The organism is Enterococcus canintestini (assembly GCF_001885735.1).
In the GTDB taxonomy this organism is placed as follows: domain Bacteria; phylum Bacillota; class Bacilli; order Lactobacillales; family Enterococcaceae; genus Enterococcus_C; species Enterococcus_C canintestini.
The window spans coordinates 57,672-115,342 of record NZ_JXKG01000006.1 but is presented as its reverse complement, the minus strand read 5'-3'; the positions used below and the strand labels follow the sequence as shown (position 1 = coordinate 115,342).

Annotated in this window: 54 protein-coding genes and 1 other annotated feature (2 of these 55 cut by a window edge); of the genes, 14 read left to right on the top strand and 40 right to left on the bottom strand. The window is 35.9% G+C overall.

The features are described from left to right. Positions 1-1,880, bottom strand: partial view of a ferrous iron transport protein B gene (feoB, locus tag RU96_RS05580; protein WP_071864547.1) — the 5' portion only. 280 nt of this gene lie to the left of the window's left edge; the window shows 1,880 of its 2,160 coding nt (coding positions 1-1,880); it begins with the start codon at positions 1,878-1,880; its stop codon lies off the left edge, out of view. A 1-nt stretch (position 1,881) separates the two neighbouring features. Continuing rightward, on the bottom strand, positions 1,882-2,352 hold the full coding sequence (locus RU96_RS05575; protein ID WP_071864546.1) for a FeoA family protein: 471 nt from the start codon (positions 2,350-2,352) through the stop codon (positions 1,882-1,884). Between the two features lie 335 nt (positions 2,353-2,687). Here RU96_RS05575 and nrdH point away from each other — a divergent pair, with 335 nt between their 5' ends. From nrdH to RU96_RS05555, 4 genes are all read left to right on the top strand, one after another. Next, positions 2,688-2,912 carry a glutaredoxin-like protein NrdH gene (gene nrdH / locus RU96_RS05570; protein WP_071864545.1) on the top strand — a complete coding sequence of 75 codons (225 nt, stop codon included), beginning with the start codon at positions 2,688-2,690 and terminating at the stop codon, positions 2,910-2,912. A gap of 180 nt (positions 2,913-3,092) precedes the next feature. Beyond that, a complete protein-coding gene (gene nrdE, locus RU96_RS05565; protein WP_071864544.1) occupies positions 3,093-5,255 on the top strand; it encodes a class 1b ribonucleoside-diphosphate reductase subunit alpha in 2,163 nt (720 codons plus the stop codon). A gap of 101 nt (positions 5,256-5,356) precedes the next feature. Beyond that, the gene (nrdF, locus tag RU96_RS05560; RefSeq protein ID WP_095007043.1) at positions 5,357-6,319 is read left to right on the top strand and encodes a class 1b ribonucleoside-diphosphate reductase subunit beta; all 963 of its coding nucleotides are present in this window, start codon (positions 5,357-5,359) and stop codon (positions 6,317-6,319) included. Positions 6,320-6,450: 131 nt separating this feature from the next. Next, positions 6,451-7,263, top strand: coding sequence for a DUF92 domain-containing protein (locus tag RU96_RS05555; protein WP_071864542.1), 813 nt, complete (start codon positions 6,451-6,453; stop codon positions 7,261-7,263). A 107-nt stretch (positions 7,264-7,370) separates the two neighbouring features. Here the strand turns inward: RU96_RS05555 and nagB are convergent, their stop codons facing one another. The 11 genes from nagB to RU96_RS05500 form a co-directional block, all read right to left on the bottom strand. Next, on the bottom strand, positions 7,371-8,072 hold the full coding sequence (gene nagB, locus RU96_RS05550) for a glucosamine-6-phosphate deaminase (protein ID WP_071864541.1): 702 nt from the start codon (positions 8,070-8,072) through the stop codon (positions 7,371-7,373). 375 nt (positions 8,073-8,447) lie between these two features. Continuing rightward, positions 8,448-8,642 (bottom strand): CsbD family protein, encoded by a 195-nt coding sequence (locus RU96_RS05545; RefSeq protein ID WP_084035468.1) that lies wholly within the window; start codon positions 8,640-8,642, stop codon positions 8,448-8,450. Positions 8,643-8,749: 107 nt separating this feature from the next. Then, on the bottom strand, positions 8,750-9,913 hold the full coding sequence (locus RU96_RS13390) for a class C sortase (RefSeq protein ID WP_071864539.1): 1,164 nt from the start codon (positions 9,911-9,913) through the stop codon (positions 8,750-8,752). 73 nt (positions 9,914-9,986) lie between these two features. Beyond that, the gene (locus RU96_RS05535) at positions 9,987-11,864 is read right to left on the bottom strand and encodes a pilin N-terminal domain-containing protein (protein ID WP_071864538.1); all 1,878 of its coding nucleotides are present in this window, start codon (positions 11,862-11,864) and stop codon (positions 9,987-9,989) included. A gap of 16 nt (positions 11,865-11,880) precedes the next feature. Beyond that, positions 11,881-13,341, bottom strand: a complete 1,461-nt coding sequence (locus tag RU96_RS05530; RefSeq protein WP_071864537.1) for a SpaH/EbpB family LPXTG-anchored major pilin — start codon at positions 13,339-13,341, stop codon at positions 11,881-11,883. Next, positions 13,342-16,560, bottom strand: coding sequence for a SpaA isopeptide-forming pilin-related protein (locus RU96_RS13175; RefSeq protein ID WP_071864536.1), 3,219 nt, complete (start codon positions 16,558-16,560; stop codon positions 13,342-13,344). Positions 16,561-17,066: 506 nt separating this feature from the next. After that, the gene (gene rplL, locus RU96_RS05520) at positions 17,067-17,438 is read right to left on the bottom strand and encodes a 50S ribosomal protein L7/L12 (RefSeq protein ID WP_071864535.1); all 372 of its coding nucleotides are present in this window, start codon (positions 17,436-17,438) and stop codon (positions 17,067-17,069) included. A 54-nt stretch (positions 17,439-17,492) separates the two neighbouring features. Then, positions 17,493-17,996, bottom strand: coding sequence for a 50S ribosomal protein L10 (rplJ, locus tag RU96_RS05515; RefSeq protein WP_071864534.1), 504 nt, complete (start codon positions 17,994-17,996; stop codon positions 17,493-17,495). A 36-nt stretch (positions 17,997-18,032) separates the two neighbouring features. Beyond that, positions 18,033-18,164, bottom strand: a sequence feature (ribosomal protein L10 leader region). A 54-nt stretch (positions 18,165-18,218) separates the two neighbouring features. After that, positions 18,219-18,908: a 50S ribosomal protein L1 gene (rplA, locus tag RU96_RS05510; RefSeq protein ID WP_071864533.1), complete on the bottom strand. Its 690-nt coding sequence runs from the start codon at positions 18,906-18,908 to the stop codon at positions 18,219-18,221. Between the two features lie 101 nt (positions 18,909-19,009). Beyond that, positions 19,010-19,432 carry a 50S ribosomal protein L11 gene (rplK, locus tag RU96_RS05505; RefSeq protein ID WP_071864532.1) on the bottom strand — a complete coding sequence of 141 codons (423 nt, stop codon included), beginning with the start codon at positions 19,430-19,432 and terminating at the stop codon, positions 19,010-19,012. A 333-nt stretch (positions 19,433-19,765) separates the two neighbouring features. After that, positions 19,766-20,488 (bottom strand): glucosamine-6-phosphate deaminase, encoded by a 723-nt coding sequence (locus RU96_RS05500; protein WP_071864531.1) that lies wholly within the window; start codon positions 20,486-20,488, stop codon positions 19,766-19,768. A 228-nt stretch (positions 20,489-20,716) separates the two neighbouring features. Between RU96_RS05500 and sdaAB the strand changes: the two genes are divergently transcribed. Both sdaAB and sdaAA read left to right on the top strand, forming a co-directional pair. Continuing rightward, the gene (gene sdaAB / locus RU96_RS05495) at positions 20,717-21,382 is read left to right on the top strand and encodes an L-serine ammonia-lyase, iron-sulfur-dependent subunit beta (protein ID WP_071864530.1); all 666 of its coding nucleotides are present in this window, start codon (positions 20,717-20,719) and stop codon (positions 21,380-21,382) included. A gap of 13 nt (positions 21,383-21,395) precedes the next feature. After that, a complete protein-coding gene (gene sdaAA, locus RU96_RS05490) occupies positions 21,396-22,268 on the top strand; it encodes an L-serine ammonia-lyase, iron-sulfur-dependent, subunit alpha (protein WP_071864529.1) in 873 nt (290 codons plus the stop codon). A 59-nt stretch (positions 22,269-22,327) separates the two neighbouring features. Here the strand turns inward: sdaAA and RU96_RS05485 are convergent, their stop codons facing one another. Beyond that, entirely contained in the window at positions 22,328-23,941 is a 1,614-nt protein-coding gene (locus RU96_RS05485) for an ABC transporter permease (protein WP_071864565.1), read from the bottom strand. An 8-nt stretch (positions 23,942-23,949) separates the two neighbouring features. Further along, positions 23,950-24,831, bottom strand: coding sequence for an ABC transporter ATP-binding protein (locus RU96_RS05480; RefSeq protein WP_071864528.1), 882 nt, complete (start codon positions 24,829-24,831; stop codon positions 23,950-23,952). Positions 24,832-25,022: 191 nt separating this feature from the next. On the opposite strand from RU96_RS05480, the gene RU96_RS05475 reads away from it, so the two are divergent. Next, positions 25,023-25,616 carry a TetR/AcrR family transcriptional regulator gene (locus tag RU96_RS05475; RefSeq protein WP_071864527.1) on the top strand — a complete coding sequence of 198 codons (594 nt, stop codon included), beginning with the start codon at positions 25,023-25,025 and terminating at the stop codon, positions 25,614-25,616. Between the two features lie 264 nt (positions 25,617-25,880). Here the strand turns inward: RU96_RS05475 and RU96_RS05470 are convergent, their stop codons facing one another. The 11 genes from RU96_RS05470 to rpmG all read right to left on the bottom strand — a co-directional run bounded on the left by RU96_RS05470 (position 25,881) and on the right by rpmG (position 33,590). Further along, the gene (locus RU96_RS05470; protein WP_071864526.1) at positions 25,881-26,741 is read right to left on the bottom strand and encodes an alpha/beta fold hydrolase; all 861 of its coding nucleotides are present in this window, start codon (positions 26,739-26,741) and stop codon (positions 25,881-25,883) included. 303 nt (positions 26,742-27,044) lie between these two features. Further along, entirely contained in the window at positions 27,045-28,223 is a 1,179-nt protein-coding gene (locus tag RU96_RS05465; RefSeq protein ID WP_071864525.1) for an SIS domain-containing protein, read from the bottom strand. A gap of 39 nt (positions 28,224-28,262) precedes the next feature. After that, the gene (locus tag RU96_RS05460; RefSeq protein WP_071864524.1) at positions 28,263-28,994 is read right to left on the bottom strand and encodes a GntR family transcriptional regulator; all 732 of its coding nucleotides are present in this window, start codon (positions 28,992-28,994) and stop codon (positions 28,263-28,265) included. 172 nt (positions 28,995-29,166) lie between these two features. Continuing rightward, on the bottom strand, positions 29,167-30,207 hold the full coding sequence (locus RU96_RS05455; RefSeq protein WP_071864523.1) for a PTS system mannose/fructose/sorbose family transporter subunit IID: 1,041 nt from the start codon (positions 30,205-30,207) through the stop codon (positions 29,167-29,169). After that, positions 30,197-31,003, bottom strand: coding sequence for a PTS mannose/fructose/sorbose/N-acetylgalactosamine transporter subunit IIC (locus RU96_RS05450; RefSeq protein ID WP_016171301.1), 807 nt, complete (start codon positions 31,001-31,003; stop codon positions 30,197-30,199). The genes RU96_RS05455 and RU96_RS05450 overlap by 11 nt, the downstream gene beginning before the upstream one ends. Before the next feature lie 27 nt (positions 31,004-31,030). Then, positions 31,031-31,513 (bottom strand): PTS N-acetylgalactosamine transporter subunit IIB, encoded by a 483-nt coding sequence (gene agaV, locus RU96_RS05445; protein ID WP_071864522.1) that lies wholly within the window; start codon positions 31,511-31,513, stop codon positions 31,031-31,033. A 43-nt stretch (positions 31,514-31,556) separates the two neighbouring features. Then, on the bottom strand, positions 31,557-31,844 hold the full coding sequence (yajC, locus tag RU96_RS05440) for a preprotein translocase subunit YajC (RefSeq protein WP_071864521.1): 288 nt from the start codon (positions 31,842-31,844) through the stop codon (positions 31,557-31,559). Between the two features lie 3 nt (positions 31,845-31,847). Next, positions 31,848-32,282, bottom strand: a complete 435-nt coding sequence (locus RU96_RS05435; RefSeq protein ID WP_071864520.1) for a PTS sugar transporter subunit IIA — start codon at positions 32,280-32,282, stop codon at positions 31,848-31,850. A gap of 327 nt (positions 32,283-32,609) precedes the next feature. Further along, a complete protein-coding gene (gene nusG / locus RU96_RS05430) occupies positions 32,610-33,155 on the bottom strand; it encodes a transcription termination/antitermination protein NusG (protein ID WP_071864519.1) in 546 nt (181 codons plus the stop codon). A 99-nt stretch (positions 33,156-33,254) separates the two neighbouring features. Further along, entirely contained in the window at positions 33,255-33,425 is a 171-nt protein-coding gene (gene secE / locus RU96_RS05425; protein ID WP_071864518.1) for a preprotein translocase subunit SecE, read from the bottom strand. 12 nt (positions 33,426-33,437) lie between these two features. Beyond that, positions 33,438-33,590 (bottom strand): 50S ribosomal protein L33, encoded by a 153-nt coding sequence (rpmG, locus tag RU96_RS05420; protein ID WP_016171295.1) that lies wholly within the window; start codon positions 33,588-33,590, stop codon positions 33,438-33,440. Positions 33,591-33,779: 189 nt separating this feature from the next. Between rpmG and cbpA the strand changes: the two genes are divergently transcribed. Continuing rightward, positions 33,780-34,421 carry a cyclic di-AMP binding protein CbpA gene (cbpA, locus tag RU96_RS05415; protein ID WP_071864517.1) on the top strand — a complete coding sequence of 214 codons (642 nt, stop codon included), beginning with the start codon at positions 33,780-33,782 and terminating at the stop codon, positions 34,419-34,421. A gap of 33 nt (positions 34,422-34,454) precedes the next feature. Here cbpA and RU96_RS05410 read toward each other — a convergent pair whose 3' ends face one another. Then, positions 34,455-34,949: a QueT transporter family protein gene (locus RU96_RS05410; RefSeq protein ID WP_071864564.1), complete on the bottom strand. Its 495-nt coding sequence runs from the start codon at positions 34,947-34,949 to the stop codon at positions 34,455-34,457. 570 nt (positions 34,950-35,519) lie between these two features. Between RU96_RS05410 and RU96_RS05405 the strand changes: the two genes are divergently transcribed. After that, positions 35,520-36,500 carry a diacylglycerol/lipid kinase family protein gene (locus tag RU96_RS05405; protein ID WP_071864516.1) on the top strand — a complete coding sequence of 327 codons (981 nt, stop codon included), beginning with the start codon at positions 35,520-35,522 and terminating at the stop codon, positions 36,498-36,500. 105 nt (positions 36,501-36,605) lie between these two features. On the opposite strand, the gene recD2 is transcribed toward RU96_RS05405, so the two are convergent. The 4 genes from recD2 to RU96_RS05385 form a co-directional block, all read right to left on the bottom strand. Next, positions 36,606-39,164: an SF1B family DNA helicase RecD2 gene (gene recD2, locus RU96_RS05400; RefSeq protein ID WP_071864515.1), complete on the bottom strand. Its 2,559-nt coding sequence runs from the start codon at positions 39,162-39,164 to the stop codon at positions 36,606-36,608. A gap of 17 nt (positions 39,165-39,181) precedes the next feature. Next, entirely contained in the window at positions 39,182-39,838 is a 657-nt protein-coding gene (locus RU96_RS05395) for a histidine phosphatase family protein (protein WP_071864514.1), read from the bottom strand. Between the two features lie 34 nt (positions 39,839-39,872). Then, positions 39,873-40,376, bottom strand: coding sequence for a tRNA (uridine(34)/cytosine(34)/5-carboxymethylaminomethyluridine(34)-2'-O)-methyltransferase TrmL (trmL, locus tag RU96_RS05390; RefSeq protein ID WP_071864513.1), 504 nt, complete (start codon positions 40,374-40,376; stop codon positions 39,873-39,875). 282 nt (positions 40,377-40,658) lie between these two features. Further along, the gene (locus RU96_RS05385) at positions 40,659-41,501 is read right to left on the bottom strand and encodes a methyltransferase domain-containing protein (protein ID WP_071864512.1); all 843 of its coding nucleotides are present in this window, start codon (positions 41,499-41,501) and stop codon (positions 40,659-40,661) included. A 139-nt stretch (positions 41,502-41,640) separates the two neighbouring features. On the opposite strand from RU96_RS05385, the gene RU96_RS05380 reads away from it, so the two are divergent. Continuing rightward, a complete protein-coding gene (locus RU96_RS05380) occupies positions 41,641-42,279 on the top strand; it encodes a copper homeostasis protein CutC (RefSeq protein WP_071864511.1) in 639 nt (212 codons plus the stop codon). 64 nt (positions 42,280-42,343) lie between these two features. Further along, complete coding sequence (locus RU96_RS05375) at positions 42,344-43,048, top strand: hypothetical protein (RefSeq protein ID WP_071864510.1); 705 nt, start codon at positions 42,344-42,346, stop codon at positions 43,046-43,048. Between the two features lie 137 nt (positions 43,049-43,185). Here RU96_RS05375 and mgtE read toward each other — a convergent pair whose 3' ends face one another. The 4 genes from mgtE to yjbM are packed head-to-tail and all read right to left on the bottom strand — an operon-like array spanning position 43,186 to position 46,941. Beyond that, the gene (gene mgtE / locus RU96_RS05370; protein ID WP_071864509.1) at positions 43,186-44,550 is read right to left on the bottom strand and encodes a magnesium transporter; all 1,365 of its coding nucleotides are present in this window, start codon (positions 44,548-44,550) and stop codon (positions 43,186-43,188) included. 19 nt (positions 44,551-44,569) lie between these two features. After that, on the bottom strand, positions 44,570-45,463 hold the full coding sequence (locus RU96_RS05365) for an RluA family pseudouridine synthase (protein ID WP_071864508.1): 894 nt from the start codon (positions 45,461-45,463) through the stop codon (positions 44,570-44,572). A gap of 6 nt (positions 45,464-45,469) precedes the next feature. Beyond that, entirely contained in the window at positions 45,470-46,273 is an 804-nt protein-coding gene (locus RU96_RS05360) for an NAD kinase (protein WP_071864507.1), read from the bottom strand. After that, on the bottom strand, positions 46,273-46,941 hold the full coding sequence (gene yjbM / locus RU96_RS05355) for a GTP diphosphokinase (RefSeq protein ID WP_071864506.1): 669 nt from the start codon (positions 46,939-46,941) through the stop codon (positions 46,273-46,275). The genes RU96_RS05360 and yjbM overlap by 1 nt, the downstream gene beginning before the upstream one ends. A gap of 359 nt (positions 46,942-47,300) precedes the next feature. On the opposite strand from yjbM, the gene RU96_RS05350 reads away from it, so the two are divergent. Beyond that, positions 47,301-47,882, top strand: coding sequence for a CYTH domain-containing protein (locus RU96_RS05350; RefSeq protein WP_071864505.1), 582 nt, complete (start codon positions 47,301-47,303; stop codon positions 47,880-47,882). An 81-nt stretch (positions 47,883-47,963) separates the two neighbouring features. Beyond that, on the top strand, positions 47,964-48,620 hold the full coding sequence (locus tag RU96_RS05345) for a DsbA family protein (RefSeq protein ID WP_071864504.1): 657 nt from the start codon (positions 47,964-47,966) through the stop codon (positions 48,618-48,620). 42 nt (positions 48,621-48,662) lie between these two features. Here the strand turns inward: RU96_RS05345 and pepF are convergent, their stop codons facing one another. The 4 genes from pepF to spxA all read right to left on the bottom strand — a co-directional run bounded on the left by pepF (position 48,663) and on the right by spxA (position 53,068). After that, on the bottom strand, positions 48,663-50,471 hold the full coding sequence (gene pepF / locus RU96_RS05340) for an oligoendopeptidase F (protein WP_071864503.1): 1,809 nt from the start codon (positions 50,469-50,471) through the stop codon (positions 48,663-48,665). Positions 50,472-50,544: 73 nt separating this feature from the next. Then, positions 50,545-51,519 (bottom strand): competence protein CoiA, encoded by a 975-nt coding sequence (locus RU96_RS05335; RefSeq protein WP_071864502.1) that lies wholly within the window; start codon positions 51,517-51,519, stop codon positions 50,545-50,547. Positions 51,520-51,736: 217 nt separating this feature from the next. Continuing rightward, the gene (locus tag RU96_RS05330) at positions 51,737-52,390 is read right to left on the bottom strand and encodes an adaptor protein MecA (RefSeq protein ID WP_071864501.1); all 654 of its coding nucleotides are present in this window, start codon (positions 52,388-52,390) and stop codon (positions 51,737-51,739) included. Between the two features lie 279 nt (positions 52,391-52,669). Next, positions 52,670-53,068, bottom strand: coding sequence for a transcriptional regulator SpxA (gene spxA / locus RU96_RS05325; RefSeq protein ID WP_016171276.1), 399 nt, complete (start codon positions 53,066-53,068; stop codon positions 52,670-52,672). Between the two features lie 885 nt (positions 53,069-53,953). On the opposite strand from spxA, the gene RU96_RS05320 reads away from it, so the two are divergent. Then, a complete protein-coding gene (locus RU96_RS05320) occupies positions 53,954-54,664 on the top strand; it encodes an HAD family hydrolase (RefSeq protein ID WP_071864500.1) in 711 nt (236 codons plus the stop codon). A gap of 59 nt (positions 54,665-54,723) precedes the next feature. Here the strand turns inward: RU96_RS05320 and RU96_RS05315 are convergent, their stop codons facing one another. Then, positions 54,724-57,671: the 3' portion of a DEAD/DEAH box helicase gene (locus tag RU96_RS05315; protein WP_071864499.1), read on the bottom strand. Its footprint extends 223 nt past the window's final position; 2,948 of the gene's 3,171 nt are visible here — the last part of the coding sequence; the start codon falls outside the window, past its right edge; its stop codon occupies positions 54,724-54,726.

Here is a 57,671-nt window from a genome sequence, read left to right as displayed (position 1 = left end):
AATAAGTTAAACACTAAAAAGGAGTAGGCTGCTACTGGTGTAAAGGCTGCTTGAAGTGGTCCCCAAATTTCAGCGCCATTTTCCGAAACTTCATCTAAATGACTAAATAAAATGCCAAAAGTATTGATGACATTTTCTTTGGCGATTAGTCCAGTTATAGTCGCCACCGCGCCTTGCCAACTTCCCCACCCCAATGGTGCAAATAACGGTGCCACTACTCGGCCCAAATTTGCCAAGATACTTTTATCGCCTGCAACTGCTTGAAAGGCAAAATTGTAATTTGACATAAACCATAAAATAATACTTGAAACAAAGATGATTGTGCCGGCTTTTTTTATAAAAGAAAAACCTCGGTCAAATGTTTGGCGCATAACATTTTTGACTTGCGGCAAGTGATATGCAGGTAATTCCATGATGAATGGTGCAGGATCGCCTGCAAATATGCGCGTCTTCTTTAATGCAATCCCAGATAAAACAATCGCAGTTACTCCGATAAAATAAGCAGAAGGTGCTACCCAGCTCGCTTGTGGGAAAAAGGCCCCCGCAACCAAGGCAATAATTGGTAATTTAGCCGAACACGGCATGAAGGTTGTTACCATTACTGTCATACGTCGATCTTTTTCATTTTCAATTGTACGGCTGGCCATAACACCTGGAACACCACAACCTGTTGCAATCAACATGGGAATAAATGATTTTCCGGATAAGCCAAATTTACGAAATAAGCGGTCCATCACAAAAGCAATTCGAGCCATATAACCACAGTCTTCTAAGAGCGATAAACATAAAAAGAGAACTAACAATTGTGGTACAAAACCTAAAACGGCTCCCACACCTGCGATAATGCCATTTAAGATTAAATCTTGCATCCAAGGTGCAACCTGCCAGACCTGGAGATTTTTAGCGATAAAATCTGGCACAAGCGTACCAAACAATACATCATTGACCCAGTCAGTACCCATGACCCCAATTGTTTGAATTGACAAATAATAAATGCCCCACATTACAAAAGCAAAAATTGGAATGGCTAAAAAGCGATTGGTAACAATTTGGTCAATTTTGTCGCTGATAGTAAAGCGTAATTCACCGTCATTGACAGTACATAATGCCATTAAGCGAGCGATAAACTCGTAACGCTCATTGACTAAGATTGCATCACTTGTATCATCAAAAATTTTTTCGGTGATCGCAATAATTTCATTAATTTCTTTTTGCTGGATTTTACTTAAATTTAAAGCAGCAGTAGCAAGTTCATCTTTTTCAAATAATTTAGCTGCATAAAAACGCGCTTGTTTTTGTGGCACCGTATTTCCTAAAACATCAATAATTTCTGATAATGCCACTTCTAGGCGATCATCATAAGTTGGATAGGTTGTTTCTGGCGGAAATTTTTCAGCCACTAAAGTACTTTGCTGAATTAATTCTTCTAAGCCTTGTTTTTTTAACGCACTCATACTGACAACTGGAATACCTAAACCATAAGCTAGCTTAGCTAGATTAATAGTTTTACCGCTTTTTTTGACTAAATCCATCATATTCAAACCTAAAACGATTGGAATACCAGTTTCCATTAGTTGTGTCGTTAAGTAGAGATTGCGCTCTAGATTCGTCGCATCAACGATATTAATAATCGTATTGGGCATACCGGTTAAAAGGTAATCTCTTGCGACAATTTCTTCTGGTGTATAAGGGGATAATGAATAAATTCCTGGTAAATCTTGGATGGTAATATTTTTTTGCTTTTTTAAACTACCTGATTTACGTTCAACTGTTACCCCCGGCCAGTTTCCCACCGACTGCATGGATCCTGTTAATTGATTAAACGTACTCGTTTTACCACTGTTGGGATTACCTGCTAAAGCAAATTGCAGCTGATTCATCCTATCCCTCCTTAATTAAAGCTACTAAAATATATTCTGCTTCACTTTTACGCAACGACAATTCGTAACCTCGTAAATTAATTTCAATCGGATCACCTAAAGGCGCTAATTTTCGTACTGTTAAAAGCACGTTTTTAGTTAAGCCCATATCCATCAAACGGCGCTTAACTGCCCCTTCACCAAATATTTTGATTACTTTTCCTTTATCGCCGACTGCTAATTGATCCAACGATAAGATTTCACTTTTTTCAACCGCTGGTTCCACACAAATAGCTGCTAGTATGCTTTGGTCTAGAGCCAACCGAGTATTTTGCACTAATACGATTCCATCTTGTCCCTTACTTTTTAATAAGACTACCTGACTTCCAGGCAACAAACCTAAGTTTTGCAAATGTTTTTGAACTTCAGTAGGCGCTGCTACTTTTTTCACAATAAACGTTTGATTTGGTGCGACTTCTGCTAACTTTTGCATTATTACTCCTTTATAAAGAAAAACCCAATTGCGACTGATAATTATTCTCATTTAGAATAAGGTTTGTCACGCTTAAAGTCAATAAAAGCGACAAAATTGTAATATTTTTCACATAGTAATAATTATTCTTGTTTCGAGCTAGACCACTTCATTTTCGTCTCATGAAAACGAGAAAGAAAACTTGTCCTTGTGCTATTGGAAACACTTCATCAACACAAAACCACAATGTATAGTATGTTTAATATTACAAAACACAATATCTAGTGTTTTTTGATTGACATTTACTACCACTTCTCTATACTGAGTATATAAAGAATTTTAAGGAGGCAACTATTATGACTATCACTTTATTTTCTAAAAACAACTGTATGCAATGTAAAATGACTAAACGTTTTTTAACTGAAAATCACGTCAACTTTAAAGAAGTTAATATAGATGAAGAACCTACCGCATTGAACTTTCTAAAAGAACAAGGTTTCCAAAGTGTACCGGTAACGACTGCAGGCGAGACCACAATTATCGGCTTTAGACCTGATCAATTACGCAGTCTTGCTTCTTAAACACAATTAATTAAGGTTGTACCGCAGTTAAGATAGTACTGGACAGTTACACTAGTGTTTTTTAAACACGTGTTGCATATTTTACCAGTTGCTTTTTTTATTATTTCAAAATCTGCGGGACACCTTCTTTTTTTCGCATTTTTTTATCTTAAGAGTCTGAAAAAGAAAGTTGGTCCTTCCATGAGTTTAAAAGAGCTTAAAGATGTCAGCTACTATAAGCTGAATAACGAAATTAACCGACCTGTTGACGGTCAAATCCCTTTAAATAAAGATCAAGAAGCATTGGCAGCATTTTTTAGCGAAAATGTTCTTCCTAATACAAAGCAATTTGCTACTTTTAATGACAAATTGGATTATTTAGTCGCTGAGGATTATTTAGAAACAGAATTTTTAGCGAAATATTCTCAAGCATTTATCACGAAACTTTATGACTTTTTATTAGCCCAAAATTTCACTTTTAAATCGTTTATGGCAGCTTATAAATTTTATTCCCAATACGCCTTAAAAACTAACGATGGTGCTTTTTATCTAGAAAATTATGAAGATCGTGTTGCCATTAACGCCTTGTATTTTGCCGATGGTGATGAAGAATTGGCAATGACTTTAGCCGATGAAATGATTCACCAACGCTACCAACCGGCTACCCCTTCATTTTTAAATGCTGGTCGTAAGCGTCGGGGAGAATTAGTTTCTTGTTTCCTTATTCAAATTACTGATGATATGAACTCGATTGGGCGCGGTATTAATTCTGCATTACAACTTTCCCGCATTGGTGGCGGTGTTGGTATTACGTTATCAAACTTACGGGAAGCTGGCGCACCAATTAAAGGATACGAAGGTGCAGCTAGTGGTGTTATGCCCGTTATGAAGCTGTTTGAAGATTCTTTTAGTTACTCCAATCAACTCGGCCAACGCCAAGGTGCCGGCGTGGTTTATTTAAACGTCTTTCATCCTGACATCATGGCTTTCTTATCTGCCAAAAAAGAAAATGCAGATGAAAAGATTCGGGTTAAAACATTATCTCTAGGTGTTTTAGTGCCGGATAAATTTTATGAATTAACTCGCAAGAATGAGGATATGTACTTGTTTAGTCCTTATAGTGTTGAAAAAGAATACGGTGTACCTTTTTCTTATGTTGACATCACCAAAGAATATGATAATTTGGTCAAAAACCCTAATATCCGGAAACAAAAAATCAAAGCGCGGGAATTAGAAAATGAAATTTCTAAATTGCAACAAGAATCTGGTTATCCTTATATTGTCAATATCGACACCGCCAACCGCGAAAATCCGATTGACGGCAAAATTATTATGAGTAATTTATGTTCAGAAGTTTTACAAGTCCAAACCCCTTCTGTTTTAACTGGTCGTCAAGAATATGAAATTTTAGGAACTGATATTTCATGTAATTTAGGTTCCACAAATATTGTCAACTTAATGGATAGTCCTGATTTTGGTAAATCAGTTAGAGCGATGACTCGCGCATTGACTTTTGTAACAGATAACTCGCATATTGATGTGGTCCCTTCTATTGCCAATGGGAACCAACAAGCGCATACGATTGGACTTGGCGGTATGGGTTTACACACTTTCTTTGCCAAAAATCATTTGGTGTATGGTTCCAAAGAGTCTGTTGAATTTACCGATATTTATTTTATGTTATTAAACTATTGGACCCTAGTGGAAAGTAACAAAATCGCTAAAGAACGCCAACAATCTTTTTACAACTTTGAAAAATCAGCTTACGCCGATGGCAGCTATTTTGATAAATATATTGCTGAAAATCACTTGCCACAATCAGATAAAGTTAAAGCATTATTTGAAGGAATTTTTATTCCAACTGGTGAAGATTGGGCAAAACTAAAAGAAGCTGTCCAAAAAGATGGCTTGTATCATCAAAACCGCTTGGCAGTAGCACCAAACGGCTCGATTTCTTATATTAATGATACCAGTGCAAGCTTGCATCCGATCACGCGGATGATTGAAGAGCGACAAGAAAAGAAAATCGGGAAAATTTACTACCCAGCACCTTACTTATCAAATGATACATTGCCTTACTACACATCTGCTTATGATATGGATATGCGCAAAGTCATTGATGTTTACGCGGCAGCCCAACAACACATTGATCAAGGTATGAGTTTAACCTTGTTTATGCGGTCTGATATTCCAAAAGGTCTTTATGAATGGAAAACTGCAACAACCAAACAAACAACACGGGATCTAAATATTTTACGTCATTACGCCTTTCATAAAGGAATTAAATCGATTTATTATATTCGTACCTTTACAGACGATGCCGAAGAAATCGGTAGCAATCAATGTGAAAGCTGTGTCATTTAAGTTGTATTTTTCAACTAGTTGCAATAGTAGATTTTGGGATACCAAAGTTCTACTTGCGGCGATTAGCTGTAGACGATACAACAACTTAGATTAGGAGGCAAATCATGGCAACTTATTACGAAGCCATTAATTGGAATGAAATTGAAGATATTATCGATAAATCAACGTGGGAAAAACTAACAGAACAATTTTGGTTAGATACACGTATTCCACTATCAAATGATTTAGATGACTGGCGGACTTTATCTGATTTAGAAAAGCAAACGGTGGGTCACGTTTTTGGTGGTTTAACTTTATTAGATACCGTGCAATCTGAAAGCGGAATGGAACAATTACGTAACGATGTCCGTACCCCCCATGAAGAAGCAGTACTAAACAATATTCAATTTATGGAATCTGTTCACGCGAAAAGTTATTCCTCTATTTTTTCAACCTTAAACACAAAATCAGAAATAGACGAGATCTTTGAATGGACCAATACCAATCCTTATTTACAAAAAAAAGCAGAACGAATTAATGAAATTTATAAGAACGGCACACCGCTAGAAAAGAAAATTGCCAGTGTCTTTTTGGAAACATTCCTATTTTATTCTGGCTTTTATACGCCCCTTTATTATTTAGGCAACAATAAATTAGCCAATGTAGCGGAAATCATTAAATTAATCATTCGTGACGAATCCGTCCATGGTACTTACATTGGTTATAAATTCCAACTTGGGTTTAATGAACTACCAGAAGCCAAACAAGAGGCGTTAAAAAATTGGATGTATGATTTATTGTATGAATTATATGAAAATGAAGAACGTTATACAGAAGAATTATATGATGAAATTGGTTGGACAGAAGAAGTTAAAACTTTCTTACGATACAATGCCAACAAAGCGTTGATGAACTTGGGGCAAGATCCACTATTTCCCGATACCGCTGACGATGTGAATCCAATTGTTATGAACGGTATCTCAACTGGTACTAGTAATCATGACTTTTTCTCACAAGTGGGTAATGGGTATTTATTAGGTCAAGTTGAAGCGATGGAAGACGACGATTATACAATTGGTCTGTAAAATTTAAAAAGCACTGTTAGATTCTTGTCTTTATTTGATTGGGTTCCCAACGAATAAAGGCAAGTCACTCTAACAGTGTTTTTTCGTGTTACACTAACACTAGAGTTATTCTTAAAATTAAGGAGTCTATCATGATTACTTTTTATCTTGCCGCAGGCGGTCTACTTTTTACAGCCGTAATTGGTTTCTTCCTTTATATTGCCAACTATTTAACCCGTTCAGGATATTTTACTTTCATTTTATTGGGGACATTTCTAGCTGCATTCTCCCCACCTGTTATCTGGTTTTTACTGGGATTATTTTTTGGCAGTGCTATTTTAATCCACGCCTTAAAAAAATACCTGTCAAAAAAAGAGGATACCATTGGTAAAAAAGGCGCCACACGAGATGCCAAACAACTTTTAGCCAATAGTTTACCGTTAGCTAGCTGCGCTTTATTAGCTTATTTTAACGTCTTAAATATCAATTGGACTCTACTTATGTCAACAATTATCGCAGCTACTACAGCCGATACCTGGGCATCTGAAATAGGTCTGCTTTCTAAAAGTAGACCTTACAATCTCGTTAATTTCAAAAAAGTTGCCCCCGGCTTATCAGGCGGTGTATCGCTTTTAGGAAGTTTAGCAGCAGTAGGTGGAAGCTTACTTATTTCAGCTACCTATGCTCTTGGCACTTGGTTATTTACGCCCCAATCATTCACCGGTGCCCTTCTTTTGATCCCATTACTTTTAGGTGTTGGCGGTATGTTAATTGATAGTTTATTAGGGGCGACATTACAAAGTAAGTATCAATGCCAAGTCTGCGGTAAAATCACCGAACAAGAAAATCATCATCAAAAACCTTGCCGCTTAATTTCTGGATACCGCTTCATTGATAACGACGTAGTGAATTTAATGAGTGGTTATGTCATTTTACTTTTAGCTATTATTTTACAGATTATTTAAAAAAGACAGACTCCCAATTTTAAACCGCCCCTAAAAGTTAGACCAAAAAATCTAACTTATTAGAAGCGGTACATTTGGAATCTGTCTTTTTGTTACAATTTTAATTTTTATAATTTACTTGCTGCGGCATCATCGACAATTACGACAACATCTGGATGATTTTGAAGTGCTGAAGCAGGTAAATCTGTTGTTACTGGTCCATCAACCATGCCTTTAATCGCATCGGCTTTATCTGCACCATATGCCATTAAGACCATTTTTTTACCTTGTAAAATTGAACCAATCCCCATTGAAACAGCTTTTGTTGGAACATCTTCTACTTTATCAAAGAAACGTTTATTGGCTTCAATTGTTGATTCTGTTAAATTAACAACAGAAGTTTTACTGTCTAGCGGTGTACCAGGCTCGTTAAACCCAATATGACCATTACGCCCAATACCTAAAATTTGGATATCAATTGGATGTGTGGCAATCACATCATCATAACGTTGGCATTCTGCTTGTAAATCTTCAGCTTTACCATTTGGTACAAAAGTTTCTTTAAATGGTTTTTGATTAAATAAATTTTCGTTCATAAAATAGCGATAACTTTGTTTATCTTCGCCACCTAAACCAACATATTCATCTAAGTTGATTGATGTCATATTTGAAAAATCAAGGTCACTATTTGTCATTTCTTGATACAATGTAATTGGCGTACTTCCTGTTGCTAAACCTAATGTATGAATACCATCTTTCATGGCTTGTTGAATAATTTCAAAGGCTTTTTTTCCGCCAGCAGCGGCATCTTTTACGCGGATAATTTCCATTTCGATAACCTCTTTCTACGCTTGTTTGGTATAGCCCAATTATAGCACCAGTTTTTCATTTAATCAAGAATTGTCTAGACCAAATCTAGCTATTTTTAAAAATTTCTAAATTTTATTTTTATCTAATATTAAAATTCAAATCTTTGCGAGTAAATCCCTTCAACATGCGTACAAATTAAGCCTATTTCTTAATCGAATACGAAAATCACTTTTCCCCTATTTCCCCATAAAATTACATTGCTTAAGTTTTATTGCATACATGCGTACTTACGCTAAAGTTCACTATCGAAAAAAGGTTGTGGTAAAAGCCGCTTCTGTCGTATCGTTTATTAAAAAAAGGAGGTAGGACAAAATCTTGTCCTACCTCCAAATTAATTATTTTTTATCGTCTTTATCTTTTTTATCGAATAATTTGTTAATTTCACCGGCAACGTTGTCTTTTAAATCTTCAGCTTTTTCTTTTAATTTGCCAGCTTCTTGTTGCACTTTACCTTTTAATTCTTGTGAATCATCACCTGTTGCTTTACCTGCTGTTTCATTTACTTTACCTTTAACTTGATCTTTATCCATCATTGTATCCCCCTTATTCTTTACTACAAATTAAGTGTAGCAAAAATATAAGTAACTGCCCAATAAAACAGCTTAAAACAATCAAAAAATTAAATAAATTAACGGAATTATGATTTATTTTCGACGACAAAATTGGATTGCTTTTGCCAGTTACTCTTTGCAGTTAACAATGAAAAACGTTCATCTGTCACCTTTTGAATGCGAATCTTTAGATTACCTGCCTTAGATTTTAAGACATATTTGCCACCTTTCATCGCTTCAATCTGGAGTTCGCCTGCTTCATTAGTAACGGCTTTTAAAGGCTCACCTTGACGGGTAATTTGGCATTTTCCTTTACGATCATAGACCGTAAAGGTTAAGTCAGAAAGCGGGATACCATCTTTTGTAGCAGTGAATAATAATAAATAGCGCTTTTTAGCAATTGCTAATGTTTTGGCATGTTTTATGATCGCGGCCACTAATAATCCAAGGAACAAAAGCGTGCCGACAATAATTAAGATAACTCGTAATAATTGATAATCATCTGCACGTTGTAAGTTCTTTGCCATCTTCGGTGTATAAGGGATGCGATGTCCTCGCACTAATAAACGGTGACTATTGATCATATAAGGCGTACAAGTCACTAAAGTAACTAAATCTTTATCCTTTTCAATTAACAAGTCTTCAGTCTCTGTTGGCTCCACTACTTTTAGTTGATCGACTTCATAAGCTAACGTGCGCTTATTAATTTCAATAAAGAAGACATCACCTTTTTTCAAATCTGGCAAATCGGTAAATAATTTAGCCGAAGGTAAGCCGCGGTGGCCAGAAATGACTGCATGGGTGCTTTTGCCACCAGTCGGATAGGAAGTTCCTTCTAGTAAAGAAGTTCCTTTGGCTAAAAATAGATCATTTGTGGTATCAAAAATCGGTAGTCTTATTTTGATTTTCGGAATGTTTACAATACCAATTGTGTGTTGTTCAAAATATGTTTTTGCTGGTTTTGCTGGTACTTTTTTCTTGATCTTTTTAGACCAAGAATCCACACTAGGATTACTGCCTTCTTTCGCTAATTTTTTATTTTGACTTTCCATTTTTTCCTGTGCTGCTTGCATTGCTGCTTCATTTTCGTGATTTGCTTTTGCTTGGTAGTAGTCAATAATTTGCTGATCTAAAAATGTATTCACTGTATCACTAACAAAAGGATAACAAAACGCCCCAATGCCAAAAAACAATAAGAAACCCATTAAAATATCCAAAACAGTCCATTTCCATTTTCTAGCTTTTTTCATGACACGCATCCTTACTTAAAAATCAGGACAGAGAAAAATCTCTGCCCTGTCTTAAAATATAAATAAAAATTATTTACGCCTCAGTTTGCTTGCGCCTTTTAGTAAAGTAGATGACTGCGCCCGCTACTGCAATTGTCCCAATCACAATCAAAGCATAGATACCTTTACCACCAGTTGAAGGGAGTATTCCTGATCGGGTATTTGGAACTGTTAATACTTCTTTTTCATTACCGTAGCTTGTTTCTGATACTTCAAAATCAAAAGTAGGGTCACTTGGCAAATGATAGCCAGCTGGTGCTTTTGTTTCAACTAAAGTGTATTTGCCTGTCGCAAGACCTTTCACTTCAAAAGAGCCATCCGTTCCAGAAGTAATTGTTGAATGGTCAGTAACAGTGTCTTTCCAACCTAAGAAGTTGCTGTTTTTATCAAATTCAGCAAATTTACCTTCACTATTTTTTACAACAAATTTTGCGCCGACAAGAGGTGCATTGGTATTAGCATCCTCCTTAATAAACTTTTTGCCATATGTTTTGACGATAACTTTATTTGATGTTTCTGGATGGAAGTTATTGTCAAAAGTAATATCATTATTAACATCTGTTTCTAAATCTACGACAGGTTTTACTGACATTTTATAAGTTACTTCAATTTCTTTACCAGCATTGTTTAGAATAAGTGCTTTATCCTCTTCATTTTCAAAGAATGAAAGTCTAAAACCATTGCCTTCTTTTACAGCTTGGGTATTTAATTTATTGTCATTTAATTCTGCCGTTACACTACGAAGATCTAAAATTAAAGCTTCGTCAGGTCTATCAACTAAATCAAATTTTGTATAATTAGAAACATTAATATCAGCAGGAATAGTTAATTTAGCAGTATAAGTTAATACCTGTGTATAATCAACATCAGAATCATCCACTTCTTTTTCTGGAGCTGTTGTTGCATAGTTATAAGCAAAAGCATCTGATGAATTCTTAACTTGCTTACCATCATTATTAAAATAACTATAGTTCACACTCAATATACCTTTATTATCCACAACATTAGCAATTACAATGTTTTGAGAGTTCTTGTTAGCATGATAAGTGTCCTTACCAGCGGTTACTGTTACTCCATTTTGATCTGCATATTCTTCAAATGTATATGTTCCTGGTGAAAGCTTGTAGCCATCTGTACTAACCACACCTTCATCATTCGAAAGAAAAATTTTAGCTTTCGATACATCTGAGAATGAAGGAAATCCATTGCTATCATGTTGCTCTTGAAGATAACTGCCGTTACTATCTTTCAAACGGAATTTAGCTCCAGCTAATGGTTTATTTTTTCCATCTTTAACACCGTATTTTGTGAAAGATAACTCTTTACCATAAATTTCATTTTTAGGATAAAGGTGAACCTTATCTTTTTTAGTATTTGTATCTGTGTTATATACAGGTAATGCCAATACCATGTTTGTTGATTTTGATTGGTTTATATTACTTGGCGCATAGTTTTCAACAATCAAATAAATAGCATCTTGATTTTTACCGTTAATTGTATAATCTGATTCCAATGGTAAATCTGCTTTGGCTTCGCCTTCTTCATTTGTTACAGAAAACTCTTTTGTAAAATTCCTACCTGTTATATTCAAATTCTGAAGTGCTAAGTACGCATCATCTGCACTCATTTTCTTACCAGTATTTCTTAAATTGTAGTATTCTTCAGTCACGTCATAGGCTACAAACTTAACTCCTTTTACTGGTTTTGATCCTTCAGGCAAATTTTTTATTGAATTGCCGTCGTTCTTTAGGTTATCAGTAGGTAAACTTTCATATTGTAATTTATGCAAGATGACGGTTTGTGTTTTTTTTGTTGTCTCTTCCGCTTTCGCCACTTGTCCCATGCCTAGTCCTAATGGCAATAATAGCGCTAGTGTAGCTAGTGCACCAAATAATTTTTTCTTGATTTTCATCTTCTTTAACCCCTTCTTATTCTTTTCCTTTTTTATTGCGAACAAACACAATCACAACAACCAAAATTATGAATGCGCCGAACCAAACTAATTTACTATTTGCCATATCATTTGTTTTTGGCAAAAGACCTGTATTCGGTTTTTTAGTCTTAGGAATTTCGTTACGTTGCGCGGTATTCACAACTTTCAAAGTTCCTTCTTTTTGTTTATAACTGGAGGCAGTTACTTTAAAAGAAATTTTTTCATTACTTTTCACATAACCACTCGGAGCTTTTATTTCCTCTAACTGATAAGTACCATAAGCCAAGCCTCGAATTTCAAATTCACCATGTTTATCGGAAAATAGTTTGATGACATTTTTATTCGTAGCATTTTTGTCCCAAGTAAAGCCTTGTTTAGCTTGGATTAAGTATTCACCTTTATTATTGGTGATAAGAAATTCTGCGCCTGATAATTTTTTAGTATTATCATAGGCATCGACTTTTACAAATCGTTTGCCGCCAGTCTTAACAAAGACACCTTTAACAATTTTATCGCTGTCTGTTGTAAGAAAAGCTCTGTTCATAATTTCAGCGTCTACTTTATTTTGGCTAATCAAGGTATCTTTATAGGTAATGGCAATTGTTTTGCCTTCATAAGGAACTAATTTTTTTACGTCATTAAAAAGTAATTCAAAGCCATGATCATTTATGCTCTTTTCATAAAGCGAAGATATATCCTCACCATCAATTGTGACTGATAAACTTTCTGGGTTAAATTGGAGTGCTTCATCAGCCTTATCCAACACTTTAAAAAATGTGTAATCTGTCAAATCATGAGGAATCGTCGTTTGAACAGAAAAAAGAATTGTATCACCATAACTATAGTCTGCTTTTTCATTTCCAATCGTTTTTGTAAAGGTAGGATGATCCGCAGTTTTTCTTTCATTTTTTGGATAAAGATGAATTTCATTTAACATTTGACTACCGTCATAGACTGGTAAGACGACAACCAAATCTTTGCTTTTTTCTTTAATATAATCTGGTGCTTTTGCTTCGTGGAAAAGATAGACTGCATCTTTTCCAGCTGCATTGTCAGATTTTCCTGGTAATGAAAAAAGGAGCGTGCCATCTTCGCCATTAACAGTAGCAGTAATTCCACTTGCCACTTTTTGATTATTTGTTCCTGCTTCGGCTAGTTTTTCTTGCGCTTGTTCAACTGTTGCCCCCTGTTCTCGCAGTTCATAGAACTCTTTCGAAACATCAAAAACTGTAAACGTCACGTCATTTAAACCATGATATTCTTTTAACAAATTGGCATGTTGATCATCAATGCGCCCAGTATTCGGGGTATCTTGCGGTTGTTGTCCTTCTGGAAAAACAATTTTATGCAAAATAATTTGGACTTGCGTTGCCTGTTCTTGCTGTGCAGGTGCCATCCCCATTAATAGTGGCAAAAACAAAAGCATACTTGTAAGGGCTAGTAAATTTTTTTTCATTTATGCTTCCCCCTTACTTTTATTGCGCAAGAAGTAATAACCTACACCAACAATAAGTGCTACCACTCCCGCACCATAAATTAACCAGCTGCCACTACCCCCAGTAGCAGGAAGTGGTACTTTAGGTTTGTTAGGAACGTTGAAAGAAAGCTCAAATTTGTCATTAGTTACATCAACTTTAATTGGATTTTCTACGCTATCTAACCCTACAATATTCGCTATTAGTTTCCCTTCATCGTTTCTTTCAAAAGAAATTTTAATGGGATTATCCAGTTTGATATATCCAGCTGGTGCATGCATTTCTTCAATCACGTATTTTTTTGTCCAGTCCAAACCAAAGAAATTTATCGTACCATTTTCATCAATGACTGCTTCTGCTTCTTTTCCATTTTCAATATCTTCATGAATGGTAAATTTAGCCTCGGATAATTCATTCTTTGTGAATACTTTTGCTGAGTCACTCGTATCTTTTTTCTTTAGTTGAATGTCCAATACTTTTCTCATATTAACAATCCCTTGGTTAGGTTTGGAAAAAGCAATCGAATTATAATCTCCCTTATCAGTAATCAACAATTCAGTTTTTTCTTTTTTTATATCAGTCAAAGTTGCGGATTTCCCATCTTCACTAATTAGAAGCTCCCACGGTCCTTTGTCAGAAATAAGATAACCTAGTGGTATTTCAGATTCTTGCAACTGATACTTCTGACCAGCAATAAGTTCACGAGTATTGAAGTCAATGTTTCCTTTGTCATCACTTTTAGCAACTAAGTCATTCTTTAAATTACCACCAGATAATGTAAACTCAGCTCCGGCTACTGCTAATCCTGTTGAATCCATTTTTCTCAAACTTAAATCAAATGGTTTAATTTGTGATTTTACTCTGGTCTGGACAGAATTAGACGTTGCAGTAAACTTTGTACCAGAATCATAAGAAAATAAGGACTCAGCCTTATTTGTCATTAGATCACCTATCTTATCTGTAGTAGTATTTGTGACTACCACACGAACACGCACACTAAAATCCGCCCCATATGTGGCACTTTCTTTTGATTGCTCATTAATTTTATTTACTTGATCTGATGATAATTTAAGTTTAAATTCTCCATTATTAATCGAAAATTGTTGCTGGTTATCAGTAATATCGTTACCTTTTAAATCGTACAATGTTAGCGACTTGCCATCTGAATTGTCTATTTCCACTCCAGCAGGTAACTTGTCGGTTATCTGATAACCTGTAGGTAATACCAAGCCTTGAGAAGCTAGATTAATGGTCGGCTGATTAATGTAGTAGTAATATTTTTGCCCCGTTTTAACATATCTATCTGCTTTTTTAGGAATCCCCGCTTCTAAATTCTCTGTATCCGCATCGTGTCCTTCTACTCGATATTGTGGAAGCAAACTCCACTCCCCAGTTCCATCATTTGAACGATCTAAATCATTCCAAAAACGTTGATTCCATCCTGAAGGTTCTCCTGATGGACTATTCCAAGGATCACCATCTTTATATTGATTAATAGGTTGCACAGTTTTGCTAGGTGCTTTTTGTTTAACTGGGACAATTGCTGCACTAGCAAAAGTAAACCACGCTCGATGACCAGCTCCACCGCCGGTCCCCAATTGAAATTCATTTTCAGTTCCTATTAAATCAAATTTGACAGATGCTTTATTGAAAGTCGCACCACCTAAATTATCATTAAACGAATTCGAAGTACCATAATAAACATCAGAAAATGTATAAGTAAAAGATTGATCTGCAGGTGTTGAGACTGTACCTTTTGTAATAATTGAGCCTTCTGAAATAGAGCCCTCGCGGCCATCACTTGCCTTGACAAATTCACCGTTTATACCACCTGTCCCATAACCATTTAAAGAGTTAAAAGACATAAATCCATTAGTCACTGATGAAAAATCCACTTTCTCACTGTTATCGACATAAAAAAAGGTAAAATTCCAATCTGCTGAACTAATACCTGTTATTACTGTTCCTGAAAATAGATTGCTAGATAAATCTATACTTGGATACTGGAAGGGATAACCTGTCCAGGTTTTTGGAGACGGAGAACGTTGAATATTTTTTATAGTCAACTTGACACCAATTTCTTTTAAATTTCCATCTTGATCATTAATATAGCCAACCTTAGGGTAAGTCACATTAACTTCTGCTTTTGAAAGCGCATCTTGGGACTTATCGTTCGAAAACTTAATATTTACTTTACCTGAAACTGGGCGCGTGCCATCAGTATTTTTTTCTGGGACAAGGTAGAAACTAGATACTTTATTTTTATTTTGAGTATAGTTATCATAGTTTTCTATATTAGTTGGTTTTCCATTACTATCATAGGTTATCGGAACCTTGACAATTTCCAAAGGTTTGACACCTGTTACACTAACTTCCATTTTACTAGGATCATTGAAAACTTTATCGCTAATGACTAATGATCCAGCTGAAGAATCACTTGCTGATACAGCTGCACTTCGCGTAATTCTTTGCGGCACTCCTGTTTCAGCATATTTCTTTTCGGCTTCTTTTTTAGCTGAATTGACAGTGGCTTCATCTGCATCCCCTAGATTTTTAACTTCACTAGTAGATTCTTCACTGGTAGAAGAACTTTCTGTTGAGCTTGTATCATTTGATTCTTTCGTAGTTGAGGTCCTTGTTTCTTCAGTTGAAGCTTGAGTTCCGTCATTTTCTTTGATGCTAATAGGATACTCTTTTGTAAAGAGTGTTTTCTGTTCATTCGTTGGATTAGAAGCTGCATTAAACGCAACTTTGAAAGTTAACCCACTTACTACTGGCGTAGAAAATTCAATTTTATAATTTTTGTCTGTATTTGAAGGTTTTCTTTCAAATACTGTAGCGTAATCTTTTTCAGTTTCTTTTGAAATGACCCTGAAAAGATCAGTTGCTTGATTTTCTTCGCTAAGAGTTGGTAAAATACTTTTATTTTCTTTATCTTTTAATGAAAATAGAAATAGTGTTGCCTTTTCAGCTGCCTTTTTGTCGACATTCATTTGCCAGATAATTTTACTTTTTTTTGTCTGATAGGAAAGACTGGCTTTTCCATATTTACTGTCAAACAATTGTTGGGTATTACTCTCACCGTCATTCGTGAACGCAATCGCGGTAAATCCTTTAATGAAAAATTGAGCAAACGGCAGTAAAACGATAAGGACACTAAAAAAAACAGACCATTTACTCTTCCATACGTTTTTCTTCATTGTTTCCACTCCTCTATTCAATGCACATTCTCATTGTAAGAAGGAAATATATTATTAACAAATTCAGAAAAACACATTATTTTTCATTTTTATGAAAAATAATGCGCTTTAAAAATAACTAATTAAATTATCTGTTATTTTAATAATTCTAATCTACAAATCTTATTGGTATAGACATATTTAATCTATCTCATTAAGAAGTTGATGTTATGCTTCATTTTGTAAAATTAGAAAAAAACAATTTCCTATTAAATTCATTTTTTTGAAAGAAAATGACAAAATCGTAAAAATCCTTAAAAATAATCAGATTATTACAGTAAATAATCTGTTTTTTTAGTTATGTGACAAATTTAACTTTTTCTTTTTATACCTAATTTTTAAATTATTTTTGTTAATTATGAGTATGAATTGATTTTTTTGTACTTCGTTATGTGGAGCAGATCCTTTTCAAAAACACAAAAAAACCGAGACCCTATAAAGATCTCGGTTTTTGAAATAATCAAAGATTATTTAACTGTTACAGATGCGCCAACTTCTTCAAGTTTACCTTTCAATTCTTCAGCTTCTTCTTTAGAAACTGCTTCTTTGATTGGTGCAGGAGCGCCATCAACTAATGCTTTAGCTTCTTTCAAGCCTAAGCCAGTTGCTTCACGAACTGCTTTGATAACTTTAACTTTTTGGTCGCCAGCTGAAGTTAATTCAACAGTAAATTCTGTTTGTTCTTCAGCAGCGCCACCAGCTGCACCAGCTGCTGCTACAGCTACAGGAGCTGCTGCAGATACGCCAAATTCTTCTTCGATAGCTTTAACTAAGTCGTTTAATTCTAAGATTGTCGCGCCTTTTAGCTCTTCGACAATGTTTTCGATATTCAATGCCATGATTGATTTTCCTCCAATTTAGGTTTTGTATTTTTTATTTAGATTATGCGGCGCTTAGGCTGCATCTCCATCTTTGCTTTCTGCAACTGCATTGACAGCGTAAGCCACGTTGCGGACTGGCGCTTGTAGTACAGATAGCAACATAGATAATAGACCTTCGCGGTTTGGTAATTTTGCCAAAGCTGTGATTTCTTCTAGAGAAGCCACTTTACCTTCGATGATACCGCCTTTTAGTTCTAGTGCTTTTGCGTCTTTAGCAAATTCGTCCATGATTTTCGCTGGTGCAACTACATCTTCGTTACTAAATGCAACGGCAGTAGGACCTGTGAAAACTTCGTCCAAACCTTCTAAGCCGGCTTGTTTGGCAGCGCGAGAAAGGATAGAGTTTTTGATAACTTTCATTTCAACGCCTGCTTCACGCAATTGTTTACGTAAGTTTGTTACTTCTTCAACTGTTAAGCCACGGTAATCAGCGATTACTACAGATGCGGCTGCACTAAATTTTTCAGCAACTTCGTCCACGATTTGCGCTTTTTTAGCGATTGCTGCTTCACTCACTTGTATTTCACCTCCTGATTTTGATGAACAAGGATTTAAGGCAAAGAAAAAAGCCTCTCCTTGTCACCGTAGACATAGAGGGACTATTGAATGTTCTCCAATAAATGTCCTCGGTAGGAAATTAAGACGTACGTCACCTACTGTCTTCGGTACAGTTAATTATTAACCTTGACTACCTTACCATAGATAAGATAGTCAAGTCAATGTTTAAATTACAATTAATTAAAATGAAGCTTGGTCAACGTGAACACCAGGACCAAATGTTGTTGTCACTGAAATGTTTTTAATGTATTGACCTTTAGCAGCTGATGGTTTAGCTTTCACTAACACATCGTTAATTGTTTTGAAGTTTTCAACTAATTTGTCATCTTCAAATGAAACTTTACCGATTGGCACATGTACGTTACCAGCTTTATCAACACGGTAAGTAACTTTACCAGCTTTTACTTCGTTAACAGCTTTTGTAACGTCCATTGTAACAGTACCAGTTTTAGGGTTAGGCATTAAACCTTTAGGACCTAAGACACGACCTAATTTACCAACAGTCGCCATCATATCTGGTGTTGCAACTACTACGTCAAAGTCAAACCATCCACCTTGGATTTTTTGAACCATGTCGTCATCGCCTACAAAGTCAGCGCCAGCAGCTTCTGCTTCTTTTGCTTTTTCACCTTTAGCGAAAACTAAAACAGTTTGTGTTTTACCAGTACCGTTTGGTAATACAACAGCACCACGGATTTGTTGATCTGCTTTTTTAGGATCAACATTTAATTTGTAAGCAACTTCAACCGTTGCGTCGAATTTTGCGATATTTGTTTCTTTTGCCAATGCAACAGCTTCTTCAACTGAATAAGCTTTAGTTGTATCAACTTTTTTCAATGCTTCTTGCATTTTTTTGCTCTTTTTAGCCATTTTGTTTCCTCCTTGATGTGGTTATAACGGTAGAACCTCCCACGTGTCTCGTATTTTTCAATAGCGAGCGAACTGAGAAGCTACTTCCTCAGGGTGTAGAATTATTCTACAGTGATCCCCATGCTTCGTGCAGTACCTTCGACCATGCGCATAGCAGCTTCTAAGTCAGCAGCGTTTAGGTCAGCCATTTTAGTTTCAGCGATTTCTTTAACTTGATCACGCGTAACTTTTGCAACTTTTGTTTTGTTTGGTTCGCCTGAACCTTTTTCAACACCGGCAGCTTTTTTCAATAAGACTGCAGCTGGTGGTGTTTTTGTGATAAATGTAAATGAACGGTCTTCATATACAGAGATCACAACTGGAATGATTAGACCTGCTTGATCAGCAGTACGGGCGTTAAATTCTTTGGTGAAGCCCATGATGTTGATACCCGCTTGACCTAGCGCAGGACCTACTGGTGGAGCTGGTGTTGCTTTACCTGCAGGAATTTGCAATTTAACGATTTTTTCTACTTTCTTTGCCACGAGACATACCTCCTTGAGTCCGTGATGTGGTTAATTGGAGATGCATATTTCCCCTCCCACGTACTTGGTTCTTTTAATCGCAAGTAAATAAAAATACGAAATAAAAGACCAATAAAAAATGCGTGCCTCAAAATAAGCGTGAGTTTACGCACACTGAAATATTATAGCAATAATTTTAGAAATTGCAACGAAATTTTACTCAATTATTGCTAAAATTCACAAAGAAACGCTAATTTTAATGAATAGTTTAAAAGCAAATGCTAATTTTTATTTACAAAAAACTTTCCTATTTTCATTTAAAAAACATCTGAGAAATAGGAAAGTATTTATTTACTAATCCTTCAATTCACTTGCAGCTTCTTCATCTAATAAAAGCGTCAAATTAGGATGTAACTGTAAAATGGAAGAGGGAACCGCTTCTGTCACTGCGCCAAAGAAAGCTTTTTTGACAATTGCCGCTTTTTTCTTCCCATTGGCAAACATAACTAAGTGTTTAGCCGCCATCACACTTTTTGGTCCCATCGTATAAAACTCGTTTGGCACTTTATTTATATCCCCGTCTACTTCTGCTGCTAAAGCTTCACGAAGGGCTTTGTCTGCTGAAATATCAACAGCATATGTGCTTGCTCCGAATTTTGTCCAACCAGGTAAATTTCCGCAAAAATGGCCGTCACTTCCAATTCCCATGAGGATTAAATCTAAGCCACCAGCCTTTTTGATGCGTTCATCTTGTGTTTGCCAGTTTGAGGCATCTAAAGGGTGAATTTGCTCATTTTTTATTTCTGCTGGTGTAAAAAATAGGTTATCTAAATTACGCATAGTGACCCCGTAACCGTTACTATTGGCAATAGGTATTTCATCAAAATTGTAATAATGAACATTTTCGTAATGCGTACGTCCTTTTACTTGCGGTACCATAATTTCATATAACCGTTTGGGAGTATTGCCTGCTGTAATTGCCAAATTGACTCTGCGCTCTTCATTCATGAGACCTAATAAAATATTGGCTGCAACTTGACTCATAGCTTCATAGTCTTTTTCAATAATCAATTTCATCGCTATTCCTCACTTCCTTATAATGAAAACGTTTTACTTAATAAGTATATCGTAAAATGATTGACTCGTGTTAACTTATTGTGGTTTTTGATTTTTTTTGCTATTATTGCGCCAGTTCAACTCATTCTAAATTTTAAAAAACTTATCTTTTTTATAAGAATTTCTGACTTAAAAATCGTTATTTTTATGTTAGACTACAAATGCAGAAAATAAAAACGAGGTGTCATAATGGAACAGCTGAAATATCGTAGTGTTTTTGACATTATTGGACCTGTAATGGTGGGACCTAGTAGTTCGCATACTGCTGGTGCAGCTAGAATTGGTAAGGTCATTCGCAGTATTTTTGGTGAGCAACCAGACAGCGTAGATATTTATTTATATGAATCTTTTGCAAAAACGTATCGTGGTCATGGAACTGATATTGCTCTAGTAGGTGGATTATTAGGGATGGAACCAGATGATGAACATCTCGCTGACTCTTTAAAAATCGCCTATGAACGCGGCATGGAAGTTTACTTTATTCCTAAAAGCGAAAAAGCAGAGCACCCTAATTCCGTAAAAATGGTCCTGCATAAAGATGGACGCACATTATCTGTAACGGGTAAATCCATTGGTGGTGGTAATATTCAGATTTCTGAACTAAACGGCTTTAAAATCTCACTTTCAATGGGTACACCAACTTTTATTACCGTTCATCAAGATGTCCCTGGTATGATCGCCAAAGTGACAAATATTCTCTCTGAACGCGGGGCAAATATCGGAACAATGACTGTCACCCGCGAGTCAAAGGGTGAAAAAGCCATTATGATTATTGAAGTAGATGAACCACAACCAGGTATTTGTGAACAACTAAAAGCGTTAGATTACATGTACACGGTTAATTATTTTGATTAAGGAGTAAACGCGCATGTTTTATACAATTGCGGATTTAGTGGAACAAGCACAAGCTTATGATTCCGTTGCGGATTTAATGATTGCAACTGAAATGGAAGTTACAGGACGTAAAAAAGAACAAATTATCGCTTTAATGGAACGCAATTTAACGGTTATGGAAAATTCTGTAGCAGAAGGCGTAGCTGGAGTAAAGTCTGTTACCGGACTTACCGGTGGTGATGCTAAAAAAATGAATGAGTACTTAAATCATGGCAATTTTTTAAGTGGCGAAACGATTTTAACCGCTGTCCGCAATGGAATTGCGGTGAATGAGGTAAATGCCAAAATGGGCCTAATCTGTGCCACGCCTACTGCAGGTAGTGCTGGTGTAGTTGCAGGTGCTTTATTAGCAGTCCGAGAACGCTTAAACTTAAGTCACGAAGAGCAAGTCAACTTTTTATTTACAGCGGGCGCTTTTGGTTTAGTTATTGCCAATAATGCTTCTATTTCTGGTGCTGAGGGTGGTTGTCAAGCAGAAGTCGGTTCTGCTAGTGCCATGGCCGCTGCGGCTTTGGTCTGCGCTAACGGTGGTACTGCTCATCAAGCTGCCCAAGCAGTTGCCATTACTTTAAAAAATATGATGGGTTTAATTTGTGATCCAGTTGCAGGATTAGTGGAAGTTCCCTGTGTGAAACGTAACGCATTGGGATCATCACAAGCTTTTATTTCCGCGGATATGGCATTAGCCGGAATTGAAAGTGTTATTCCGCCTGATGAAGTGGTAGCAGCAATGTATCAAGTAGGACGTCAAATGCCATCTATTTTTAAAGAAACAGCTGAAGGTGGCTTAGCCACAACGCCTACTGCCCAACGACTACAAAAAGAAATTTTTGCCAAACAAGAGTAAAATGGACAAAATAAAAAACGCATCCTCCTAGTAAAAGGAAAGGATGCGTTTTTTATTACTTAAGCCGTTTCTTGTAAATCACGTCTATTATAACCAATAAACCCGAAGACGATTAAAACACAACTGATTGCTGTAATCAATAAAAAGCGTGTCAAATCAAAATCAGCTACTGGTAGTTGGGGTAACCATTTTAATGCAGAAGTATTATTAAACCAATCAGGCAAATCCAAAATACCACCAAAATAGCTTAAAGCAAAAGAGTAGCCTAGATAAGCATAGACAACTTTACTAAGTTTTGGCGCAAAGCCAAGACAAAACGCAGTTAAACCAATAAAGAATAAAACGACAGGTAATAAATTGAAACCTGCTTCAAAAAATTCTTGTAAAGGCATGCTATCAGCTTTTTTCATAACACTTACCGCCGTAGCACCTAAACTATAAGAACTAATAAATACACCTAACACACCACTAATGATAGCAACGAAAAGCGCAGTAGCATAGAGTTTAAAGCGAGATACTTTCGTTGCGAAAATTTGACTCATCCGGCCGTGACTTTCTTCATTAAACAACTTATTTACTACAGCAATTGGTAAAATAGCAACTAAGGCAATCATTACCATCATAATCGTCCCAGTAAAAGATTCCGCTAAACTCCCGCCACTATGAACAAACATTTGTTTAATTAATTCGTTACCTTCCATAAAGGTTTGCATGTCTTGATAGACAGAACCATAGGCTGCTCCAATTACAGCAAAGCCAATTAACCAACTCATCACAACAGTAAAATTAATTCGGACATACCAACCCGGTACAGAAAGTAGTGATTTCCGCGCGTTTTTCCGTCCTTCTTTTTCTGGCAAGAAGCCTGCATTATAATCACGTTTCCCTTCTAAAAAGAAACTAAACCAGAGGACAAACAGACTAAAGATGAAGCCAATCGCTAAATAAAACCAATTATTCTGTGTAAAAGGATAAGTTAGATAAGTCCAGCCTAATGGATTTAATTTTGATAGATCAGCATTATTAATATCTGTTGCTGCTCTAAGAAGATACAACAATCCAATAAAACCAAGACTAGTACCAATTGCGCCACTTGCAGTGGGCATAATTTGAGCAAATAGCAACCCAAAAACAGCACCTAAAATACCCGCTAAGGCGATGGAAAAACCAAACAACATGCTGCCATTAAAATTAATACTATCAGCCTGAAAAGAAGTCATCAAACCACTTATAAACAGACCTAAAATCAAATTAATCAATAAAACTTCCACTAAAACGGCTAAAGAATTTGCTTGTCGCCCTACCCGAAAAGAACGAATTAATTCTGTTAATCCTTGTTCTTCTTCCTTACGGGTATGATTAATCACATGAAGCGCACTTAAAATCATAGAGAATAATCCACAAAACAGTAGCATTTCATTGGCATACATCGCACCAATCGTATAATCATTAGCATTTGCAATCGATGTTGTCCCAATCATGGCAATCATCGCCGGATTTTGCATTGTATGGTACATACCGACTAACCCTTGCCCTTTTGAAATTTCTTCAAAAGCAGAAACAAAGCCACCGCTAAATAACCCTAATCCTAAAAGCCATACACAAATCTTTTTCCAATCACGTTTTAAAAATTGGAGGAATAACAAGTTCCATTGTGAAAATTTTTCTGCCATTTTCGCCATCACCCTTCATAGTGTCTAATAAATAAATCTTCTAGTGTCGGCGGTACAACTTCAAACTTTTCAACGTTTAATTTAGCTACAGCTGCCAAAATAGTGTTCAAAGATTTGTTATCAATCGCAAATCTAACTTCTTGCCCTTTTTGCTGAAAATCATATACGCCGTTTAACTTAGCTAATTCACCAACATCCCCTTTAGCAACAAGCGTAAGGGTCGAACGCGTTAAATGGCGGAGCTCTTGTAGTGTACCTGTTTCAACTATTTTTCCTTCACGAATGATCACGACTTTATCAGCTAAACGCTCTACTTCACTTAAAATATGTGAAGAAAGTAAAATTGACTTACCGGCATTTTTTATCTTTTCAACTTCATCTTGAAAAACAGCTTCCATTAAAGGATCTAAACCAGAAGTAGGCTCATCTAAAATATAAAGATCAGAATCCACCGATAAAGCGGCAATGAGACCGACCTTTTGGCGATTTCCTTTTGAATAACTTTTCGCTTTTTTACGTGGATCCAACTCAAATTTTTTAATTAAGTCATCTCTTTTTTTAAAGTCAGCACCACCATGTAATTTCATAAATAAATCAATAATTTCACCACCAGTAAGATTGCCCCATAAAGCCACATCCCCTGGTACATAAGATAGACGCTTATGAATTTCAATACTATCTTGCCAAGCATCTTTGCCAAAAACTTTTACACTACCTGCATCTTTTTGCAAAATTCCTAAAATAGTTCGAATAGTAGTTGATTTTCCCGCACCATTTGGACCAATAAATCCAACTACTTCCCCTGGAGCAACTGTAAAACTAACATCTTTTAAGGCTTGGAACTTGCCAAAACTTTTTTGCAAGTTATTAATTTCAATTAACTGCATCATTTTTAAGACTCCCTTTTTCCATTATTTGCTAGCAGAATTTTTTGAACTAATTCTTTATTACGAGTTCAATATTATGTTTTCGACTAAAAAATGTCAATTAAAATCCACCAGTTTTTGAACTATTTTTTCATTTGCAGTTTAAAATCATTTAATTATAATAGAGATAGCGATTCTAGTTAGGAGGTGTGGCAGTGAACGGCTTTGAAAAGCGAACAGAACAAAAAAAACAAATAGTATTACAAACTGCATTTGATATTATGAATAGCGATGAAGGGAGTAATGCGTTAACAATTGATAAAATTACGCAATTAACCAAAATTTCAAAAGCGACCATTTTCAAATACTTTCAGTCCAAAGACAATTTAATTAAATTAGTATTTAAAAATTTCATGACTCAAATGGCAAATGATGCTAAAGCGGTAGTAAAACAAAACAAATCGTTTGCTGAAACTTTTGCGGCATTAACACAGTTAAAAATCGATCATCTCAACTGCGTCACCAAACAATTTTATTTAGACTTAATGGCTTGCTATACCCAAACAGAAGATCAAGAACTCGCTGCCTTTATGGCAAACTATGCTAAAGAAAGCAATCAAGTTTTACTAAACTTGTTTCAAAAGGGCCGTGTTGAAGGTGCTGTCGATCCTAAGTATACAGATGAATTTCTCTTTATCTATATCGAATCCCTCATCGCTGGCGTTTCAGATGCTTCAATTTACAGCCGCGCATTACCTTATATTGAAGAATGGAGCGAAGTCTTATTAAAAGGCTTGGCACCACAATAAGAAAATTAATTTGAACTGACTTCAAGTTGTGATAGTTTATATATTTAAAAAGGTATGTTACTAAACAAAAGCTATCCTTCCACTTATGAAAGCAAAAATGAGGTATGACAAAAAATTTTGTCATACCTCATTTTTCGCAAATAAACAACTCGCTCAAAGCATTTCTTAGTAAGCTGAGATTAAAAAAGTTAACCCGCAATTTACGTAAAATTTCTTTTATTGTTGCAGCTAGCAACTACTATTACAACTTATTTTTAACTTCTATTATTGCGGCCATAAAAAATTCGCCACAGCCTGATCGACCGCTTTATTTTCATGCAACTGACTATGTTGGGCATTGGCACCATAAAATATTTTACTTGTCACTTTATTGGTTTGACTTAATAAGGCATTGACACTTAATGCGCTTGTTAAGGGAACAGTACCATCACTAAAATTATTTTGATTAAGTTGGCCTGCCAAAAGCAATATCTGAATTTTTTGGTCCAGATTGCCGACTAAATTTTGATAATCTTGATAACGGCTAGAAACTTCATTGGGGCCATTTTTTAGTAAGTCTGCAACAGATTGACTCTCGCTGGTATCTAAAAAATCGTTAAATGGTGCGCCTATTGCCACAAATTTTAAAATCTGTGGTTGCGTTTCATCATTAGGATAAGTCATCAAATAACGTAGCCCTGAAACACCACCCATTGAATGTCCAACTAAATTCACTTGATTAATACCAGCTTTTTTTAAAGTTGCTAAACAATTATACAACCACTCCGTTTGTGACCATTCATTATTTTTGTTATCTTCAAACAACACCTGAATTAAGGGATTGTCTTTTTTACCACTTAGCTGCCCTGTCAGCGTAACTTCTCCGACTGGTGAAACTTTCATCAGTACCTCTTTTTTAGCAATATCCGATTTTTCCAATCGTTTTAACATACCGCCAAAAGAATTTTCAGTGCCACTGTAGCCGTGAATAAATAAAGTGGGAACAGCTGATTTTGTTTTTTTTACTACGGTTGTCTCTGCCTTTTTTTCAGGCTTAGCTTGAGCGGAATTAGAAGAGGTTTGTGCAGTATTCCCACATCCAGCTAAAACCAATAAAAAAAGCCCTATTATAAACAATTTTTTCATCGTCTCACATCCTCTTCTTGCATTATACGCTAGTCTTTTTAGTAGAGAATAAATTCTTATTTTTTTATTGAATTTTTATCATCCCCGCACGTTTACAATTCTTCAGCTTGCAGGCAAGAAATCAAAATTTGAATCAATCGCTCTTTAAATTTTATATGATTATAGCTTAATGTCCTAGCGTTGTAGCTTATTCAATTACCTTAATCTCTTAGTGTTATCTCTTATAATAATCATTAAATTTACGTATATAAAAAAGTTGTGACAAGATCCTTGTCACAACTTTTTAAACTTATTCATAGTGATTTACGCTTCAAAAGGATGAATCGTTACACCTTTTACCACACGGTTCACTGTTCCTGTTGGTGATGGTGTATCTGGCGTATTGCCAACTTTAATTGAAGAAAGAAGTGAGACTGTTTGTGCGACCATTAAAAATGGCAAAGCAGCATAGCCATCAGGTAACTTCTCCTCACTTGAGTTAAACACAAAATTAGTACCGTTAAAATTATTTTCGCTATTTTTTTGGCTAATTCCTAAAACAGAAGGCGCAATTTTATCTGCATAAACTTCTTCTAAAATATCGACATCGTATTGGCGCGTATAGTCATCGTTATTAACGAACACAAACATAATCGTCTTTTCATTAATAAAAGATTTCGGACCATGACGAAAGCCCATTGAAGAATCAAAAACGGTCGCCATTTTACCAGCCGTAAGTTCTAAGACTTTTAAAGAAGCTTCTCTAGTTAAACCAGCCAAACTGCCTGAACCAAGATAAACAATACGATCAAAATCCAAATCAACAATTTTTTGTACTTCATCTTCTCTAGCAATGGCCTCATTTCCTAGTATTGCCATTGTCTTCACATACGTTTCTTTTGTCGCAAGATCATTTTTTTCATCAAATAAAAGTAACGCGGTAAGCGCCATGCAAGAAAAGCTGCCTGTCATTGCAAAGCCTTGGTCATTGGCGCGAGCTGGCATCATTAACAATAAATTATGTTCATCGCCACTGGCTGCTTTTGCTAATTGTCCTTCAGGGGCACAAGTAATGGTAATATGTCTTAAGTTTTTCACATATTTATTAGCCACATCCACTGCCGCAACACTTTCGGGCGAGTTTCCACTACGGGCAAAAGAAACTAGAATCGTCCAGTCATCTGGGTGTAAGTATTCCGCCGGAGAAGCGACAATATCGGTTGTGCCAATACTTTCAAAAATGAAATGACGGCTATCTCCAACTTTACTTAAATAAGGTTTTATCGTATCCCCAACATATTGAGAAGTTCCGGCACCGGTAAAGACAATTCGTACTTTCCCCTCCGCCACTTTTTTTACTTCTGTTAAAAAAGCATTTATCCGTTCAATATTTTCTTTATAATAAGTAAAAGCTTCCTGCCATAATTCTGGCTGTTGCTTAATTTCACGAGTAGTGATTTCTGCTCCCATTTTTGTTAGCTCTTCTGTTGAAAACTGAAACATGTTTATCCTCCTTTAAACATTTGAATATCTCGTTTAATTTTATTGTTGTGTATTTTGATGAATAATTTTATACCGAAACTGATCTGCACGGGCAACACTGTACGTAAATTCAATGATTTCATTGGCTTGATTATATGTTTTACGCATTAAAGACAATACTGGAGCCCCTTCTCGAATTTCTAAAAAAGGCGCATCTTTTGGTCGGGCAATGTTAGCAAAAAGTTCTTCTTCTGCCACTTTGACCACCTCGTGATAATCTTCTTTGAAAATATCATAAAGTGCTTTATGCTCTAAATCTGCTTTGGTCAAATCTAAAAATTTATTCAATGGTAAATACGTCCTTTCTAACATTAACGGTTCACCATCTGCACTTCTTAATCGTTTCATTTTAATCAGCTTCATCCCTAGCTTGCCGTTAAATTGATTAGCCAAAAATTTATTGGCTTCAATTTTTTCAAATTCTAAGACAGCGGTATGAGGCGTCCGTCCTAAAGCTTTCATTTGTTCGGTAAAGCTATACATTCCTTGTAAATTGACACTAGTTTCTTTTAAATCAGAAACAAAAGTCCCCTTACCGTGCTGGCGATAAATATAGCCGATTTTTTCTAATTCTTGTAAAGCTAAACGAACCGTTGTCCGACTCAATCCATAAAGATCAGATAATTCTCGCTCAGAGGGTAACATTGTATTGGCTTCGTATTCGTTTTCAATTTTTTCCTTTAATAATTCAACGAGTTGATCGTACAAAGGCTGTTTTTTTGCACGCGTCATAGAATACCTCCTCACAACTGGTTACTACCACAATATGAGTTTATCTTTTTTTTTAGTTAAAGTCAATAAAAACAACAAATAAAGCGCTTATATTTTTTATAACATCTAGACCACATATAAAAAAAATACCACTTATCATAAGAGAATAAGTGGTATAATTTATCAAAGTTTTTTAAGGCCAGATATTTGGCCAAATACCAAACCCTGATCCGACTAAGCCGATTACCAACAACAGCAAGATACATTTTAATGGTGTCCAGCCGCGTTTTGATAATAAGAAGTATAAAAGTAACGTCATAGCTAGTGGAATCATTTGTGGTAAAATACCATCTAAGATTTTTTGAATATCAATGGTTACAGGAGTCGTTTCATTGCGATTAAAAGTTACTTCAAAATCGCCGGAAGGTAATTTCACAACACCTAAAGCTTTTTCACCTTCAGCAGCATCTTGAACATCTTCTGTCAATTTACCATTTTCATCTTTTTTATAAATATATTCATCATACTTGTGTTCTTCTCCGGCCGGCACAACCGTTGTAACTGAATGAACAGTATTTGTTTCGCCATTTGGAATTTGAACATCAACTTTTGTTGCACCATAAACACAAGTTAGTGACCCAACAACGAAGATACCTAAAATACTTGCTGCCCGCGTAAACTCTTTGGCATTTTCTGTTAAGATACCAATTGCATCGGTCCCAAGTTTATATGACCAATTCATTAAGAAGAAACGCAATGCAAATTGAGCAATATTGAAAACAAGCAAGAAAATAAATGGTGCAGCTACATTTCCACTAATTGCCATATTGGAAGTAATACCAGCTGTAATTGGTACTAAAGTAAACCAGAATAGTGCATCCCCAATACCACCTAAAGGACCCATTGCAGCCACACGAACGGCCCGAATAGTCGGAATATCTGCTTTATTTTGTTCTAGTGATAAAACAATCCCCATTACAAATGTTACTAAAAATGGATGGGTATTAAAGAACTCCAAGTTATGACTCATAGAAGCGGCTAAGTCATCTTTATTTTTGTGAATTTTTTTCAAACCTGGTAAAATACCGTACAACCAACCACCAGCTTGCATCCGTTCATAGTTAAAAGATGCTTGTAAGAACAATGAACGCCAAACCATTTTATTTAATGTTTTCTTATCGAGTGTTTCACCCACTGATTGATCTTGATACGTATCTGGAATATTATATGCCATCTTCGTCACCTCCGAAGTCATTTGCATTGGCTGTGGCAGTTTTGAATTTAGATTGGATTTGGTAATCCCAGAAAGCTAACGCAAAACCGATAAATGCCAAGATAATCAAAGCAGGACCAGACAAGCTTGGCGCTGCCATTACGATTGTTGCTAGACCAAAGCCCATGAAGTAAAAGCCCCACATATCGCGAGAAACCATTACTTTTAATAAGATTGCAAAACCGACATAACGCATCATGCCCCCAGCAGCTGATAAACCTTTCATCAACCATTCTGGAATTGCACTAACAACTTGTTCCCCAAAAGTTGCACCACCGATAAAGAATAAGACAACGATTAAACCAAAGATGGCACCAATTGCTGCCATAGCTAAATAGTTAATGCGGTCAATTCCTTTAGTATTGGCATCATGAGCATAATTATCTGCTACTGACATTACAGGTGACATGGCAGAGAAAATCAAAGTTACAGCGTATTGACCTAATAATGAAAATGGAATTGCTGTTGCAACTGCTGCTGTTGGTTCTAATTTCAATGTGATAGATAAAATGGCAGCCATAATTCCGCCGATAACGGCATTAGGTGGCTGTGCTCCACCAACTGGCATATTCCCGATGGTCATCAACTGATACGTACCACCAACGATTAAACCTGTTTGTAAATCCCCTAAAATAAGACCAATTACCATACCTGTTACAATTGGTTGATATAATGATTCCAAGAAACTGAATTGATCAATAGCGGCGATAAATGTCACTAAAAAGACCAATAAGATCTGAATGAAATTATAATCCATTCTTAAACTCCCTCCTTAAGCTCTCGCTTAGTTGAATAGTTTGCTGCTGTCTTCTACTGCTGTTGTTGGTACGCGACGTATTTCTAATTCCACCCCTAAATCTTGCAATTTTTTAAAGGCTGCAACATCTTCATCATCCACGGCCACAGTGGTAGCAACTTGGCGTTTTCCTTCTGCCATGTGCATATTTCCAATATTTAATTTTTTAATTGGCACGCCTCCTTCAACTAATTTCAAAACATCTTCTGGATTTTCAGCAATAATGAAAATCTTTTGCTTTGGTGAAGCCTTATGGATGATATCGATCGTTTTTTGGATCGAGAAATACCGTGTTTGAACACCACTTGGCGCTGCCATATCCATTAAACCTTGGCGTACTTTGTCTCCGGCAACTTTATCATTGGCCACTAAAATTAAATTAGCTCCTAACGTTCCGTTCCATTGTGTTGCCACTTGCCCATGAATTAAGCGGTTATCGATGCGTGTTAATAAAATATTTGGTTCTGACATAATAATTCCTCCTAAAATAGTTTAGTTTGTAAGTTTTTTAGCGTTATTTCACAATTTCTGAGATCGCATACCGGGAAACCTCAATGATTGTGCCGGATTTCACTTCAATATCAACTGTTTCTTTTTTTTGATTGATGACTTTGACGGTACCGTAAAGACCATTAGCAAATTTTACTTCTTGACCAGGTGCGAGAGATTGGTGCAATGTTTTAAAGTGCTCTTTTTGTGATTTCATACCGCGAGCACCAATAAAATAATAAATAATAGCAAAAGCGATTACAAAAACTAACACCACAATTGAAGCACCTAGAATACTGTTCCAAAGATTCATAAGCTAAATCCCTTCTTCTTCTACATCATCTTCTTCATGAAGAACTAATTGTGGATGTACCACACCAGTCTGACCTGCAGTTACAGCATCTTCTACTAATTGTGCTAAATCTGTGCTGGCATAACGTAACCCAATTGTTTCGATTAACATTGGCAAATTGGCACCAGCTACAACTTCAACATTTTCAAAGTCTTGCGCTGCAATCATAGCTGTTTTAAATGGTGAACCACCAAGTAAATCACTGAAAACCAAAACGCCTTCACAAGTAGCGCTTAGTGTTTTTATAGCATTTTTAATCCTCATTTCAAAATCATCGATATTTTCACCATCAGTAAAAGCTACGACTTCAAAAAAATCCGGCTCACCTGCGATCATCTTTAAAGCCCCATAAAGCCCCGGTGCAAATGAACCATGACCAGTTAATAAACAACCAATCATTTTATCGCCTCCTTCAAATTAAAACGTTACTCATCTGGTAGTAACCACAAACCAATTATAAAAGCGCTAACATTTTATGTCAAGAAAAAATTTGAACTTTAAAATAGCAGCGGTAAATCTGATAAAATAAGTAAATTTAAGCTTTTCTCTTTAAAATAAAAAACAAATTTCATAATTTATCAGGTATTTTTTTCAACTTTTAACTGGTTATAACCATATAGAAAGTAAAACCAGAATTAATTATATCGTCATCCTCTCACAAAAAAAGATTTTTACAAAAAAAAGACTGTGACATAGCCATGTCACAGCCTCAAAAGTTTAAAGATATTAAGATAGACTATCCACTTGTTCAAAATCTAATTCGGTACTTGTTTCTCGTCCAAACATATCGATATTTACTTTTAATTTTTGTTTTTCATCATCGATTTCAGCCACTTGGCCTTCTAAGCCAGCAAAGGCACCTTCAATAATCTTAACAGTATCCCCAACATTAACTTCCAAATCACTTGTTCGTGTACTCATACCAATTGAACGCAAAATATGATTGATTTCTTCTTGTAGTAAAGGTGCAGGTTTACTTCCGGCACCATGTGAGCCGACAAAACCGGTAACACCAGGTGTATTTCGCACGACATACCACGATTCATCAGTCATAACCATTTCCACTAAGACGTAGCCTGGAAAAGTTTTATGAACAACTTCTTTTTCTTTGCCGTTCTTTAATTCTTTTTCAGTTTCTTCTGGGACAACAACACGAAAAATAAAATCGCCCATACCCATACTTTGTGCCCGTGATTCAATATTTGCTTTGACTTTGTTTTCATAACCAGAATACGTGTGTAGCACATACCAGTTTCTTTCAAATGATTCCATTTGTTTGGCTCCTTTTGTCTAAAATAAAAAAACCTCAGTTGCCCGAAGTTTTTTCTTCTTAGCTATTATAGCATTTTTTACATTGTTCAGCTAGTTAATTTATTTTAAAATCCAGCCGAAGATACTCTTGATTGCGGTATCCATCACAAAGAACATGGCGGCAAAAATCAAAGATGTTTCAATAACAACCAGTGTATCTTTGCGTAACTGTGCCTTTGTCGGCCACGTTACATTTTTCATTTCATCTACTACACTACGTAAAAATTTCATGCCTGCTGCCTCCTATTTGGTTTCTCGATGCAATGTATATTGATTGCAATATTTACAGAATTTATTAATCTCCAAACGTTCGCCTTTTTTCCCTTCACTCACAGATTTTGTGTAGTTACGAGATCCGCAAACGGAGCAGGCTAAAGCGGCTTTTTTCGCACCCATCTTTATGGCCTCCTTCAAATTGATCACACTTTTATATCAGCTTCTATTTCATAGACTGATTTGTTTACAAAAGTACACTTTAACTTAGCATGTTTTTTTCTGACTGTCAATGAAGCTAACCAGCTATGTCTTTTTTGAAAGAATATGATATGATAAATTTGTTAAATTGGAGATAATGGAGGGTTTGTTATGCTACTAAAAACCATGGTGTATAAAAAAAGAGATTTGACCACCGTCAAAGAAACAGCAACATTAGCAGAGGCATTAGAAATTTTGGAAGATTCCGGTTACCGTTGTGTGCCAATACTAGATGAAAATGAAAAGATTTTCCGAGGAAACATTTATAAAATGCATATTTATCGTCATAAAGCAAACGGTGGCGATATGAATCTACCTGTCACCCATTTGCTTAAAAATGCGACAAAATTTATTTATGTGAATTCTTCTTTTTTCAAAGTCTTTTTCACTATTAAAGAATTACCTTATATTGCTGTGTTAAACGAAAATAATGAATTTTATGGTATTTTAACCCACAGCTCACTATTGAATATGTTATCGCAATCTTGGAGCGTTGATCAAGGCAGTTACGTTTTAACAATTGCTTCAACCGGTAAACAAGGTGATTTAGCCGCAATTAGTAAAATTATCGCAAAATACAGTAGCATTGCTAGCTGTATCACATTAGATATTGGTAAAGATGAGTTTATTCGTCGAACACTCATCACATTACCTGCTAAAACCGATAAAGTTGTTTGCGATAAAATTATTAGTCATCTCGAAAGTAAAAATTTCAAAGTTGTTGAATTAGAAGATTTAACAGCCGCAGAATAAAAAAATGGCTTGGGAAGATTCCCAAGTCATTTTTTATAGTTGTTTAGTAAAGTGCAGACGATTGTCTAACCACAGCATGATCGGTGCAGAGATAGACATAATAATTAACTCACTTATGGCCGTTGTTAAATACGTTGGCCAAAATGGCAAATCAGCCGTAATCAGCAACATAATAGCAATTAAAAACATACTAAAAGTGAAAAAGGCAATATTGCAGCCTAACAAAATCTTTTTATCTTTTACTTTATTTTGCAAAAGACTCGTTAATGTCAATGCCAGTAGAGTTTGTCCTCCACCAAAAAGGACATCCATCATACCATAACCAAATAACGCATTATAAATGATGACACCTAAAAAGATTCCCCATAAATATTTTCGGTTAAAAACGACTAAGTGATTTAAACTTTCAGAAATCCGAAATTGAATCGGACCGGCTGAAAACGGGGTAACTAAAGAAAGTGCCACATATAAAGCCGCCACAACCGCATTTACCGCCAAAACTTTGACATTGGTGTTACTTTTACTCATTTGCACAAATTTTTCCTTCTTTCTCCGAGTTTTGATGACGCGGGATGGTTGATGAACCGCGATAGCTACAAGTAATTTTTTAAGATTATTTGCAACTTGTTCTATTTTACCTGCATTACTTACATTTGACCAGTCTTTTTTAATAAAGACTCACCAATAAAACTAGCTTTTATTAAAAGAAAAAATGACAGCACAATCCAGAAGTCACTTAAAAGAAAACGCTTGCAAATCCTATTGAAATATGGTATAAAATAGGTGTAAGGGGTCATAGGAATTCCCAGTAACGTAGACGATGTAGGTTCTACACAACAGAGAATTGTTATGAGACTTAAAAAATTGCTAAAGGATGTGGGAATTTGAGTTACTCCTTACTAATTGAATAGGGTCTAGTGAGTTAAGATTTATTAAGTGGACATCAGAACCTTAATAAGTAGACAAAAAAGCAACAAAGACAGCAACACCTTCACAAAAAAACTCACTAGATCTTTTTTTGTGCGCTTTTTTCTTTTCCCTCCTCAGTTTTTTCTGTTAAAATATGGAACATTAAGTGTAAAAGAGGAGCAAAAAATTGTGAAATTTCATTACATACTCTTGATTAATCAAGTCTCTGGTGAAGGCAATGGAAAAAAAACCGGTGAGATTATTCAAAATTTATTAGCGGAACAACAGATGAGTTATGAAAGCCATTATACCCAATATGCTGGTCACGAAGCCAAAATAGCAGAAGATCTGGCACTTTCTCGTTTAGTCGGTTGGAACGATGAGATAAAAGCTGCTTATGAAGATAAACTTTATCCTTTATTAGTTGTGATCGGTGGCGATGGGACCTTACATCAAGTTCTAAATCAATTTTATCGCATGAATAAAGAGTTTCCTGTGAGTTATATTCCTGGGGGTTCTGGTAATGATTTTGCCCGTGGTATTAAACTGCCAAAAGATCCGCAAAAAGCTTTTTGGGCAATTCAACGGGCTAAAGAACCACAAATTATTAATACTTTGACCTATGATGAAAAAATTCAAAATGAAAAAGGCTTAGTCATTAACAACGTCGGGATTGGCTTAGATGCCGCCATTGTCGCAGCTACTAATGATTCTTTGACCAAAAAGACTTTAAACAAATATAATCTTGGCTCTTTTGCCTATATTGCTTCAATTGTAAAAGTCTTGTTTACTCAAAAGGGATTTCCCATTTTATTAGAAGTAAATGGTGAAGAACATACATTTAAAAAAGCTTTTTTATGTACTACCACAAATCATCCATATTTTGGAGGTGGAGTGGCAATTGCCCCAATGGCTAACGCTCGCAAAGATAATCTCGATTTGGTGGTAGTGGAAAGAATTTCGATGATTAAAATTTTAGGCTTAATTGTGCGCCTCATCACCAATAAATTAACGACTTCAAAACATTATCATCATTATAGTGGTCATAAACTGCGCATCGTTTCCACGGTGCCAGAATATGGTCAAGCTGATGGCGAAGTGATGGGTTCTCGTCCTTTTGATATTACCTTTGCTACTAAACCTCAACTGATTTGGTATTATCCTGAATAAAATTTTAACTATAAAAATACGCAAACTACCTTAGCCTTAATGGCATAAAGATAGTTTGCGTATTTTGTCTTACCGGTTTATATTTACTAGCAAAAATTTTTGCAGTTACATAAAATCCATTGGGCTTAACCCTTCCATTCCAATCAATGGATCAATGGCGTTTTCCCGAACCATTTTTTTAGTTAAGATAAAACGAAGCGGCAAATCTGCTGCTAAATTTTCCTTAGTTGTATCATTTTCTTCAACTAAATCATTCGCTGGAGTTTTACTAACAGCATCAGCGGTTAAAGAAATTTCGCTTTCATAAGTTAAGGGCTGGCGTTGTTTTTGATTTTCAGCTGAAACAGCGGTCTTAGTTTTTTCACTTGTTTTACTTGGTTCATTTGTTTCACTTGGTTCTGTTATGCTTAAATCAGCCACTTTAGAAGTAGTTAAGACCTCTATCCTTTGTGTTAAAGTCGTTAAACGATTCGCGGATTGATTTGCCACACAAGTTTGAAACGCTTGACTTTCCCCTAACAAGATTAATTTGTCTTTACTGCGGGTAACAGCGGTATAAAGTAAATTGCGCTGTAACATGCGTTGGTATTGATAGACCATTGGTAAAATGACCATTTCAAATTCACTACCTTGTGATTTATGAATGGAACAACAATAAGATAATGTAATTTTTTGCCAATCATTACGCTTATACGTGACTTCATTTGCATCAAATTGAATAACTAGTTCATCCACTTTATCTTCACTGTCTTTGGCTAAAATAATGCCGACAATCTGTCCCATATCACCGTTAAAGACGTTATCTTCTGGCGAATTCACTAACTGCAAAACTTTGTCTCCAATGCGATAAACTTGGTCGTGAAACGAAACTTCTTTTTTTGTGCCATCATTGGGGTTAAAAATTTCTTGCATCATTTTATTTAATGCATCAATACCAGCTGGTCCCCGATACATCGGTGCTAACAGTTGAATATCCTGAGCGGTAAATCCTTTTGCCTTGGCTTTGGTTACGATTTGAGCAATCAAAGGTTCAATTTGTTGGGCATGACAAGGAAAAAAGGAACGGTCTGCTTTGTTTTGTGTAAAATCAGCCGGAAGATGACCATTTTTTATTTCATGGGCTAAAGAAATAATGGTCGAGCCATCTCCTTGACGATAAATATCTGTCAGCTCCCGCTGTGGAATTTCTTTAATCGCCAGTAAATCATGTAAGACTTGACCTGGACCAACAGAAGGAAGCTGATCTTTATCCCCAACAAAAATAACTTGCATATTGTTAGGAATCGCTTTTAGTAATGAATTGGCCAGCCAAGTGTCTAACATTGACATTTCATCGACAATTAGTAAGCCACCAGCTAATTCATTGATTTCCATTTCACCGGCTTTTTCTCTTCCTGTTAAGCCTAAAAGACGATGAATCGTTCCACTAGGCAGCCCCGTTGTTTCATTCATCCGTTTTGCAGCCCGTCCAGTCGGTGCAGCTAATAAAATAGGAAAGACTTCTTGAGTGTAATCTAACGGATCCAAGCTTAAATCATTTAATTCAGCAAATAATTGGACGATGCCATTAATAACCGTCGTTTTCCCTGTTCCAGGGCCCCCTGTTAAAATAAATAATGGTGAAGCTAAAGCAGCCTTAATCGCTTCTATTTGAGAGGTCCCATATTGGATGCCTAAGTCTTTTTCTAAAGCGGCTAATTTTTTATCAATTGTCTTTTCAGGATACTTAATTTCTTTTTTGCGTTTTAACATGCGCTGAATTGAGCTTGCAATGCCAATTTCAGCAAAATACAAACTATTTTCATACATGCGTGTTGCTTCTTGTTGAATTTTATCTTCTTCGGTCAAAGCAATAATCACATCTGCTAGTTGTTCTGGATTAATTTCTACCGGACGACTTTTTTCCAAAAGATGCAACGTTTCATCTAATAACCGATCTGCTTCAATATACGTATCCCCGCTTTGGAGCGAACTTTGAAAAACTTGATGTAAAACAGCTGCCCGCAATCGTTTTTCGCTCGTAGCGGCAATACCTAATTGTTCCGCTAATTGATCCGCTTTTTTAAAGCCAATTCCATCAATGTCTTCTACCAACTGATACGGATTTTCTTCAATAATACTCAAAGCCTGACTATGATACATCTGGTAAATTGCAAAGGAAAGTTGGCTACCAAAACCATATTGAGACAATCCGACGACAATTTCATCCATTCCTTGGTTGGCACGAACGATTTCAGCAATCTGTTGTTGTTTCTTTTCAGTTAAGCCGGCGATACTTTCCAAAACAGAAGCATCCGCGACGATTTTTTTGATTGCATCTACTCCTAATGTAGTCACAATTTTTTCTGCCGTTTTAGGTCCTACACCGGGAAATTTTTCACTGGCAAAATAATTAATCAAGCCATTTTCAGAAGTCGGTTGATTTTGAGAATAACTCTCTACTTGAAATTGCAGACCATAGCGGGCATGTTCCACTAAGTCACCATAAAATTGATATAAAGTGTCTTCACTAATATCACCAAATGAACCTGTCACCACAATTTGAGGTTCATTATATCCAGTATTGGTTTCTGCGATATCGATTAACATAACCTTATAAAAATTGCCGGGATTTTCAAAAAAGATTGCCGCGACAGTTCCGCTGACAAAATTTCGTTCTTCCATGCCAAACCGGCTCCTTTCTATAATAAAGCGTCTAAACTACTTTGATCGCCTAAAAAGCTCGCATCATTCCATTTAATTAATTCAAATGGTGTTAAATTTTCCGGTTCTTTCGTCGTTAAAATGCTTAAACTATTATTGACTAAACCACCCATTTCTCGTAATTCAGCAAGGGGCTTACCTGCTAACCACTGAATAGCCGCAGTTAAAGAGGCACCATGGCCGACAAATAAAAGCGGGCCCTTATTTTGCATCGCAGCATCACAAACAACAGTTTCAATGCGTGCCAAAGCATCTTCAATTTTTTCTCCGCCAAAAACACTCGGGTCATAACGATCCAAATGATGACGCAAATTGTGCAATTCCACTGGATAACGCTGAGACATTTCATCAATCAGCTGTCCTTCTAACTCTCCTAAACCAAGTTCTTTTAACCCATCATTATAAATAATTTCAGGTTTATAACGTAACTGCGCCAAAATCCCTTGTGCAGTTTTCATCGCTCTAGGGGCCGTACTGGCATATATTTTTTCAAACGGAATATCTTTTAACTGTTGCCCCAATAATTTTATCTCGGCTAAACTCTCTGCAAGTAATGGCGAATCTCCTTTTGCACCTTGAAAACGTCGTTCATTATTCCACATAGTTTTACCATGACGGGTAAAATATAACTCCATGACAAAAGCTCCTTTAATTGTGAGTAGGTAAAATTTAATCTAATTTATCATTTTCGTAGTGGTGACTTAATTCCATGTCAGGAAATCCTTGCTGCCGTAATGCTTCGTAAATAACTAAAGCCGCAGTATTGGACAGATTCAACGAGCGTACGTGGGTATCGTTCATTGGAATACGTAAACATTTTTCCGCATTTTCCCGCATAAATTCTTCGGGTAATCCGGTTGTTTCTTTACCAAACATTAAGAAAATTTCTTCATCAGCAGTATAATCCACTTCACTGTAAACTTGGTTGGCAAATTTTGTGATTAAGTAAAGACGACGCTCACCTAAATAATCCAAAAATGACGCCAAATCTTTGTGATAAGTAATATTCACATCATGCCAGTAATCTAAACCTGCTCGTTTTAGGTGCTTGTCATCAGTAGAAAAGCCTAAAGGTTCAATTAAATGTAGTGGTGTGTTGGTGGCAGCGCAAGTACGCGCAATATTGCCAGTATTGGCAGGAATTTGGGGTTCAAATAAAACAATATGATTCAACTTTATTACTCCTTTTAGTTTCCAATTTATTTACGCTTTATAAAAAAACGATTATTCTCTCTTACTATAGCACTTTCAGTAAATATATTTGTAAAAAAGTGCAAAAAAAGAACGTATCGGCTCGGTGTTAATCACTGCGAGTCGCTACGTTAGTGAAGTTCTTTTCACTAACTTTTATCAGAACAGGAACCTGATAAAAACCAATGAAAAATGACTTGTTTGTAATATATCACTCTTATATAAATAATGCAACAATTTTATCCGAAAAAAGTCACAAAAGTTTCAATTTTCTTTTCCAATTAGCAAATCTAAATCAATTGTAATTTTATTTAATGGTTTTTGAGCAACTTGCTCTTTTTGTGTTACCGAAACGCCCCACTCTAAAGGAGACATCTCTAACAAGGCAAGTTGATTTTCTACCGGAACATCAAAGCTATACGTTATTTCATGGTGTTCTAAAAGCTTAAATTGTTCTTTAAAATGTTGAATAACTTCCATATTTTCATAATGTTGCTTCTTTTTGTCATCGGGATAAAAAGCTTGTCGCAATTCTTTTAGATAACCACTACGGGGAACCACTTTGATAAGGGTACCATCTGGCTTTAAAACACGTTTAAATTCACTATAATTTGAAGGGGTAAATAAATTCAAAACACAATCAAAAACTTGCGGTCCAAAAGGTAAGCGCGTTAAATCTGCAACGCACCAAAATAAAGGTTCTGGTTGCTCTGTGGCCAGATAAACTCCATCTTTCGCGATATCAAATCCAATACCGGTAAGATTTTTTTCCATTGCAAGATTATTAAAAAAACTACCTTCCCCACAACCCACATCTAAAACTGTCGTATTTGCTGGAATATATTCCCGAATCTTTTGTAATAAACCATCATACATGCCAGCTTTTATTAACTGCCGTCTGGCGGTAAACAGTTTACGGTCATAGCCACTTTGAATATTTTTTTTAAGAAAATACAACGTACCTTTTTTTGAAACATCAAATCGATGTCCCATTTGGCAGACCAGCCCTGCCGGTGAGGCACTCATTTGGCTTTGGCATAAGGGGCATAAAAATAAATGACTATTTTTTGCCACAAATTGTTTACCCCAGTCAATTTTTTTCAACATACTATTTCCTCGCTTACTTTCCTCTAGCTAATAGCTACTGTCGTTTTTCGCTACTCTACTTTAACACAAGGCTGTGATAAAATACTACATGAAAACAAACTCGCTCTTGTTTCAGATTAATTTATAAAAGGAGACCATTATGATTAAAGAATTTTGTGCCGAAAATTTTACAAATATTCCTGCTGCGATTCACGCTGGAGCTAAACGAATTGAACTATGTGACAATTTAGCCGTAGGAGGCACCACACCAAGTACTGGTGTAATCGAAGAAACACTTAGTTATGCTGGCGAAAAAAACATTCCGGTGATGACCATGATTCGTCCAAGAGGTGGCGATTTTATTTACAATGACACTGAATTAAAAATTATGCATACTGATTTAATCGAGGCAAAAAAAATGGGAACAGACGGCGTCGTATTTGGCTGCTTAACGCCTAGTGGTTGGCTTGATGAAGAAGCTTTAGAATTATTGATTGAGACTGCTGAAGGATTACAAATTACCTTTCATATGGCCTTTGATGCCATTGTAAAAGATCGCCAATTTGAAGCCATTGATTGGTTAGTTGCTCATGGTGTTGACCGTATTTTAACCCATGGTGGCCCTAGTGGAACACCAATTTCAGAAAATCTTTCTTACTTACAAGAGTTAATTGCGTATGCCAATGGTCGCATTATCATTTTACCCGGAGCTGGTATTACCGCAGATAATGTAGATGAAGTTGTAACAACTTTAGGCGTTAATGAAGCGCACGGAACAAAAATTGTACGTCTTAGTTAAAGGACAATTTTTTACACTACGTTATAAAGAATAAAACATCGTTCAAAGCTAGAAAGGAGTGCCTATGAAAAAAGCTGATGCCATGTACGCCTATGCCCGTAACCATAAATTAGGTCAGAATATTACGCCATTTTTGGGTGGTTGGTTACAACGCAAGCACTTTAGCCTAATCGAAGCCGCCTTAGGAAAAGATGAGGAAGTGATTGCAAGTTTTATCGGGCGTCATCATCCCGAAGACCTTGAAAATTTTAAACCCTTAACTGGCGAAGATCAGCAGGATTTTGAAGAGCGAATTAGAGCCCAACAAACAGGAAAAGTGCGTTACTTTGATTGCAAAGGATTTCATGCCTATGCGATTACAGATGCCGGCCGTCTTATTTTTGCACGCTGGGTACCTTTTAACCACGATTATAAAAGTATCCCTTTGAACAATATTAATACTATTAATCCTAATACACGCATTTTTTGGGGTTCAGTTCGAATTGAGAGCTTTCGTGAAGTTTTTAGTATTTTTTGGACTAAAAAAACCGTTTTTGCCATCGCCAAATTATTAGAAGATAGTAAAAGCGACATGCAAGATGGCGTAATGGATGGGATTACTAGCGCCAAACGTGCTCGTCAAATGCGACAAGAGTCTACTGCTACAAACAGCGTCCCATTAACAACCGAAACAAATTTTGAAAAGTTAAAGGAACGTAAAAAAGCACTAGACGAAGGACTGATTACACCAGAAGAATATGAAGCTTATAAACGACGCTTTTTAGAGTAATAAAAAGCGATACGACCCATTTGGCTCTGTAAGACAAAAATCACTATAGCTACTATAAAAAATACCCAAACGATCATATCCTTTACTTTTCCCACTGTAAACTGGAAAAATAAAAGTGATACTTTCGTTTGGGTTTTTTAAGCAATGAAATACTGCATAAAAAGACTAGCAATATTAAAATAAATCAAGACACTAGTTAAATCACTTAAAGTCGTAATAAATGGTCCACTTGCAACAGCGGGATCAAAACCTAGTTTATCCATTAACATTGGAATAAAACTACCAGCTAAATTAGCGACCGTAATGGCACACATCATGGCCATCCCGATGACAAAACCAAGAATTGGATTGTGTTTCCAGATGGCAACAATGATAAAAATAGTTAACCCCGTAATAAATCCGGTCACCAAACCGGTTAAAATTTCACTTACAACGGTTTTAACAAAACTATTTTCTTTATCGTCATTTATCGCTAAGCGTCTTACTGCAACGGCTAAAGATTGAGTACCAGCATTACCGGCAGTTCCTGTAATAAGTGAAATAAAAACCGCCAAAATACTCGCTTCACTCACCAGCTCTTCGTAATGAGAAATTAAGGTGGCTGTGGCCATCCCCAAAAATAATAACGTGATTAACCACGGTAATCGTCTACTAGCAGCCTTCACCGGGTTTTCAGAAACCTCTTCAACATTGACCCCAGCTAAACCTGAATAATCACTTGCTGCTTCATCATCAATGACATCAATAATATCATCGACTGTAACGATCCCTAATAAATGATCATCATAATCTGTAACAGGTAATGCCAAAAAATCATAATCCCGAAACGTTTGGGCCACGTCTTCTTGGTCATCGCCTACATGGACTGAAATCACCCGTTCACTCATTACATCTTGAATCATAGTATCATCTTCATTAATAATTAAATCTCTTAATGAAATAACACCCACTAAATGATTTTCTTGATCGACCACATAAATATAATAAATCGTTTCTGCTACATCTGCTTCATTTTTCAACACATACATAGCAGAACGTACTGTTTGATTGGCAACAATCGAGACAAACTCAGTCGTCATAATCGAACCAGCGGTATCATCTTCATAATGAAGTAGTTCTTTAATTTCACTGGCATCTTCTTTATCCATTAGACTTAAATATTTATTGACCGCCTTTTTATCAAGCGTATTTAATAAGTCAACTGCGTTATCGGTATACATTTCCGCTAACATAGCAGCGGCATACCCTGGACGCATTTCAAACAGATAATCAGTCATATGTTCGTCATCTTCTTCAATTACATCAAACATATCCGCCAACTCTTTTGGCGACAAATAGCCATACATGCGATGGCGTTCTTCACTGGTGAGGGACTGATAGAACTGCCCCTGTTCGTATATGTGCATTTCTAAGAAAGGTTCTCTGAACCTTTGCATGTCATCTTCAAGTAAAGCCTGTTTTAATTCAGCAAAGCGTTCTTCCAGTTCTAAATTTTCATCCACTCACACTCACCACGCATTCTTAAATATTTTGAACTACCTGTGTCATATCTTCAGGTAAAGCTAAGGTAAAAGTTAACCGTTCACCACTAAAAGGATGATTAAATGATAACTTATAACAATGTAACGCCTGGCGCGTAATACCAGCAGTCATCAGACCGCCATATAAGTCATCACCTAATAAAGGAGAGCCGATACCACTAAAATGCACGCGAATTTGATGGGTTCGGCCGGTATGAAGTTTAATATCCACTAACGCTATATTCGCGTTATGTTTCAACAACCAATATTCCGTTTGCGCCATTTGCCCATCTTTGGCAACTTTACGTTTTAATAAAGAACTTAAATCCCGCGTAATCGGCAATGTAATCATACCGTGATCTGCTAGCTGGTCAATGTTGCCGGAAACGAGTGCTTGGTATCTTTTTTCGACTTCCTTTTGGCGCAACTGGCGATCTAACTGGGCATGAGCAAAACCGTGTTTAGCAAACAACATCAACCCAGTAGTATCCCGATCTAAACGAGTAACCACATGTATGACCTGATCTTTATAATTTTTTGACTTATAATAATACTTCACGCGATTTGCCATCGTGCCATTGGGATGATATTGCGCTGGAATTGAAGCAACTCCCGCTGGTTTATTGACGATTAAAAGATGCTCGTCTTCATAAACAATAGCAATGGGTGTTTTGTCTACAAGCATTGTTTCATGTTCTTTTTCATCCGGCACGACAATAGTAACCCTATCATTTGGCCGCAAAGAATACAAGACATTTTCCCGTTTATCATTGACTAAAATTAAGCCGCCTTGAAACTTAATTTTTGCCAATAACCCTTTTGAAATGCCCTGCTCTTTTAAAAAATATTTTAACTGCTGGGTGGTCTCTTTTTGATAATGATACGTAAATTTCATAAAGGTCTAATCTTCTCCAATAAAAGCATCTTTTACTCGGTGCCAAAAATCCATATGCCGAAAAGAAGCAAAGTGAATTCGCTCACTGGCAATCTTGTAATAAACTGCTTTAATATGATCTTTTTGAATATCTAATTGATCGACAGTAATCATATAGTCGTTACTATCTTGTAGGCGTATTTCCATCCATTCATCAGCAGAAATCACTAAAGGTGAACCTAATGTTCTAAACACACGATTATTTAAAGAAGCAATTTCCGCTAATTGAATTGCGTTAATACTGGGATGTAAAACAGCACCTCCGACACTTTTATTGTAGGCTGTTGAACCAGTTGGCGTTGAAATGGATAGCCCATCGCCTCTAAAACGTTCAAAAAGTTCTCCTTTTAAATAAACATCCGCAACCATCGTACGATTGCCCCGTTTAATTGTCGATTCATTTAACGCCAAAAAGTGCTTTGCTGGTTTATCATCTTGATATTCAATTCGAATATCTAGTAATGGGTAGCTAATACTTTGACCTCGATTTTCTTTTAGACTGGCTACAAGTTCTGGTATTTCATAATCACGCCAATCAGTATAAAAACCCAAGTGGCCAGTGTGAACCCCTAAAAAACTCACTTGGTCTAGTAAATGATTATAGCGATGAAACGCTGAAAGTAAGGTCCCATCGCCGCCAATAGAAAGGACAATTTCAGGATGTCCTTGATCAATTGTAATCTCATTTTCAGCCAGCAACTTGCGCAACTGGCGCTCGGTTTTTTCCGACTGAAGACCGTGATTTGAAACGATAGCAACTTTTAATGGCATTACGTCTCCTCCCGATCAATCGAAGCTTGATAATAACTATCATCTGATTTGCCCCGGCCGTGAGAAAACAAACGTTGCGCTTCTTGAATTTCTTCCCGGATTGTTGACATTTCTTCATCGAGTTGATACGCCGCTTCTGCTGCACGCTGTAGGCGAATTTTCATTTCTTCGGGAAAAGCCCCTTGATATTTATAATTTAAAGAATGTTCAATCGTTGCCCAAAAATTCATTGCGAGCGTTCGAATTTGAATTTCTGCTAAAATAATTTTTTCACCATTTACTAATTGAACCGGATATTCAATCACTAGGTGGTAAGAACGATAACCACTAGCTTTTTTATTCGTAATATAATCTCTTTCAATAATCACTTTCATATCTTTGCGGTTACGCAATAATTGCACAACTTGGTGAATATCTTCCACAAATTGACACATAATTCTTAATCCCGCAATATCAGACATTTCTTCTTCCAATCGTTCCATCGGAATATGACGTATCTGACTTTTCGTAATAATACTTTCTACCGGTTTTACCCGTCCAGTCACAAATTCAATGGGTACATGTTGATTTTGTTCGCGAAATTGTTTGCGAATTCCCCGCAATTTTACTTTTAACTCTGATACGGTTTGCTCATAAGGTGCTAAAAATTTATCCCAATCTCGATCCATAATCATCCCTCAATTTTCTTTAATACATACCATTGTCATTTTACCATAAACCGGCATAAATCTTTATCTCTTCAAATTGAAAAAATATTCCAACTATTCTAGCGTATAAATTGCGTATATTGTCATTTTATGGCAAAATAGGAAATCGATAAATTATAGACGTGAACAAATTGAACCCCTGTAAGTCTAAAAGTTCGGAATCCTCTTTTAAAATTAGAATTAAACCGCTTTTTTATCATGTTTTGCTAAATTTTATCAATTTTTTGCAATTCCCCGTTTTCTGATTAAAAGATTGTCATTTTTCCCAGGCTTAAACTTGCAGTTTCGCAGTTGAACACGTAAACTAGTGAGGGATTATTATGAGTCAATCAACTGAGATTGAATTTAAAACAATGGTAAGCGCTCGTGATTTCAAACGTATTATGACGTACTATCACGTTACAGCTGAAAATATCACACAGCAAACAAATTGCTATTTTGATACACCAGATAAAAAATTAAAAAAGGCAAATGCCGGTTTAAGAATCCGTCTCTTGCCTGAATATGCTGAAGTAACATTAAAAACACCTCAAAAAGAAGGCCTCTTAGAAACAACTGAAAGATTAACCCCAACTGAGGCGCAAAATTACGTAAAACTACAACAAGTCCCTAAAGATGGACCTGTCGAAAAAAAATTAGCCACTTTAGATGTTGCGATTACGCAGTTACATATCATTAGTCAGCTTACGACAAAACGTGCTGAGTTTCCAATTAACGCTGGTTTACTAGCTCTAGATGAAAGTTTTTATGGCAAAAGTGGTCATGATTTTGAATTAGAATTAGAAGTAAAAGATATAAAAACAGGTAAGGCAGCTTTTGATCAATTATTAGAAGAATTGAACCTTCCTTATCTGCCTGCTGAAAATAAAATTAGCCGGAGTCTTAAAAAAGTGCAAAGCTAAAAACTGTTTATTTTCATTTTTTCTACGTTTCTGCTAAGTTGAAGTAGCTAGAAACGACTCAAATTGTTGGAGGAGATTTAGGTGATTGAAATTTATTTGTTTGTCAATCCTTTAGGGGCCATCTGTTTAAGTTCAGAAAAGCGCCTGCTGAATTTCGTACAAACATCAGAACAAAAAATCCAATTTCGGCTGATGCCTTTGGTTAATATGCAAACGATAACTGACGTGATGAAGCGTTACAACATCCCAAAACATGACATTGACGCCCGCAATAAACTTTTTGAAAACACCTACGCCGCTGCTTTAGACGCCAAAGCTCTCCAACTACAAGGCAAGAAAAAAGCGCGGAAATTTTTAATGCAGATGCAAGAAGAAGTAGCGTGTAAGAAAAAAGAATACACACAAGAACTCGTTCTTTCTTTAGTTGAGGCAGTTGGTGGTGATTTGGAAATGTTTGAAGAAGATCGTCGCAGCGACTTGGTCAAAACATTATTTCAAGAAGATCAAAATACCGCTCGGGAAATGGGCATTACCACCCATCCTTCAGCTGTAGTTTACAATTATGCTTGCGAAAGAGATTATGGTGTTTTATTAGAAGGAGAAGAAGCTTTAGCTGATATTCCTCGCCTTTGTCAGGTCGACAAAGAAAATTACCAAATTTTCCATATCGATGGCTACTTGCAACGAAAAAATGAACGACGTATCTCCCACGACAGTAAACATTTGAAATTAATGTAAAAAAGACTTGGTTTTATCCAAGTCTTTTTTTACGCTTATATTTTATAATTTTTCAACTAAAGCTTCTAATTCAGTCAAGCGTTGTTCAAACATCTTCATCGCATCTTCAATATAGTCCGCTTTTGTCATATCAACGCCAGCTTTTTTCATCACTTCAATTGGATAGTCGCTATTTCCTGCTTTTAAGTAATTTAAGTAATGATCTAATGCACCATCTTCTTTGGCTAATATTTTCTTAGCTAAAGAAGAAGCCGCAGAAAAACCAGTCGCGTATTGATAGACATAATAATTATAGTAAAAATGTGGAATACGGGACCACTCTAGTTTTATTTCTTCATCTTCTTCTACTTCAGGACCATAATATTTTGCATTTAATTTTCCATAATAATCACTTAAATATTCGCTAGTCAAAGGAATACCTTTAGCATCTTCAGTATGAATAAAATGTTCAAATTCAGCAAATTGTGTTTGCCGGAAAATCGTTCCTTTAAAACCGTCTAAATAATGATTCAAAATATATGCCCGTACTTTTGGATCTTTTTCTGTTTCTAATAAATATTCTGTTAGAATATTTTCATTTGTAGTTGAGGCGATTTCTGCTAAGAAAATAGAGTAATCCCCATAAACAAAGGGCTGGTTACTACGCGTGAAATAGCTGTGAACACTATGTCCCATTTCATGGACTAAAGTAAATAGTTGATCCAGTGTATCATGCCAATTCATTAAAATATAAGGTGCAGTATCATAGGCCCCAGAAGAATACGCGCCACTACGTTTTCCTTTATTTTCAATTACATCAATCCAGCGACTACTAAAAGCTTTTGCCACAATGTCATTATATTCTGGTCCCATAATTTTTAATGCTTCTTTAGCTTTCTCTACCGCTTCTTCATACGTATATTGAATCGGTGCTTCACCTAAAATTGGTGTATACATATCATACATATGCAGTGTGTCAGTTGCTAATAATTTTTTTCGTAGTGCGACATAACGATGGAGTAATGGCAGGTGTTGATTGACTACTTCTACTAATGTGTCATAGACGCTTTCTGGAATATGATTATTGCTAAGGGAAGCTTCTCTTGCTGAAGCGTATTTTCGCACTTTTGCTTTAAAATTATGTCCTTTTACATGAGAACTCAATGTTTGAGCAAATGTATTACGAAATTGTTTATAAACACTATACAGGCCTTCAAAAGCCGCTTTACGAACAGCAGGATCCGTTGACTCCATTAATTGACCATATACACCATGGGAAAGTTGAATTTTTTCACCATCGCTACCTTCAATTGTAGGAAAAACTAAATCTGCATTATTTAAAACTGAAAAAATATCATCAGCGGCACCGAAGATTTCACTTGAGCCAGCTAGTAATTCCTCTTGTTCGGCTGGTAGGACATGGGCGCGGTTGTCTACCATTTGTTTAATATAGTGACGATAAATGGCTAATTTTGGTTCTTGATTAAAATAAGACCAAATTTGTTCATCTGACAATGTTAAAACTTCTGGTTCAAACCAAGAAACTGCCGCACTTGCTTCTGCGAACAGGCTACTAGCACGAGCATATAAACCTTGGTAAACGGTATTTCCCGTGTCTTGATCATTTTTTAAATGACTATAAACATAGAGCGTTTCCAATTTACGATAAATATCCAAGCAAAATTCCAATGCCTGTAAAAAAGCGGTTGCGCCTTCTTGTAAGGTACCTTTATAATGATCAGCTTGTTTTAATTCTTCTTTTAAAGCAGCAAACGCCGTATCAAAAGCTTGGTCATCAGCAAAAATTGGCGTTAAATCCCACGTCATTTCTACTGGTAAGCTTTCTCTAGTTGGTAATTGTTTTGTCGCCATCCTAAAACCTCCTGATAAGTACTTAAACGAAAAGAATCTCTCTTCGATTATCTTCTATACTATCATAATTGCGCTATTTTGGTGGTGAAAAACTTCCCTTTTTCTGCCCAGATAAGACCTGGCATTCCAAATAAATTTCTCTTAAAATGCTTTTTTGACAGACTAGAGGAAAATCCCATTGCCATTCAAGTTTAGCCAGTTGCCATAACCAGTGCTGCCAATTTTTGCTTTGGAGAAACAACCAACGTAACACCAATAATTCATGTTCAAAGAAAAAGTGATAACGACTGCTGGCATAACACCAAAACGGTAATTCAAGTAAATTTTCTCTTTTTAAATAGAAAAAATGTTGAAGGCGTAAAAAACGTGGTTGTCGCCGAAAAAGCCGCTGGCGTAAAAAACGTTTATAAGCGACCGTATGCCAATAAGTTGTAGTTGGCTTTAAATTTAAACTGGCTGAATTTTTTTGAGTCAATGAGCTATCTTGCGCTATATTTTGACATTGCCAATGAAAACCACGATTATAATCCCAGCTAGTCAGATAATAAACACGCAACTGTTGGGCTGTGATATCCAAATGCCATAAATAAGCCGTCTTAGCCCAATAACAAAAACCTTTTTGTAACTGGCTCATCTGTTGGCTGGGCACAAATTTTTTGCCAACGATCCACCAAGGTTCATACTGATAGTTCAAATAATTATAAGTACGCTCTTTGAAACGTTGCAGCGACAATGAAGAACATTGAAACTCAATGGGTGTTTGAGCAAGTAATAGGTCCGGCCGCTGCTTTAAAAGGGGTAAGTAAACTTCTAAGCTACTGTTGGGTAGTCTTTGACTGAGCCAGACTTTTCCCATTAAATGTTCCGTAGTCTCCCCTTCTGATAAAGTTTGACAGGCGTCTTTTTTCCAATGAGCAAAGTGCGGTTGCTGTTTTTGCCCATGTTTTAAACATAATTTTTTCTCACAGGCTGGACAAACAAATTCTTCTTCCCTTTTAGCATTTAGTGCCGATACTAGCTCCCCTTTTTTATTTTTGGCGATTAACATTTTCATCCCCCACAAGCATCTACGCACAATCTTGCTTATGGTGCCAAACTCTTTTTTAAAATTAAAACTATATAAAGGCTATCTATTAACTAGTTCGGCGGCAAACTATCGGCAAATAAAAAAGCCAAACGAATTTGTTTGGCTTTTTGCAACCTGCTAGTATTTAACATAACGCTTTTAACAAAAAAAGACTTGGAAAAAATCCAAGTCTTACCGCTTAAAAGTAGTGGCGCGTGGTTGCTAGTGCATTGCGTTCCATTAAAAGCTTACCGTGTTCGGCTAAAACTTCTGGTGTCACTTGACTTAGGCGAGCGAACTCACTTAGACAAGCTAAGTAATCATCAATTTGATTTTGCAACAAGTATTCATCAGTAAACTGAATTTCTAAGAAGTAAAAATGATTTAACTCATAAAGATTGGTTAATACCCCATCCCCACCTTCAAATTCATGGGCTAATTGAATCATTTGTTCAAAATCTATCATTTCAAAGACATAATTTCGTTTAATTTCTGTCGTCTCTTCTTCTTCTTGGACTTCTTGTAATTGTTCTGCGATATGTTTTTTCAAGAAATCACTCACCTCTTCGGCACTACCATCTGCAATTTGTTCCAAGTTGGTAAATTCTTCATTGGGGATATTTTTACTGATAAAAAGTTCCAATCCATCACCTTTTGGCAATACTTGGAAAGTAACAGCTTCACTGCCTTTAAATTCTTCATTGATATCTACCTCTTCTAAAATACTATAAAAGAAGTTTTCAATTTCATTGTGGTTACCTAGTAGATCTAAGAAGGTAATCCCTCGGGCAGCTAAATCTTCGCTTTTAATGAGAACACGAATCGTATTTTCGTTAATATGTTCCATTTCCATCTTAGCTACACCTCGCTTTTCTAACATTATAGCTACATTGTAACGGAACCTTATCAAATGTAAAGGAAAACCTCGTGATTTAGTAAATCTTAAAAATCCAGCGGTAAAATCAGGTAAAAACTGACAAACTATGAATACAAAGAGCAGCTAAAATAGCTGCTCTTGCTTAAAATCAAGTATTTATAAATTTTAGCTAACTTATTCTTTCAAAAATGACAAAGATAGCATTTCCTCCAATAAAAAAGCCCCGACAAGTACTTGTCGGAGCTTTTAACTATCTTATAAACCAGCCATTAACTGTGCATGTCGTAATTCTAATTGACGCACTTCACGTGGTAAGAAACGTCTAATTTCATCTTCGTTGAAGCCTACTTGTAGACGTTTTTCGTCAATCATGATTGGTCGACGTAGCAAACCAGGGTTCTTTTGCACCAAATCTAGTAATTCTTTTAATGGTAAATCATCTAAGTCAATATTCAATTTTTGGAAGACTTTTGAGCGAGTAGAGATGATTTCTTCTGTCCCGTCTTCAGTCATTTGTAAAATCGCCTTTAATTCGGTAATATTCAAAGGTTCTGAAAAAATATTACGTTCAACAAAGGGAATTTCGTGCTCTTGCAACCACGCGCGAGCTTTTCTGCACGATGTACAGCTAGGGGAAGTATAAAGTGTCAACAACGTGTATCACTCCTTCTTAATTATTATAAGCAATCTCTTTTTGACATTACTTATAATTTCATCTGAGTTCATTATACCCAATTCAAAAAAAAAAATACTACCCTTTTCTCAAAAAAAGTTTTAAAAAATTAAAGTTATCTTAATGATACATTCCCAGACTACTTACGTTTTCACTAGTTTTCACGTTAGAAAAATTAGAATTATCAAATTTTATTGCCATTTATTTGCTTATATATAGCACAGCGTGTAATTGTAAAAAATAATAGAACACAATAATAAAATATGTTATATAATTTATCAAATTTCGTTTTTTAAAATTTGTTGCATACACAACAATAAATTTGTATAGACAAATCCAACTGCTTTTATCACGGTTTTAATCAATATTTTTAGCAAATAATAAAAAATATGATAATTATTTAGAAACCTAACGTTATTTTCTTCTGCTTTCTCAAAGCAAATCTGTAATAAATTACTAACAAAAAATTAGCAAATTGATTGTGAAAATATCATTGGAAAAAAATATTTTTTTAATTATTCTTGCGATAGTTAATTTGTTCAGAAAATTCAGAAATAAAATAAAATTAAATATTGATGCCGTTTTTTAGTCGTATTACTTTTAATATTTCTTAATTTTTGAATATTACGTCCCCTATTTTAATTAGCTGAATGCTCCAACAATGACCGAGATTGTGAAAGAGAGCATTATTTTTTAAGTAAAAAAAACTGTAATCTTATTTTTCCTTGTCTGAAAAGCTTTGTTCTTAATTAGGTAAAGAAAACCTTTATAAATCAGCGTTTTGCTCTTTAATTTTATATTGCTTTTGGTTAGAATGAATCAGGATCTTATGAAATTTGCAGAAAATTTGAAAGGAATGGCCTTTTTTGATTAACGCAATTGTTTTTGATGTCGATGATACAATTTATGACCAGCAACAACCTTTTCGTAACGCTGTACACCGTGTTCTTCCCTTAGTAATGGATACAGATATGCATGACCTTTATATTCGTTTTCGTTTTCATAGTGATGAAACTTTTTGTAACGTTGCCAAAGGAAAGTGGAGTTTAACTTATATGCGTAATTACCGCATTATGGCGTCGTTAAAGGACTTAGATTACCCTGCAGTTACCGAAGCTGAAGCATTGGAATTTCAAAAAGTTTATGAAGAAGAGCTAGATAACATCGTCATGCATGAAGCAGTTTTTGAAACACTAAACTTTTTAAAAGCCAAAAAAATCCCTATTAGTATTATTACAAATGGCCCCACAGATCACCAATATAAAAAAATTATGCAATTAAAACTCTTGAACTGGGTCAAAGAAGACAATGTAATTATCTCACAAGCAACTGGCTTTCAAAAACCTGACCGCCAAATTTTTGAATTGGCAGAAAAAGAATTTAACCTCGTTCCGGAAAATACTTTATACGTCGGTGATAGTTTTGAAAATGACGTGGTTGGCGCGAAAAGTGCCGGTTGGAAATCATTATGGTTCAACCACCGCAACCGAAAAATTCCAGCTGGTGAAAAAGCAATTCAAGATATTGAATTGACTTCTTTTGATCAACTAACACCAACGATAAAAGCAATTTTTTAATGTAATAAAAAAAGCACATTGCCTCTTTTAGAAAAGACAATGCGCTTTTTTGTTAACGATTATTCTCCAGCGCTTAAAATCATCCGAATATCGGCTTCTGTAAGTTGTTGTAATTGGGTTTCATTGCCTTGAATAACTTTTTGGAACAATTCTCGCTTATCTTGCTGAAGTGCGTTCATGCGTTCTTCAATCGTTCCTTCTGCAATCATACGCCAGACTTCGACAACTTTTTCTTGACCAATCCGATGTGCCCGACCAGCTGCTTGTTCTTCTACTGCTGGATTCCACCACAGATCATATAAGATGACAGTATCAGCACCGGTTAAGTTTAAACCAGTTCCGCCGGCTTTTAAAGAAATCAAAAAGACGTCTTTTTCTCCGTTGTTAAAAGCATCCACCATCGCAATGCGATCTTTTGGCGGGGTGCTACCACGTAAGTAGAAACTCTCAAAACCTAATTTAGCTAATTCTTCTTCAATAATTGTTAACATCCCAGTAAATTGTGAGAATAAAAGAACGCGACGGCCATTTTCTTGAGCGGCTTGAATTAAGTCTTTGACTTGTTCTAGTTTTCCAGAAGTTCCTTCATAATCGTCAATAAAGAGTTTAGGATCACAACAAATCTGCCGCAATCGGGTTAAACCTGCTAAAATGCTGATCCGATTTTTCTTAAAGGCAGCAGCATCCATTTGACTAATTTCTTCTCGCATCTGACGTAAATAGGCCAAGTAGATTTTCTTTTGATCTTCGGTTAGTGCACTGTAATAATTGGTTTCTAGTTTTTCTGGTAAATCTTTTAAGACGGTCTTCTTATCTCGTCTTAATACAAAAGGCTTAATCATTTGCGCAATTTGCTCTGCTGATAACTGGCGATAACGCTGTTGACTTGGGAAAAATCCTGGCATAATCATTTCAAATAAAGACCACAATTCTTCTAAATTATTCTCAATTGGCGTTCCGCTTAAGGCAAAACGGTGTGGTATTACTAATGAACGTAAAGCTTTGGCAGTCTTAGTTGCTGCATTTTTCACCATTTGCGCTTCGTCTAAAATCAACTGATCTAAAGATAATTCGCGATATAAACCAATATCTTGTCTTAGACTAGCATAAGATGTGATATAGATATCCACTTCTTGGGCTAAACAATTGATACGCTCTTGTTTGTTGCCTCCAACTACGGCAGCTTTTAAACTTGGTGCAAATTTTTTCAATTCAGCTAACCAGTTAAAAGTTAAACTAGCAGGAGCGACAATTAAAGACGTTTTATTGGCATCTGCTTGCTTTTCTGACAGGAGATAAGCAATCGTCTGTAATGTCTTTCCTAGTCCCATTTCATCTGCCAAAATACCGCCAAATTGATAGTGAGACAACATTTTCAGCCAACGAAATCCCGTTACTTGATAAGGACGCAAGTCGGCATTTAAGCCTGCTGGTAATGAGGCTGGATAGTTTTCAGGATGAGTTAAATCTTTGACCATCTGCGTAAAATCTTCACTAAAGGAAACATTGGCATCTTTTAACTGATCTTGTAACACAAGCCCCTGATTTAGCGGCATCTTAATCACACCAGCTTGGCTTTTTGTTTGGCGCAATTTTTGTAAGACAGCACTAGTTTCTTGAAATTCAGGCGTCTCAAGGGATAAAATTTGACCATTTGCTAATGTATAAAAGGCATCTTGATTTAATAAACTTTGCAAAATATTATCAATTTCTTTTTCACCAATGCCAGAAATATCAAAATGCACATCCAACCACGAACCGTCACTGTCTACTTTAACTTCTGGTTCAATTTTGTGCGCATCTAAGTACAATTCGCGTAATTTTTTACCCAGTTTTACTGTGCCTAGTTGTTGTAAGGTAGGCAACTCCCGGGTAAAGAAATAATACAAATCACTTCCAGTAGGTAGATCTTTAAAAAAGCCTGTCTCATTTTCTTTATAACCTTGTTGTTGTAACAAATGGCGGGCACGATCTTCTTTTTGATAATCGCGCAATACTTCTGGCTGATTTTCTTGTTGGACATTATGGGCACTGTTAGTGGAAAAAACTGCCTCACCATAAATAAACTGCAATTCTACGGCAACCTGCCCTTTTTTCTTACGCAAAATAAAATTAATACTTAAATCTTCATCGCTAATATATTGATACACCTCTTTAGCAATATGCACTTCCCCGATTTGACGCAGTAGCGGTAGAACTTGTTTAAACAAGACCGATAATTCTTTTTTGGCATAAGGTATTTCTTTGTTTTCAATTCGTTTTAATAACTGATCTAACGTTAAATAGATTTCTTGTTGGCAACTACTTAAAGGATGAATTTTTTCATCAATCACACCCCAGTGATAATAATTGAACACTTGGTCATAATCTTTTTCAACAGCTAAAACAAACTGTTCATTTTCTTTTTTTACTGAAAAAGCTAAAGGTAAGGCTACATCAGAAAAAAGAATCGGATTCAATTTTTTGTCATCATAGCCAAAGGTCGCACCTAGTTTACTTAACATTTCCAACAGCTGTTTGCCCCAGCCAATTGGTACTAATAAATATTTTTTATCTAATTTACCATTAACTAAAATCCCTGTTTGTCCCATTAATTGTTGGGTTTGGGCCATTCCCCATAAAACTGTCAGAGCCTGATTTACATCGGGAGTAAATGCTTTTGGTTCAATTAAAAAGCTGTGTTGTTTATTAATTAATATTTTCTTTTGTTCGGAATAGGCTTGTAAAAATTTGTAAATATTTTTGACAATATAATTGCGCGTCGTCCCTCTTTGTCCAACTTTTAAACTGATGCCAAAAACTGCTAGTTCTTTATGATAGGGATTTGTTTCAATGGCATCGATGTTAAATTGTAAACGCAACGCAATCGCTTTATCTTCTGCTGCCGGTAGCTTTAATTTCGCAAAACCGTTGGTAAACATTTCAGCTGTTGAAAATTTACTTTTCACAGGTTGTTCCATACTGCTCATAAAACGGGTTTTTCCTTGTTGACGTAAAAATAATTCAA

What these genes read in the sequence shown, in the direction of transcription:
- RU96_RS05365 (WP_071864508.1), bottom strand. Translation starts at nt 45,463, where the DNA reads ATGAAATTTACGTATCATTATCAAAAAGAGACCACCCAGCAGTTAAAA.
- RU96_RS05555 (WP_071864542.1), top strand. Translation starts at nt 6,451, where the DNA reads ATGATTACTTTTTATCTTGCCGCAGGCGGTCTACTTTTTACAGCCGTA.
- RU96_RS05380 (WP_071864511.1), top strand. Translation starts at nt 41,641, where the DNA reads ATGATTAAAGAATTTTGTGCCGAAAATTTTACAAATATTCCTGCTGCG.
- RU96_RS05545 (WP_084035468.1), bottom strand. Translation starts at nt 8,642, where the DNA reads ATGGATAAAGATCAAGTTAAAGGTAAAGTAAATGAAACAGCAGGTAAA.
- RU96_RS05530 (WP_071864537.1), bottom strand. Translation starts at nt 13,341, where the DNA reads ATGAAAAAAAATTTACTAGCCCTTACAAGTATGCTTTTGTTTTTGCCA.
- RU96_RS05455 (WP_071864523.1), bottom strand. Translation starts at nt 30,207, where the DNA reads ATGGCATATAATATTCCAGATACGTATCAAGATCAATCAGTGGGTGAA.
- sdaAB (WP_071864530.1), top strand. Translation starts at nt 20,717, where the DNA reads ATGGAACAGCTGAAATATCGTAGTGTTTTTGACATTATTGGACCTGTA.
- RU96_RS13175 (WP_071864536.1), bottom strand. Translation starts at nt 16,560, where the DNA reads ATGAAGAAAAACGTATGGAAGAGTAAATGGTCTGTTTTTTTTAGTGTC.
- RU96_RS05395 (WP_071864514.1), bottom strand. Translation starts at nt 39,838, where the DNA reads ATGGAGTTATATTTTACCCGTCATGGTAAAACTATGTGGAATAATGAA.
- RU96_RS13390 (WP_071864539.1), bottom strand. Translation starts at nt 9,913, where the DNA reads ATGAAAAAAGCTAGAAAATGGAAATGGACTGTTTTGGATATTTTAATG.
- RU96_RS05360 (WP_071864507.1), bottom strand. Translation starts at nt 46,273, where the DNA reads ATGCCATTAAAAGTTGCTATCGTTTCAAATCACGGTCTTCAGTCGGAA.
- RU96_RS05480 (WP_071864528.1), bottom strand. Translation starts at nt 24,831, where the DNA reads ATGATGCAGTTAATTGAAATTAATAACTTGCAAAAAAGTTTTGGCAAG.
- yjbM (WP_071864506.1), bottom strand. Translation starts at nt 46,941, where the DNA reads ATGGATCGAGATTGGGATAAATTTTTAGCACCTTATGAGCAAACCGTA.
- nrdH (WP_071864545.1), top strand. Translation starts at nt 2,688, where the DNA reads ATGACTATCACTTTATTTTCTAAAAACAACTGTATGCAATGTAAAATG.
- RU96_RS05410 (WP_071864564.1), bottom strand. Translation starts at nt 34,949, where the DNA reads ATGAGTAAAAGTAACACCAATGTCAAAGTTTTGGCGGTAAATGCGGTT.
- RU96_RS05500 (WP_071864531.1), bottom strand. Translation starts at nt 20,488, where the DNA reads ATGAAATTGATTATTGAAAAAGACTATGAAGCTATGAGTCAAGTTGCA.
- RU96_RS05485 (WP_071864565.1), bottom strand. Translation starts at nt 23,941, where the DNA reads ATGGCAGAAAAATTTTCACAATGGAACTTGTTATTCCTCCAATTTTTA.
- RU96_RS05435 (WP_071864520.1), bottom strand. Translation starts at nt 32,282, where the DNA reads ATGATTGGTTGTTTATTAACTGGTCATGGTTCATTTGCACCGGGGCTT.
- RU96_RS05470 (WP_071864526.1), bottom strand. Translation starts at nt 26,741, where the DNA reads ATGAAAAAATTGTTTATAATAGGGCTTTTTTTATTGGTTTTAGCTGGA.
- rplL (WP_071864535.1), bottom strand. Translation starts at nt 17,438, where the DNA reads ATGGCATTGAATATCGAAAACATTGTCGAAGAGCTAAAAGGCGCGACA.
- secE (WP_071864518.1), bottom strand. Translation starts at nt 33,425, where the DNA reads ATGAAATTTTTACGTAGTGTAGTAGATGAAATGAAAAATGTAACGTGG.
- RU96_RS05465 (WP_071864525.1), bottom strand. Translation starts at nt 28,223, where the DNA reads ATGTTTCAGTTTTCAACAGAAGAGCTAACAAAAATGGGAGCAGAAATC.
- sdaAA (WP_071864529.1), top strand. Translation starts at nt 21,396, where the DNA reads ATGTTTTATACAATTGCGGATTTAGTGGAACAAGCACAAGCTTATGAT.
- pepF (WP_071864503.1), bottom strand. Translation starts at nt 50,471, where the DNA reads ATGGCGACAAAACAATTACCAACTAGAGAAAGCTTACCAGTAGAAATG.
- nrdE (WP_071864544.1), top strand. Translation starts at nt 3,093, where the DNA reads ATGAGTTTAAAAGAGCTTAAAGATGTCAGCTACTATAAGCTGAATAAC.
- agaV (WP_071864522.1), bottom strand. Translation starts at nt 31,513, where the DNA reads ATGTCAGAACCAAATATTTTATTAACACGCATCGATAACCGCTTAATT.
- cbpA (WP_071864517.1), top strand. Translation starts at nt 33,780, where the DNA reads ATGCTACTAAAAACCATGGTGTATAAAAAAAGAGATTTGACCACCGTC.
- RU96_RS05535 (WP_071864538.1), bottom strand. Translation starts at nt 11,864, where the DNA reads ATGAAAATCAAGAAAAAATTATTTGGTGCACTAGCTACACTAGCGCTA.
- RU96_RS05460 (WP_071864524.1), bottom strand. Translation starts at nt 28,994, where the DNA reads ATGACGCGTGCAAAAAAACAGCCTTTGTACGATCAACTCGTTGAATTA.
- RU96_RS05335 (WP_071864502.1), bottom strand. Translation starts at nt 51,519, where the DNA reads ATGTTAATCGCCAAAAATAAAAAAGGGGAGCTAGTATCGGCACTAAAT.
- rpmG (WP_016171295.1), bottom strand. Translation starts at nt 33,590, where the DNA reads ATGGGTGCGAAAAAAGCCGCTTTAGCCTGCTCCGTTTGCGGATCTCGT.
- yajC (WP_071864521.1), bottom strand. Translation starts at nt 31,844, where the DNA reads ATGAATCTTTGGAACAGTATTCTAGGTGCTTCAATTGTGGTGTTAGTT.
- RU96_RS05385 (WP_071864512.1), bottom strand. Translation starts at nt 41,501, where the DNA reads ATGTTGAAAAAAATTGACTGGGGTAAACAATTTGTGGCAAAAAATAGT.
- rplA (WP_071864533.1), bottom strand. Translation starts at nt 18,908, where the DNA reads ATGGCTAAAAAGAGCAAAAAAATGCAAGAAGCATTGAAAAAAGTTGAT.
- RU96_RS05450 (WP_016171301.1), bottom strand. Translation starts at nt 31,003, where the DNA reads ATGGATTATAATTTCATTCAGATCTTATTGGTCTTTTTAGTGACATTT.
- nagB (WP_071864541.1), bottom strand. Translation starts at nt 8,072, where the DNA reads ATGGAAATTATCCGCGTAAAAGATGCCGCTGCTGGCGGAAAAAAAGCC.
- RU96_RS05575 (WP_071864546.1), bottom strand. Translation starts at nt 2,352, where the DNA reads ATGCAAAAGTTAGCAGAAGTCGCACCAAATCAAACGTTTATTGTGAAA.
- RU96_RS05330 (WP_071864501.1), bottom strand. Translation starts at nt 52,390, where the DNA reads ATGGAAATGGAACATATTAACGAAAATACGATTCGTGTTCTCATTAAA.
- nusG (WP_071864519.1), bottom strand. Translation starts at nt 33,155, where the DNA reads ATGGAATCATTTGAAAGAAACTGGTATGTGCTACACACGTATTCTGGT.
- RU96_RS05350 (WP_071864505.1), top strand. Translation starts at nt 47,301, where the DNA reads ATGAGTCAATCAACTGAGATTGAATTTAAAACAATGGTAAGCGCTCGT.
- RU96_RS05375 (WP_071864510.1), top strand. Translation starts at nt 42,344, where the DNA reads ATGAAAAAAGCTGATGCCATGTACGCCTATGCCCGTAACCATAAATTA.
- recD2 (WP_071864515.1), bottom strand. Translation starts at nt 39,164, where the DNA reads ATGGAAGAACGAAATTTTGTCAGCGGAACTGTCGCGGCAATCTTTTTT.